Origin of the sequence: Roseospira goensis (assembly GCF_014197795.1) — a bacterium.
Taxonomy (GTDB): Bacteria; Pseudomonadota; Alphaproteobacteria; order Rhodospirillales; family Rhodospirillaceae; genus Rhodospira; species Rhodospira goensis.
The window spans coordinates 1-57671 of the sequence record NZ_JACIGI010000011.1 but is presented as its reverse complement, the minus strand read 5'-3'; the positions used below and the strand labels follow the sequence as shown (position 1 = coordinate 57671).

The window sequence follows — 57671 nt, the reverse complement described above, 5'->3', positions numbered from 1 at the left end:
GTTGGAGAAGCTCTCGTCCACCGCGATGACGGCGACGTCATCCAGGGGCGTGCGCCGCTCCGTCAGGCCCTGGGGGTTGGCCAGCGCGATCAGGAGCGCCACCCCGGGCACCAGCCGGACCCAGGCGCCGCGCGCGCGCCGCCACAGCGACACGGCCGCCAGGGCGGCCATGATCCCGGCCAGCACGGCCAGCAGCCACACCGGGACCAGCGGCGCCAGGGCGATGTCGGTCAGGACGGTCATGCGAGGCTCCCGGCCGGATCGTGGGAGGGCAGCGGCGCAGGGGCCGTGTGCGCCGGGCATACCCCCGATCCTGAAGATGGGAACCGCGCCCGCCGGCACCAGGGGTGCGGGGCGACGGCGATCGGCCCTGATGATCGGCCCTGATGATCGGCCATGGCGATCCGGGGGCATCCGGTTTACGGTGCAGCCGGCGGATTACGGCAGGAAAGGCGGCAGCGACCCATGACGACCCTGGTCACCGGTGCGGCCGGCTTCATCGGCTTCCATGTCGCGCGGGCCCTGCTGGCGCGCGGCGAGACGGTGATCGGGCTCGACAACTTCACGCCGTACTACGACGTGCGCCTGAAGGAGGCCCGCGCCGCCGACCTGCGCGCCCGGGCGGGCTACAGCGAGGTGCGCCTGGACCTGACCGACGCGGGGGGTGTGCTGGACCTGTTCGCGACCCACCGGCCGGGACTGGTCGTCCACCTGGCGGCTCAGGCCGGGGTCCGCTACAGCCTGGAGAATCCCCGCGCCTACCTGGACAGCAACCTGATCGGCTTCTTCAACGTGCTGGAGGGCTGCCGCGCCCATCCGCCGGGGCACCTGGTGTACGCCTCCACCAGTTCCGTCTACGGCGCCAACACGGCGCAGCCGTTCAGTCCGCACCACGGCGCCGATCACCCGATGACGCTGTATGCCGCCACTAAGCGCGCCAACGAGATGATGGCGCACGCCCAGGCACACCTGTACGGCCTGCCCTGTACCGGGCTGCGGTTCTTCACCGTCTACGGCCCCTGGGGCCGCCCCGACATGGCGCTGTTCCGGTTCACCCGTGCCATGCTGGCGGGGGAGCCGATCCAGGTGTTCAACGCCGGTCGCATGGCGCGCGACTTCACCTACATCGACGACATCGTGGCCGGGGTGCTGGCGATCGCCGACCGGCCGCCGGCCCCGGTCGCGGCCCCCGTCCCCGCTGTGGCCGACCGCGCCGCGCCCCTGGATCCGGCCACCAGTCCGGTGGCCCCGTTCGCCGTGCACAACATCGGCAGCGGCCGCCCGGTCGCACTGCTGGACTGCATCGCCCTGCTGGAACGGGCGCTGGGGGTCGAGGCCATCAAGGATCTGCGGCCGATGCAGCCGGGCGACGTGCCGGAGACCTGGGCCGACGTCACGGACCTGACGGCGACCACCGGCTGCGCGCCCCAGACGCCGCTGGAAACCGGGATCGCGCGGTTCGTGGCCTGGTACCTGGACTACCACGGGGATCCGCGCGGCCCGGAGCCGGGCGCCGCCGACCGGCCCTAGGCAGTCCGCACGGTATCCAGGAAGCGCCGGACCTCCTCGCGCAGGGTGTCCGCCTGCCCGGACAGGCCCGCCGACATGTCGCGGAAGCGGTCGACTGCCGACCCCGACTCCACGGCCGCGGACCGGACGTCGTCGATGTTGGCCGACACGTCCCGGGTGCCCTGGGCCGCCTGTTCCACGTTGCGGGCAATCTCGTTGGTGGCCGCGCCCTGTTCTTCGATCGCCGCGGCGATCGAGGATGCGATCTCGTCGACCGACCGAATGGTCTGCGTGATCGTCTCGATCGCTGTGACCGCCGCGCCGGTCGAGGACTGGACCCCGCCGATCTGAGACCCGATCTGCTCCGTCGCCCGAGCGGTCTGCTGGGCCAGGCTCTTGACTTCGTTGGCGACGACGGCGAACCCCTTGCCGGCATCGCCGGCCCGGGCGGCCTCAATGGTGGCATTGAGGGCCAGCAGGTTCGTCTGGTCGGCAATGTCGGTGATCAGGTCCAGGACCTCCCCGATCTTCTGGGCCTCGCGCGCAAGACCCTGCATCGTCCCGTTTACCCCCTCGGCCTGCTGGACCGCCTCCGACGCCACCTTGGACGCGCGCGCCACCTGCTGGCTGATCTCGCTGATCGACCCGGACAGTTCCTCCGCCGCGGACGATACCGTCGCCACATTGGCCGATGCCTCCTCGGCGGACGCGGCGACGTCCGTCGACCGCATGTTCGTGGTCCGCGCCAGACCGCTCAGGCTCTCGGCGGCATCGTTGAGGGTCGTGGCGGACTGGGACACCTGCTCGACGATCTGCCCGACCGACGCCTCGAAGCGATTGGCCATCTCGGCGACCTCAGCTTTTCGGTGCGCCTCGGCCTCGTGCTCGCGGCGGACCTGCTCCTCGCGCATGCGCTCCATCTCGACCGTCTTGTCGCGGAAGATGGCCATGGCCCGGGACAGGTCGCCGATCTCGTTTGTCTGGTCGGCATACGCGATGGTGATCGACTCCTTGCCGTCGGCCAAGTGCAGCATGTTCTCGCTGACGGAGCGGATCGGTCGGGTGATGCTCCGCGCCACGACCCACGCCAGCGCGACGAACACCGTCGCGATCGCCAGGACCACGACGCCAGTGAAAGCCGTCGCGCGCCAGAACGCCGCAGTGACATCGTCCACGTAGACGCCCGACGCGATCATCCAGTTCCAGGGTTCGAACCGCGTCGCGTAGGAGATCTTGGGCAGAGGCTCATCGGCGCCGGGCCGCGCGAAATGGTACCGGACGAACCCGCCCCCCGACCGCGCCGCCCGGGTCAGGGCATCTTGATAGGCGAACCCCTTGGCGTCCGTAGTTCCGCCAAGATCCTGACCGACCAGGTCGGGGTTGACGCCATGTGCCAGGATCAGGCCCTGCATGGTCTGAAGCCAGAAATACTCCCGACCGGCATAGCGCAGGCCGGTGATCGCAGCCTTGGCGGCCTCCTGGGCCGCCGCCTCGGTCATGCGGCCCGCGTCGGCCTCGGCCGCGAAATACGCCAGGACGCCTTGGGCGGTCTCCACGACATTTTTCACCTTTTCCTGGCGGTCCTCCAGCATCACATCCCTTAAGGCCATGAGCTGGGACGCGGAGGTGCCGACGATGGCCAGAACCGCCGCCAGGACAATCAGTGCCAGCCGTCCCCCGATCCTCATGCGCAGCGGATTCATGTCGTCCTTCTCCTTTCTGGTAAAGACGCCAAGGTGTTTGCAGGTCGCCGTCGCTGGCGGTCCCGCACGATGGAAAGGCGTGGCCGCCCCCCACCCTCTCAATTGGCGAAAAAATGCCGGAGCCCTGAACCGCAGGGTCTGCTTAGTCTAATGGTCACACGTTAACTAAACGATTACAGTCAATGGAGGGTCCAAGGAGACCCGCGCGCTCAAGATAAAACGCCGGAAGGGCCTCCGGCTCGTCATACTGGCCGGCTCTTGTCCTGACTCGTCAGGACAAGAGCCCTACGCCGCTTCGCGGCGTTGGCGCGGGCAGCCGGCGGGGTGCGAGGACCCGAGCTGCCTTGGAGTGGGGGGGCGACCGAGGGATGCCGAGGGACGCCGGGGGACGGCGTGGCGGGGCCGGAACCCGACGCCGTCGGCCGCGCAAGGTTGTCGGAGCACGCGAGTCGACAGTGACGCGACGGGTCAAGCGCGCCCACGCGCCCCAACACAGGGGGTGCGTGGGCACGTCCCTCCTTGCTCCCGGTTCTGAGCGGCTTCGGACGACCGGCTCGGGTCAGACGGCGGTCAACCCAGCACCACCGCCCAGGTCGTCCGCATCCAGCACGCCGACCAGAGCGGTTGAGCCGCCGCCGAGCACGGTCTCGGCCGCCTGATCGAACATCGACAGCCGGCGCCCGTCGTCCAGCAGGTACGAGACCACCGACATGAGCAGGTCGGGGACCGACATCCCGCCGTTCAGACAGCTCTCGAAGTAGTCGTTGGCGACGGCGTGGGCCTCGCTGCCGGCTCCCAGGCCCAGGTGTCCGACGGTGATGACGTCGATCTTGTCGTCGAGGGTCGCGGCGCCGTTGAACTGCTGATTGAAGCTCGTGTCGGTGATGACGGCCCGGGCAGCCGACGACAGGCCGCCCCCCGCGGACACCACGCTGTGGATGGCGTCGCCGATCGCGGGGCTGGTCCCGAGGGCGACGTGGCTCAGGGCGATGAACCCGCTGTAGGCCGACAGGAACCCGGTGTCGTGCGGGCCGATCCCGGGACCGTCGTAGGTGCGGGCGTTGGGCGATGCCGCCGACCAGATGCCGCCGTCATCGTACGGACTGTCGTCGTACGGGCTGTCGTCGTACCGGTCGTCGTCATACCGGTCGTCGTCATACCGGTCGTCGTCATACCGGTCGTCGTCGTACCGGTCGTCGTCGTACCGGTCGTCGTCGTACCGGTCGTCGTCATACCGGTCGTCGTCGTACCGGTCGTCGTCGTACCGGTCGTCTTCATCGTAGCCGGAGCCACTGTACTCGTACCAGTCGTCGTCATCGTCGTAGCCGGAGCCGCCGTACTCGTACCAATCGTCGTCGTAACCGCCGTATTCGTACCGGTCATCGCTCATGGCCTGTATCCTCCCCTGTCCTCCCGATTGAATGGGAGCACCCTAGGGCAGGCTTGCTGACAATACCCTGACACGGATCCGGAATAATGCCCCGGCGCGGAGCGCGCCGGCGGACAATGCGACGGTTCCCCGGTCCCGATGCGGAGAATGGGTGCCCGAACGATGGGGCAGGCGCGCACAGGGCCGCAAGGCTGGCGCCGCAGCCTCCGGCTCGGACGCGATCACGCGTCACCCGGGGCGCCTCACCTGGGCGCCTCACCTGGGCGCGTTACCCGGGGCCGGCGGTCATCGCGCGGCGATCCGCGCTAGGCGGTCGGCGGCACGGCCGGGGGCAGCGTGGCCGGAAGCTGGCTCATGCGGCCGAGCAGGTACTCCAGATCGCTCGACTCGAAATCCACGCCGAGGTCGCCGTACTGGGTCAGGATGCGCTCGATCATGCGCCGGCTGTAGCGTTCGCGGTCCCGCTCCAAGCCGTCGTAGTCGGTCTGGCGGAAGATATCGACCGCCGCGCGCAGGGCCGGATAGATGCTCTCCGGCAGGCCGGCCCGCTCGAAGATGCCGCGCAGACCCAGATGGCCCGAGTCGTGGATCAGAATGCGCGCATTCGCCACCGCGACACCGGCCAGTTCGGCCATCGCGCACTCCAGGAAGATGATGTCGCCCATGCAGGCGGCGCGCACGATGATCGAAGGCGTCAGGCGCCCATGCTGCCGCAGTTGGTGCACCAGCCGGATGACGCTCTCTTCCGACGAGCCCGTCGACAGGCCGATGGTGGCGCGCTCGCGCGACTGCAAGAGAAGCGACGCGGCGGCGTCGGGCGACAGCGGGTGGCGTTCCAGCAGGCGGGCGCGGAACGCCTCGGAGACCTGGTTGACCAGCTTTTCGGCAATGGTGATGGGCAGCACGTCGCGGCTGATGAGTCCGCCCTGCACCGACTCGCTGTCCCCGAAGCGGTCGACGATCCGCTGCATCGAGGTCTCGGTCAGGTCCGCCCCCAGGTTGCCGGCGAGCGCGCTGACCGCCTTCTCCGTCCCCTCCTGCGCCAGCGCGTCGGCGACGGCGGCCTGCACCGTCGGACGGCGGGCGATCGCGGTCTGCTTGGCCTCGTCTTGGCCGCGCACGATCTCGATCAGATCCTCGGGCGTCAGGACCTGCGACACCTCCAGAACCGGAATCGCCACCGTCTCGACGTCTCGGGCCAGCGTCACCGCGAGGTCGTGCGGCAGCAGCGCATTGTCCCTCAGGTTCTCGGACAGGGCCTGGCGCACGCGCACGGCGGCGTCCCGCGCCATCAGACGCAGGATATCCTCCGCCATGCGGCGCTCGGACGGGGACAGGGACCTGTCGTCAAACTGCCGGGCGAGCTTCTCCGCGGTCCGGGCCCGGGTCTGGTCGGAGGGATCCGCCAGCAGGCGTTGGACATCCTCGATCGACAGTCTCTGGTCGCTCATCGCGTAGCGTTCCACTTTTACTTAACCGGCGTCCTCGCCGGAAACGGAGCGGCGAACATCCGACGGCATCGGGCCGACGCTCGGGCCGGATCCCAGCATGCCGCCGCCTGTGCCGTCTGACAGTGACGACGGCCCGCCCCGCACGTTTTTTTGTGTTTCGGCGGGGCGCCCCATTCGAAGACCGTACTGCCCGGCGTCCGGTTTGTATAGCCAAACGCGTCGCCGAGGCCGCCGCCGGCTCCCGCCTCAGGCCGGACCGGGGGCCGGGGTCCTGGGGGCGCGGGCGGGACCGGTCGCCTCCAGCCGCCCGCCCAGCCGCACCGGCGTGACGCTGCGGGCCAGACCGCTGGCATCGTCGGTCTCGACCACGACGCCGCACACGGTGGCCGGGCCGTCGGCCGGGGTCAGGCGATCCGTCGGCATCTTGCGGACGAACCGCTGGGTCGCGGGCTGCTTGACCATGCCGATGACCGAATCATAGTCGCCGCACATGCCGGCGTCGGACTGGTAGGCGGTCCCGCCGGGCAGGATCTGGGCGTCCGCCGTCGGGACATGGGTATGGGTGCCGATCACGGCGGAGACCTGCCCGTCGAGATGGTGGGCGATGGCCATCTTCTCGCTGGTCGCCTCGGCGTGCATGTCGATCAGGATGGCATCGGCGCCGCGGCCCGGCGGGCCGCCCAGGGGCGCGGCCGCGATCTCGCGCAGCACCACCGCGAACGGATCGTCGAGCGGGTCCATGAACAGCCGCCCCATGACCTGCACCACCAGCAGCCGGCGCCCCCGGCCGTCGGTCAGCAGCGCCGCCCCCTGGCCCGGGGTGCCGGGCGGGAAGTTCGCCGGGCGCAGCAGGCGCGGCTGGGTGCCGATGTAGGGGATGATGTCGCGTTGGTCCCAGGCATGGTTGCCAAGCGTGATGAGATCCACCCCGGCACCCAGGATCTGGTCGCACAGCTTGGGCGACAGGCCGAAGCCGTGGGCCGCGTTCTCGCCGCAGGCGATCACGAAGTCGAGGTCCAGGTCGCGGCGCAGCGTCGGCACCGCCGCGCACACCGCGTCGCGGCCGGTGCGGCCGACGATGTCGCCCAGGAACAGGATGCGCATCAGTCCGGGCCTCCCGTGACGCCCGGGTCGGCCAGCGTCTGCTGCGGCCGGATCACCTCGGTTTCGGTGACGACGGCCGCCAGCGGGATGTCGTGCGGCTCGACCGGCAGCCCGCCGGCGGCGAGCGGGACCTCCTGGCAGGCAAAGGCGTAGCCGATCGCGACCACGCCGGCGCCGGACAGGTGGCGGTCGTAGTATCCGCCGCCGTAGCCCAGGCGGGTGCCGCGCCGGTCGAAGCCCAGCAGCGGGGCGACGATCCAGGTCGGGGTGGCGGCCGGGGCGGTCACCGGGGGCTGGCGGGTTTTGAACGGGCCGGCGGCGAGCCCGGCCGGATCGCCGTCCCAGAGCCGGAACTCCAGCACCGGGGCGGCCCCCGGCGGCGGCGTGACCGGCAGGGCGACGGGATGGCCGCGCGCCCGCAGCGCCGTCAGCACGGGGCGCGGGTCCAACTCGCCCCGCATCGGCCAGTAGCCGGCGACCACGGCGTCCGGGGCCGGCGGCAGGGCGGCCAACAGGTGGTCGCGGGCGGCCTCGGCGGCGACGGCCGCATCCGCCGGCGCAACCGCGCGGCGGGCCGCCAGCAGGCGGGTGCGCCACATCGCCTTGCGGGCGGCGGGGTCGTCCGCCGGCGCGGCAGCCGGGTCACGGGACGGGACGGGCAGCGGTTCGGTCACGCGGATCCCTTCGCTGGCGCGGCGCCGCGGCGCGGGCGCGCGGTTGAAGCCAGGACCGGGCTGCGGCGGGGACCGTTGCGGCCCGTGTCGGCGGCGTCCGTCGGCCGACGATGGAAGGTCGAGGGCGGATCGGTCGGGCATCCCGCAACCGATCGGGTCCGGAGCGGTGTTCGGGACGGCGGGCGACGGGCGGTGGGCGGTGGGCGGCCCGATCCCGGACCCCTGCGACCACCCCGCCTGAGACCACCCCAGACGCCGACCATCCCAGACGCCGACCACCCCAGACGCCGGCGCCGCCCAACGGCGGCGGTCCGTCGCGGCGGCGCGGAAGGCACGGAAGGACTGCGGAGCCACCCTGGCCGTTGGCGATGCGACCTCCACATGGGCCGCGGCAACAACGTGGGCGCCGTGTGCCGGGACCAGGATCCCGACAGGGACAGCTCCCTTCTACAGACGTATAGCCCCCGGGAGTGTGCGTGCCTGACGAACCGGGCAGCCCCGCACCCTCCAACCTAGGCCTGATCCAGATGCGCGGCAAGGGTCTCGATGCGTTGCGCCATGGTGGCGATGACGGCGGCCGCCTGCTCCTCCGCCTCCAGGCGCGCGCGGTCGCGGGCCTCGGCCTGCTCGGCCACCTCGCCCAGCGGCGCCAGGCGCGCGCGCAGCGCCTCGCCCTCGCGCCGGGCCTCGGCCAGTTCGTCGGCCAGGGTCAGGCCGACCATCACCAGCGACAGGCCCTCGCTCAGGTGCCCAAGGCGGCCGGACAGCTCGCGCGCCAGCGTGTCCAGGCGCGTGCTGAGGTGGCGGACATGGTCCTCCTCGCCGGCGCCGCAGGTGATGCGGTAGTCCCGGCCGTTCACGGTGACGGTCACATGGGGCATGGCCCGCTATCCCTCCAGCAGGGCGCGCAGCCGGCTGACGGTGCCGTCGAGGCGCCCGTTGACCTGCTCGACCACGTCGCGCAGTTGCGCGTATTCGCCGCGCAGGCTGTCATATTCCCGGCGCAGCGCATCCAGGTCGCGGTCCCGGCGCGCCTCGTCGGCCTCGCCCAGGGCGCGCCGTTGCTCCTGCGCCGTCAACGCGGATTCCAGGCGTTCGATGGCCTGCCCGAGGGCGTGAAGGGCTCCGTCGACCCGCTGCACGGCCGTGGTGTCCTCTGTGGATGAGGGGGGTGTGGCCTGCGGGGCTGTCGCCGTTCCGTTCGCCGGGCCGGGGGACGGGCTTGCGATCACTCCCGAGACTCCTGGTTTTTCTTTTCGAATTCAGAGCGCTACTCTGCCATCCTGGCAGTGCACCTGAGAATAGGCATGCCATGGACTCCCGTCAATGCCGACGCCCGCGCCGCACCCTCTCGAGTCTGTCGCTGTGAGGGGGCGGCTGGAGGCCGGCCCGGTGGTTCCGATCGCGGGGCCGGACGACCTGCTGGCGGCGGCGCTGGCGGCGCCGGCCGGCGCGCCGCTGGTGGTGGCCGGCCCGCCCGGTGCGGGGGAGAGCCTGGGGCCGGGCTGGCCGCGCGCGCTGGCGGACGCCCTCGCCGGGGCCTGGCCCCGGGCCGCGCCGGAGCGGTCGCCGCCGCCGGTTGTCCTGGTTCTGGATTGCGGACCGGCCGTCGGCCTGGCGCTGGCCGTGCTGGAGGACTGGACGGCGCCGCCCGGCTGGCGCCTGGTCCTGACCCTCGATCCGGACACGCACCCGGCGGCGCGGGCGGCGCTGACTGCGCGCGCTGAGCGAGTGGGCGTGATGGTTCTTGCCTCCTGCGCGATTCTTTCCTAGACCGCTCGGGCTCAGCACCCGCGGCATGCCGCCGGATCGCGGCCCCGATGCCGCGTCAGCGTCCCTCTGTTGCCCGTTCGGGACGCTTCGGGTCGCGCGGGAGGATCCCCTCATGTCGGGGCTTTCGACTCATCTGCCGGCGGTTTTCACGCTGGCCGTCGTCCTCGCCATCTTCGCCGCCTTCCTGTCCGAGCGCCTGCGCCCGGACGCCGTCGTGCTCGGTGGCGTGGCGGCGCTGCTGGCCGGGGGCGTGCTGTCCAAGGACGACTTCCTGGCCGTCTTCTCCAATGCCGGCCCGATCACCGTGGCGGCCATGTTCATCCTCTCGGGCGCCCTGGTGCGCACCGGGACCATCGCCGCGTTCGGCACGCAGGTCACCGCCCTGGCGCGGCGCGCCCCGCGCCTGGCGATGGCGGCGCTGGTGGGGGCGGTGGTGGTGCTGTCGGCGTTCATGAACAACACGCCGGTGGTCATCATCCTGATCCCGGTCGTCATCCAGCTTGCCGAGACCCTCGGCCTGGCCCCGTCGCGGTTCCTGATCCCGCTCTCCTATGCCGCCATCCTGGGCGGCACCTGCACGCTCATCGGCACCTCGACCAACCTCCTGGTGGACGGGGTGGCGCGGGCCCAGGGGCTGGCGCCGTTCGGCATGTTCGAGATCACCCTGGCGGGCCTGATCCTGGCGGCGGTGGGGCTGGTCTACCTCACGCTCGCGGGCCGGGTCCTGCTGCCGGACCGCCAGACCGCCGCCGGCACCCTGGACGGCCACACGCGGCGGCGGTTCCTGGCCGAGGTCGTGATCCCGGAGGGCTCGTCGCTGATCGGGCGCGCGCCGGGCGAGGTGTCCCTGTTCACCCGCCATGGTCGCCGCCTGCTGGACGTGCTGCGCGGCGACGAGTCGCTGCGGGCCGACATGGCCGCGGTCCGGCTTCAGGCCGGCGACCGGGTGGTGATCCGCACCCCGCTGGCCGAGGTCATGACGCTGCGCGAGGAATCCCGGGTGGCGCTGGGCCAGGCGCCCGCGGTGACGGCGGTCCGCGGCCGCGAGATGCTGGTGGTCGAGGGCCTGGTGGCGCCCGACAGTCCGCTGGTCGGGCGCACGCTGCGGCGGCTGCGGCTGCGCCGGCGCTACGGCGTGTATCCGCTGGCCCTGCACCGGCACGGCGCCGGGCTGCGCGGCGAGCTGGAGTCGGTGCCGGTGCGCAGCGGCGACACGCTGGTGCTGGAGGGCGCGCCGGACGACATCCGGCGACTGTCGGAGGAGACCGGTATCGTCAACCTCAGCGAGCCGCGCGACCGGGCGGTGCGGCGGCGCAAGTGGCCGATCGGGCTGGCGGCGGTGCTGGCGGTGATGGCGCTGGCGGCGCTCGATGTCATGCCCATCGTCAGCCTGGCGGTGATCGCCGTGGCGGTGGTGATCGTGACCGGCTGCATCGAGAGCGACGAGGCCTATCGCGCCGTGGACTGGCGCATCCTGGTGATGATCTTCGGTATGCTGGCGGTCAGCCGGGCCATGGAGACGACCGGGGCCATGCACCTGATCGTCGACGCGGTGCTGCTGGTGATCGCCGGCCTGCCGCCGCTGGTCATCCTGGCGGTGGTCTACGCGCTGACCTCGCTGATGACGGAGATGATCTCCAACAACGCGGTCGCGGTGCTGCTGACCCCGATCGTGATCGGCATCGCCGCCCAACTCGGCCTGGACCCGCGGCCGTTCGTGGTGGCGGTGATGTTCGGCGCCTCGGCCAGCTTCGCCACCCCGATCGGCTATCAGACCAACACCATGGTCTACAGCGCCGGCGGGTACCGGTTCGCCGATTTCCTGCGCATCGGCCTGCCGCTCAACGTGCTGATCGGCGTCGTGGCCGTCCTGATCATCCCGGTGTTCTGGCCCTTCTGACGCCGGGAAGAGGGCTGACGCCGGAACGAGGGCTGACGCCGGAACGAGGGGCGCCGCCCGGGTGCCCGGTCCCCGCTGCCCTACGCCTTGTGCGCGGCGACCATGTAGTTGACGTCGATATCGCGGCTCAGCGACCAGGCGTCGGCGAACGGGCTGTAGGTCATGCCGGCGAAGCCGTCGACGGTCAGCCCGCCGGCGCGCAGGCCGGCGGCGAACTCGGACGGCTTGACGAACTTCCGCCAGTCGTGGGTGCCGCGCGGCAGCCAGCCCAGCACGTACTCGGCCCCCACCTTGGCCAGCGCCAGCGCCTTCAGCGTGCGGTTCAGGGTCGCCCCCACCAGCAGGCCGCCGGGCTTGACCAGGGTGCCGCAGCTCATCAGGAAGGCGTCCACGTCGGCGACGTGCTCGACCACCTCCATGGTCAGGACCACGTCGAAGCGCAGGCCCTCGGCGACCAGGGTCTCCGGGGTGGCGTGACGATAGGTGATGTCCAGCCCGGACTGTTCGGCGTGCACCGCGGCGGTCTTCACGTTCTTCTCGGTGGCGTCGATACCGGTGACCTGAAAGCCCAGGCGGGCCATCGGCTCGCACAGCAGGCCGCCGCCGCAGCCGATGTCCAGCAGGGTGAGCCCGGCGAAGGGTGTGCGCTGGTCGATGTCGCGGTCGAAGCGGGCCGACGCCTGGTCGCGGATGTAGGCCAGCCGCTTGGGATTGAACTTGTGCAGGGGGCGGAACGGGCCGTCCGGGTCCCACCACTTCTCCGCCATGGCGGCGAACTTCGCCACCTCGTCGTCGAGCGCGGAACTGGCGCGGGGGGTATCGGCGGGTTTGGCGGCGGCGGTCATGGCGGACGGCGTCTCCGGGCTGACGGGGGGCAGGGGCACGGTCGGGACCAGGCGCGCGGACGGCCGCGCGTCTTGCCTCGCCGGGGGCGAGCGGGTATTTAGGACGCGCCCGCGCGCCCCGGCACCCACCCTCTACAGGGATACGTCGGCGGCGGCAACCGGATCGCCCGCATCGCGTCGCCACCCGTCGCCCGGCGCCGGCGGCGGGCATTCCACCGACCGCGGACCAGAAGGGACAGGCCAGCCATGGCGCGCATCGTGATGAAGTTCGGGGGCACCTCGGTCGGCGACGTCGAGCGCATCCGAACGGTGGCGCGGCGCATCGCCGAGGAGGTCGAGGCCGGGCACCAGGTCGCCGTCGTGGTCTCGGCCATGTCGGGCGAGACCAACCGGCTGGTCGGGCTGTGCCGGTCGGTGTCACCGATGCACGACGCCCGCGAGTACGACGTGGTGGTGGCAACCGGCGAGCAGGTGACCATCGGCCTGCTGGCGATGGCATTGCAGGACCTGGGTGTCGAGGCGCGCTCCTGGACCGGCTGGCAGATCCCGGTGCAGACCGACGCCGCGCACGGCCGCGCCCGCATCCTGGACATCCAGACCGAGGAACTGATCCGCCGCATGGAGCAGGGTCAGGTCGCGGTGGTGGCCGGCTTCCAGGGCCTGGGCGATACGGACCGTCGCATCACCACGCTCGGGCGCGGCGGCTCGGACACCTCGGCGGTGGCGCTGGCGGCCGCGCTGGAGGCGGACCGCTGCGACATCTACACCGATGTGGACGGGGTCTACACGACCGATCCCCGCATCGTGCCGAAGGCGCGCAAGCTCTCCCGCGTCACCTACGAGGAAATGCTCGAAATGGCCTCGCTGGGCGCCAAGGTGCTGCAAACGCGGTCGGTCGAGATGGCGATGAAGTACAATGTCCGGGTCCAGGTCCGCCATAGCTGGCCCGAGTACTGGAGCGTGCCCGGAACCCTGGTTTGCGGCGAGGACGAGATCGTGGAAAAGGAACTGGTCAGCGGCATCACGTACAGCCGGGACGAGGCCAAGGTGACCCTCACCAGGGTCTCTGACCTGCCCGGCATGGCCGCGCGCATCTTCGGCCCGTTGGCCGACGGCAACATCAACGTGGACATGATCGTCCAGAATATCTCCGAGGACGGCCAGGCCACTGACCTGACCTTCACGGTGCCGACCGGCGACCGCGACAAGGCCGTGGCCCTGCTGGAGGCGCGCCGCGAGGAGTTGGGCTATCAGTCGCTGATCGCCACCGATGGCGTGGTCAAGGTCTCGGTCATTGGCGTCGGCATGCGCAGCCACGCCGGCGTCGCCCAGACCATGTTCAAGGCGCTGGCCGATCGCGGCATCAACATCCAGGTCATCACGACCTCGGAGATCAAGGTCAGCGTGCTGATCGCGGAGGAGTACACCGAACTGGCGGTGCGCGCGCTGCACACCGCCTACGGTCTCGACGCCGGCTGAGCCGGCGCGTCCGCCCGTTACCCGGACCGCCGCGCCGGCCGCCACCGGCCGCGCGGCGGCGGTCCGCCATGCCGACCCCCAGCCGGACCGACCGCCATGACGCGCCCCCCCGAGACCCGCCGTGACGAGACCCCCCGTGACGAGACTCGCCGTGACGAGACTCCCCGCCAGCACCTGGACCGCCTGTGGGCGCGCGGCCGCGCCCTGCTCGGCACCGACACCGCCATCATGGGCGGCGCCATGTCGTGGGTGTCTGAACGCACCCTCGTCGCGGCCATCTCCAACGCCGGCGGCTTCGGCGTGCTGGCCTGCGGCTCCATGGGGCCGGACCTGCTGGCGGCCGAGATCGAAGCCACCCAGGCCCTGACCGACCGGCCGTTCGGGGTCAACCTGATCACCATGCACCCTGAGCTGGACGCGCTGGTGGACGTCTGTCTGGCGCGCTCGGTGGGACACGTGGTGCTGGCCGGCGGGCTGCCGGCGGGGGCCACCATCCGGCGCCTGAAGGACGGCGGCGCGCGCGTGCTGTGCTTTGCGCCGGCGACCGCCCTGGCGCGCAAGCTGATCCGCCTGGGGGTGGACGGCCTGATCATCGAAGGCGCCGAGGCCGGCGGCCATATCGGCCCGGTCTCCACCAGCGTGCTGGCGCAGGAGATCCTGCCGGCCGTCGGCGCCGAGATCCCGGTGTTCGTGGCCGGCGGCATCGGGCGCGGCGAGGCCATCGTCTCCTACCTGGAGATGGGGGCGTCCGGGGTGCAGCTTGGCACGCATTTCGTGTGCGCCACCGAGAGCATCGCCCACCCCGCCTTCAAGGCCGCCTTCATCAAGGCCAGTGCGCGGGACGCCGTGCCGTCGGTGCAGCTCGATCAACGCTTCCCCGTCATTCCGGTGCGCGCCCTGCGCAACAAGGCCACCGAACGGTTCATGGCGGCGCAGCAAGAGGCCATTGACCGCTTCCGCGCCGGCGCGATCGACCAGAAGGCGGCGCAACTGGAGATCGAGCACTTCTGGGCCGGCGCGCTGCGGCGCGCCGTGATCGACGGCGATGTGGAGAGCGGCTCGCTGATGGCGGGCCAGAGCGTCGGACTGGTGAAGGAGGAACAGCCCACCCAGGCCATCATTGATACCCTGATCGCCCAGGCCGAGGCCACCCTGGCCGCCCGTGCCGGCGTGGCGGGTGAGCCTGCGCGGCCCGATGCGGCGGCCCCCGAGGCACGCCCCGCGGCACGCCCCGAGGCACGCCCCGAGGCACGCCCTGGGGTGGCCGGCGCGGCTGCCCCCGCGGCGACGGCCGACCCGGTTCCCTGATGCCCTTGCCCGACGCCAGCGGCCGGCGCCTGCTGGGGCGCCTGCGCGAGTACATGGCGGGCGGCGGCACCGCCCAGGACCGCCTCGACCGCACCGTGCGGCTGATCGCCGAGGAACTGCGCTCCGACGTCTGCTCGTGCTACGTCCTGCGGGCCGGCGAGGTGCTGGAGCTGTTCGCCACCCAGGGCCTGTCCCAGGACGCCGTACACCAGACCCGCCTGCGGGTCGGCGAGGGTCTGGTCGGCGAGATCGCCGCCCGGGCGCGCCCGCTCAACACCCCCAACGCCTGGGACCATCCCAGCTTCGTCTACCGGCCGGAGACCGGCGAGGACGTGTACGCCTCCCTCATGGGTGTGCCGATGATCCGCGGCGGTCAGGTGATCGGCGTGCTGGTGGTGCAGAACCGCGACCGGCGCCAATACCAGGACATCGAGATCGAGACCCTGGAAACGGTGGCCATGGTGCTGTCGGAGCTGCTGGCCGGCACCGACCTGGTGTCGCGCGACGAGCTGGCGCCGGTGGCCGGCAATGCGGTGCTGCCGTTCCGCATGGAGGGCCTGTGCCTGAACGCCGGCGCGGTGCTGGGCACGGCGGTCTACCACCGCCCCAAGGTCCACATCGAGACCCTCATCAGCGACGACCCGGACGCCGAACTGGCCCGCCTGCGCGAGGCGTTGCAGGCCCTGCGCCGGTCGATCGACGACATGATCCGCACCCACGTGGACCTGTCCGGCGACTACCGCGAGATCCTCGAAGCCTACCGCATGTTCGCCGACGATGCCGGCTGGGTGTCGCGCATCTCCGACGCCATCCGCTCCGGCCTGACCGCCGAGGCGGCGGTGCGCAAGGTCGACGACGACATGAAGGTGCGGCTGGGGCAGGCCAGCGACCCCTACATCCGCGAGCGCCTGCACGACCTGGAGGATCTGGCCAACCGGCTGCTGCTGCATCTCACCGGGCAGGGTCTGACCTCCGCCCAGGGCCAGTTGCCCGACGATGCCGTGCTGATCTGCCGCTCGCTCGGCCCGGCCGAACTGCTGGACTACCCGCGCGGCACCGTGCGCGGCGTGCTGATGGAAGAGGGCGCGCCGACCATGCACGCGGTCATCGTGGCGCGTGCCCTGGACATCCCGGTCATCGGCCGCCTGCACGGGGTGTTCAATCGCATCGCCCCGTTCGACGCCCTGGCCCTGGATGCCGACAACGGGCAGGTGTTCGTTCGCCCCAGCGATGACGTTCGAGACACATTCAACCACAGTGTCGCGACCCGGCTGGCCCGCAAACGGGCGTACCTGGCCGAGCGCGATCTGCCGTTCGAGACCCGCGACGGGGTCGCCGTCTCGGTGATGATGAATGCCGGCCTGCTGATGGACATGAGCCATCTGGAGGACACCGGCGCCATGGGGGTCGGCCTGTACCGCACCGAGCTGCCGTTCATGACCCGGCCCAGCCTGCCCGACGTGGCCACCCAGACGCTGCTGTACCAGAAAATTCTGGAACAGGCGGGCGGCAAGCCGGTGGTGTTCCGCACCCTGGACGTGGGCGGCGATAAGCTGCTGCCGTATTGGAGCAACGACGGCGAGGACAACCCCGCGATGGGCTGGCGCTCCATCCGCATCACCTTGGACCGGCCGGCGGTGCTGCGCGCGCAGTTGCGGGCACTGCTGCGGGCCAGCGCCGGGCGCGAGCTGCGGGTGATGTTCCCGATGATCGCCGACGTGGCGGAGTTCGACCAGGCGCGCCGGCTGGTCGACGCCGAGGTGGCGCGCGAGCGGCAGCGCGGCGGCGTGCTGCCGCGCGAGATCTGCGTGGGCACCATGCTGGAGGTGCCGGCGCTGCTGTACCAGTTCCCGGCCCTGCTGCGGGTGGCGGACTTCATCTCCGTCGGCAGCAACGACCTGTTGCAGTTCCTGTTCGCCACCGACCGCGGCAATCCGCGCGTCTCGGCCCGGTACGATACCCTGTCGGTGCCGGTGCTGCGCATGCTGCGCGAGGTGCTGCATCAGTGCCAGGCCGCCGGCAAGCCGGTGGCGGTGTGCGGCGAGATGGCCGGCCGTCCGCTGGAGGCCATGGCGCTGGTGGGGTTGGGCTTCCGGGCGCTGTCGATGGCGGCGCAGGGGGTCGGGCCGGTCAAGCAGATGCTGCGCTCCATGGACTCGCGCGCGGTGGCGACCTATGTCGGGGCCCTGGTGGACAAGGGCGCTGCCAACCCGCGGCGGGGGCTGCGGGCCTTCGCGCGCGACCATGGCATCAAGGTGACCTGACGCGCCCGCCGGACGGCCGCCAGGGATCGAGTACATTAATGAATCTAAAAGGTTTTCATGCGCCCGGCGAGGCTCGACCTCGACTTTCGAAAGCCTTTTCGCGGTCTGATCTGGTAGGGTATATGTCGGATCGGAGCGCCGCGGGGGGGTGGGCGCGACCGGCCGGCCCGGGCCGTCCCCGCGGCGGCGCGGAGACCAGACGACGAGGGCATTGACCTTGGCCAATTCGGCGGAACGCCTGCCGCCCCAGGCGGACTACATCCCGGTTTCGCACGTCGGGTCCCTGCTGCAGGAGGCCCGCCTGCGGGTCGGGCAGGATCTGCGCATCGTCGCCGAGGACCTGCGCATCAAGTACCATCACCTGCTGGCGATCGAGGAGGGGCGCTTCGGCGACCTGCCGGGCCCGACCTATGTCACCGGCTTCATCCGGGCCTATGCCGAATATCTCGGCCTGGACGCCGAGGAGATCGTGCGCCGCTACAAGGACGAGCCGCGGATCCAGCCGCGCACCAACCAGCTCGACTTCCCGGCCCCGGCGAACGACAGCGGCATGCCGGCCGGCGCGCTGCTGCTGGTGGCGCTGCTGCTCGTCGGGGCCGCCTACGGCGTGTGGTACTGGATGTCGTCCAGCGAGACCTCGGTGGCCGAGTTGATCCCGGAGATCCCGGCCCGCCTCGTGGACCTGGTGGACGGCGACGACCCGGCCGCGCCCGGTCAGGGGTCGGGTGAGGCCGGCCCCGGGGATGCGGGGTCGGATCCGGCACGCGTGGCCTCGGGCGCGACGACGCCCGCGCCGCCGGTCGCGGCGGGCGCGGAGTCCGGCGCGGGCGCGCCGGCGCCGGACGCAACGCCCGAGGGCGGGGACCAGACGGGGACGGCGGCCGCCGATGCCGTGGCCGTCCTGGAGGGCGCAGCCCCGGGGGAAACGGCCCCCGACGGCCAGCCCGGCGATCGGCCGCAGGGGGGCCGGGACGGCGGCGACGCGCCGGCGCTTGCCGCCGACGGGGCCCCCGCCGGGACCTCCGCCGGGACCGCCGACGGGATCGCCGACGGGATCGCCGATGGGACCTCTGATGGGGCTGCCGCCGATACCGTCCAGGCGTCCGACACCGGCGGAACCGCTGAGCCGGCCGCCGATCGCGGCGACACCGGCGAGACCGGCGCGACCCAGGCGGCGACCGTCGCCCCGGCCCTGTTGACGGCCGAGGACGGCAGCCGCGTGCCGGCGCCGCCGACGCCCGCTCCGGAGGCGGCGGAAAGCGTCGAGTCCGGCGCGACAGCGGCGTCCGCCGACGGAGAGGACGGCGAAACCGTTCAGACCGCCGAGACGGTCGACGCGGCGGGTGCGGCTCCGGCGGCCGACGGACCGGACACGGGACCGGGGACCGACACGCCGGTGGCGGCCGACGCCTCGGTGCCGCCGCCCGTGCCGGGGACCGACGCAGCCACGGCGGCCGACGACGCCGAGACGGCGGCGGCGGAGCAAGAGGCGGCCGAGGACCCCGCGCCGTCGTACGTGGGCCGGGCGGCGCCAAGCGACGTGCGCGCGGTGTCCGAGGGCGCCCGCATCGTGCTGCGCGCCAACCGCGACTCCTGGATCCAGGTGCGCCAGGGCGGGGACCTGGTGGTGCGCCGGCTGCTGCGCCGGGGCGATACCTATGCGGTGCCCGGTGGGGGCGGCTACACCCTCAACACCAGCAACGCCGGCGGGCTGGAGGTCTATGTGGACGGCCGGCGGGTGCGCAACCTGGGGCCGGTCGGCGCCCCCCGCAACGGCGTGCGCCTGTCGCCCAGCGCCTTGAACTAGACCCGCCAATGGCCTTATACCGAGAGCCTGTCATCCCGGACGATGGGGGCGGTGCGCCGCAGGCCCGCGCCCGGGTCCAGACCCCGGTTTCACGGTTGCCACAAGGGGGTTTCATGTCCGCCCGACCCTACCGCGACGTGCCGCGCCGCGCCTGCCGTCAGATCCACGTGGGCCCGGTGCCGGTCGGCGGCGACGCACCCGTCTCGGTCCAGTCGATGACCAACACGATCACCGCCGACGTCGAGGCCACGGTGGCGCAGATCAAGCGCCTGGAAGAGGCCGGCGCCGACATCGTGCGCGTCTCCTGCCCGGACGAGGACGCCACCGCCGGCCTGGCGCAGATCGTGCCCCGCGTCGGGGTGCCCATCGTGGCGGACATCCACTTCCACTACAAGCGCGCCATCGAGGCCGCCAAGGCCGGCGCCGCCTGCCTGCGCATCAACCCGGGCAACATCGGCTCGGCCGAGCGGGTGCGCGAGGTGGTCCGCGCCGCCAAGGACCACGGTTGTTCCATGCGCATCGGCGTCAACGCCGGCTCGCTGGAGCGCCACCTGCTGGAAAAGTTCGGCGAGCCCTGCCCCGAGGCCATGGTCCAGAGCGCGCTGGAGCACGCGAAAATCCTGGAGGATAACGACTTCCGGGAGTTCAAGATCTCGGTCAAGGCTTCCGACGTCTACCTCGCCATCGCCGCCTACGAGGCGCTGGCCGACGCCTGCGACTACCCCCTGCACCTGGGCATCACCGAGGCCGGCGGAACCCGCGTCGGCACCGTCAAGTCGTCCATCGGCATCGGCTGGCTGCTCAAGAAGGGCATCGGCGACACCATCCGGGTGTCGCTGTCGGCCGATCCGGTCGAGGAGATCAAGGTCGGCTTCGACATCCTCAAGAGCCTGGACCTGCGCCACCGCGGTGTGCGTATCGTCTCCTGTCCGTCCTGTGCCCGCCAGGGCTTCGACGTCATCAAGACGGTGGAGATCCTGGAGGAGCGCCTGGCCCACATCGCCACGCCGATCTCGCTGTCGATCATCGGCTGCGTCGTCAACGGCCCCGGCGAGGCGCGCGAGACCGACATCGGCCTGACCGGCGGCGGCACCCTGGCCAACGAGGGCGCGGCCAACAAGGTCTATATCGCCGGCGTGCCGGACCACAACATCAACAACCCGGACATGATCGACCATATCGTCGACTTGGTCGAAAAGAAGGCCGCCGCCATCGAGGCCGAGAAGGCGGCCGCCAAGTCCGCCGCGGAGTAGCGCCGCACCGCTGTGCAAGGCTCGCCGCCCGGGGTGCGGGTGGCGGGCCTTTGCGTTTGTTTCCTGTGGTGGCGTTGGCCGCCCGTGCCGACGCGAGGCTGAGGGTCGACGGGCGCCGCGGTCAGGCGTGCGTTGGGGCCGCGCCCGCTGGTTCGCGCACCGCTGATCGCTTGTCTTCGACCTTTCCCTGAGGATTGTCACCCCATGGCCGCCCTGCAACCCGTGCGCGGGACCCACGACCTTCTGCCCGACACCGCCCGGGCCCATCGCGCCGTCGAGGCGCGCGCCCAGGAGGTCGCGCTGCGCTTCGGTTTCGACGAGATCGTCACCCCGATCTTCGAGTTCACCGAGGTGTTCAAGCGCACCCTGGGCGATACCTCCGACATCGTCACCAAGGAGATGTACACCTTCGAGGACCGCGGCGGCGAGAGCGTCACCCTGCGCCCCGAGGGCACGGCCGCCATCGTGCGCGCCTTCATCTCCAACGGGCTGGCCCAGCAGGTCCCGGTCAAGGCGTTCTATCGCGGCCCCATGTTCCGCTACGAGCGGCCGCAGAAGGGCCGCCTGCGCCAGTTCCACCAGGTGGGGGTGGAGATTCTGGGGGTCGAGGGACCGGCCGCCGATATCGAGGTCATCGCCTGCGGCTACCGCATCCTGGAGGCGCTCGGCCTGGGCGGCACCGTGACCGTGGAGCTGAACACCCTGGGCGACCTGGAGAGCCGGGCCGCCTACCGCGAAACCCTGGTGGCCTATCTGGAGGGCCGCCGGGGCGAACTGTCCGAGGACAGCCTCGCCCGCCTGCATCGCAACCCGCTGCGGATCCTGGACTCCAAGGACGAGGGCGACCGCGCCGTGGTGGCCGAGGCCCCGGTGCTGGCCGACAGCCTGAACGAGACCTCGCGCACCTTCTTCGCCCGTGTGCAGGAGGGCCTTGCGGCGCTCGATATCCCGGTGGCGATCAGCCCGCGGCTGGTGCGCGGCCTGGACTACTACACCCACACCGCCTTCGAGTTCACCACCACCGCGCTGGGCGCGCAGGGCACGGTTCTGGCCGGCGGGCGCTACGACGGGCTGGTCAAACAGATGGGCGGGCCGCCCACCCCGGGCGTGGGTTGGGCCGCCGGGGTCGAGCGCCTGGCGCTGCTGCTGGCCGATCCGCCGCCGGCGCCGCGCCCGCTCGCCGTGGTGCCGGCCGGGGCCGAGGCGGAGAGGCTGGCCCTGCCCCTGACCGACCGGCTGCGGCGCGCGGGCTTCGCCGTCGACCTCGGCTTCTCCGGCAACATGGGCAAGCGCATGAAGCGCGCCAACAGGATCAACGCCCGCGCCGCCGTCATCCTGGGCGAGGACGAGATCGCCGCCGGCGCCGCCACGGTGCGCGACCTGGACAGCGGCGAGCAGACCCAGGTTCCCCTCGACGGGCTGGAGGCGGGGCTGGACCGCTTCCGGTGACCGGGCCCGCGGGCGACAGCCCCGGCGGCCCCGGGGACGGCTTGGGCAGCCTGGTGGTGGTGGGCGTCAACCATCACTCCTCCTCCATGGCGCTGCGCGACCAGGTGACACTGGACGACGAGGCGCTGCCCGGCTTCCTGGGGCGGCTGCGCGCCTACGGGGTGACCCAGGCGGTGGTGCTGTCCACCTGCGACCGGGTCGAGATCCTGGCCCAGGCCGCCAACAACGACGTCGCCGAGGCCACCGCCGAAGCCGCCGTGGAGGCCCTGGCCGCGCAGGGTGGGGTCGAACCGGCGGCGTTGCTGGCGGAGGGCTATGTCCACCGCGGCGCCGATGCCGCCCGGCACTGCTTCGCGGTGGCCGCGTCGCTCGACAGCCAGGTGATCGGCGAACCGCACGTTTTGCGCCAGGTCAAGGCCGGCTATGCCATGGCCCGCGCGGCCGGGCTGGTGGGGGCCGAACTGGAGCGGCTGTTGCAGTCCGCCTTCGCCGCCGCCAAGCGGGTGCGCACGGAAACGCGCATCGCCGAGGGGCCGGTCTCGGTGGCCTCCGCCGCGGTCCAGGTGGCGCGCGACCTGCACGGCGACCTCGACGGCTGTCGCGCCCTGATGCTGGGCACTGGCGAGATGGGCGAACTGCTGGCCGAAGCGTTCCAGGCCCACGGCCTGGAGCGGCTGGTGGTGCGGGCGCGCCGGCGCGGCCGCGCGGAGGCGGTGGCGCGCCGCCTGACCGCGCACGTCAGTGCCGCCGAAGCCCTGATCGACGACCTGGTGGCCGCCGACATCGTCATCTGCTGCACCGGCGGGCGCGAGCATGTGCTGGGCGAGGACATCGCCCGCCAGTCGGCCAAGCGGCGGCGCCAGAAACCGGTGTTCATCGCCGACGTGGCGGTGCCGGGCGACGTCGAACCGGCGGTCAACAAGGTCGACAATGCCTTCCTGTACGATCTCGGCGACCTGGAGGGCATCGCCATGCAGGGCCGCGCCCACCGTGAGGCCGAGGCCGAGGCGGCGTGGCGCATCGTGCGTGACGAGGTGGGCCGGTTCCAGCGCGGCCGGGTGGAGCGGGCCGCCGTGCCCGCCATCGCCCTGCTGCGCGCCCGCTTCGAGGCCGAGCGCACCCAGGTGCTGGCCGAGGCCGGCGACGACGCCGAAAAGGCCACCCGGCTGCTCATCGGCCGGCTGCTGCACACCCCGTCGGAGGAGCTGCGCCGGCTCGCCTGCGGCCCGCCCGAGAACCTGCGCCACGCCGAGAACGTCACCCGCCGGCTGTTCCGCCTCACCGGGGCCGACACGCCGGGGGCAGCCGAGCCGGACCCGTCAACCGACCCGATCCCAGACCCCGAACCCGAAGACCGACCATGAGCCTGGACGAAAAACTGAGCCGCGTGGTGGCGCGGCACGAGGAACTGGGGGCGCTGCTGTCCGGTCAGGACCTGGACGCGCAGGACATCCCGCGCCTGTCCAAGGAGCTGTCCGACCTGACCCCCGTCGTGGAGGCGATCGCCGCGCTGCGCGAGGCCCGCGCCGAACTGGCCGACGCCGAGGCGATGCTGTCCGATCCCGACATGCGCGAGCTGGCCGAGGAGGAGGTGGGCCGGTTGCGCGCGGAGATCCCGGAACGGGAGCAGGCCGTGCGCGTGCTGCTGCTGCCCAAGGACGAGGCGGATGAGCGCAACGCCATCCTGGAGGTGCGCGCCGGCACCGGCGGGGACGAGGCCGCCCTGTTCGCGGCCGAACTGCTGCGCATGTACGAGCGCCACGCCGCCGCCCACGGCTGGCGCTTCGAGGTCATGGAGATGACCGACACGCCGATCGGCGGCATCAAGGAGGCGGTCGCCACCGTCTCGGGCCGCGACGTCTTCGCCCGCCTGAAGTTCGAGAGCGGGGTGCACCGGGTGCAGCGCGTGCCGGTGACCGAGGCCGGCGGGCGCATCCACACCTCGGCCGCGACCGTGGCCGTGCTGCCGGAGGCGCGCGAGGTCGACGTGCAGGTGGAGGACAAGGATCTGCGGGTGGACACCTTCCGCTCCCAGGGCGCGGGCGGCCAGCACGTCAACACCACCGATTCGGCGGTGCGCATCACCCACATCCCGACCGGGATCGTGGCCCAGTGCCAGGAGGAGAAGAGCCAGCACAAGAACCGCGACAAGGCGATGAAGATGCTGCTGGCCAAGATGTACGACGAGCAGCGCCGCGCGGCGGAGCAGGAGCGCGCCGACGCACGCAAGAGCCAGGTCGGCTCCGGCGACCGCTCGGAGCGCATCCGCACCTACAACTTCCCGCAGGGCCGGGTGACCGACCACCGCATCAACCTGACGCTCTACAACCTCGACAAGGTGATCGCCGGCGAGGCCCTGGACGAGGTCATCGACGCCCTGATCGCCGAGGACCAGGCCGCCAAGCTGGCCGAGGTGGGGTAGGGCCGCGTCGGTCAGCTTCGATGGGCATCATGGAAAAGACTCTGATCAACCGCTACGGCACGCTGGCCGCATGGGTGTACCAGCTCGACAAGCCGGTGGGGCGGTGCTTCGGCGATGTCGCGTTCTATCGCGCGCGGCTGGCCGGCGTGACCGGCCCGATCCTGGAGCCCGCCGCCGGCAACGGTCGTGTGCTGATCCCGCTGGTCGAGGCCGGGCTGGACGTCTGGGGCTGCGACGCCTCGCCGGAGATGCTGCGTCTGTGCGAGGCGGCCTGTCGGGCGCGGGGCCTGGCGCCGCCGCTGAGCCAACAGCGGTTCGAGGATTTCGCCTACGATGTCCGCTTCGACGCCGTCATCGTCCCCGCCGGGTCGTTCCAGTTGATCACCGACGCCGGGCTGGCCTGCGCCGTGCTGCGCCGGTTCCACGGCGCGTTGCGGCCGGGCGGACGCCTCATCCTCGATCTGGACCGCAGCGACAGCCTCGCCGGGTCGGCGCCGCGCCTGCGGCACTGGCGCGACGGTGCCGATGTGCTGACACTGCACGAGATCCCGGTGGGCACCGATGTCTTCGCCCAGACGGCCGAGACGGGTCTGCGCTACGAGCACTGGCGGGACGGCCGGCTGACGGCGGCCGCGATGGAACTGTTCCGGTTGCGCTGGTGGGGGCTGCTGGAGATCGACCTAGCGGTGCGGGCGGCGGGGTTTGCCGACGTGACCGTGGCGGCCGATTACCGGTCGGGAACTGCGCCGGGCCCCGACACCCAGATCCTGACGGTCGAGGCCCGCGCCGCATGACTCTGTCCCGGCGTGGCCCCGCCGCCACCCTCGCCCACGCCCTGGCTGCCGCGACGGAGCGCCTGACCGCCGCGGGCGTGCCGGACGCGCGCGGCGACGCCCGGGTGCTGGCGGCGCATGTGCTGGGCCTTCCCTCCCCGGCGGCCCTGGGGCTGCGGCTGGGCGATCCGATGCCGGCCGCGGCGGCAACCCGGTTCGAGGCCCTGGTCGCGCGCCGCGCCGCGCGCGAACCGGTCGGCCGCATCCTGGGCCGGCGCGGCTTCTGGACCCTGGATCTGGCGCTGGGGCCGGACACGCTGGAACCGCGCCCGGACACCGAGACCGTGGTCGCGGCGGTCCTGGAGCGCGTTCCCGACCGCGCCGCCCCGCTGGCGCTGCTCGACCTGGGCACCGGGACCGGGGCGATCCTGCTGGCGCTGCTGTCGGACCTGCCGAATGCCCGCGGCGTCGGCCTGGACATCGCGGCCGGGGCCGTCGCCGCCGCGCGCGCCAACGCCGCCGCGCACGGCCTGGACGGGCGCGCCACCGTCGCGGTCGCGGACTGGCGCGACGGCCTTCCGGACTGGCCGGGACCGTTCGACGTGATCGTTTCCAACCCGCCCTACATCCGCGCCGGCGAGCTGGCGGCCCTGGATCCCGAGGTGCGGGGGCACGATCCGGCGGTGGCCCTGGACGGCGGCGCCGACGGCCTGGATGCCTACCGGATCCTGGTGCCATTGGCGGCGGCGCGGCTGCGGTCGGGCGGCTGGCTGGCGGTCGAGGTCGGCCACGATCAGGCCGATGCCGTGGCGGACCTGATGCACGCGGCCGGCCTGGGGCCGCCCGCGCGGGCGCGGGACCTGGGCGGGCGGGCGCGCTGCGTCATCGCCCCCGCCTGCACTGCAAAAAAACGGATCGTGCCCTGAAAAAATGCTTGGAAACGGGCCGGAGGCGCCCTACGGTCTTGCCATCATACCTGTTCGACCGATGCGGCTCGCGTGGCGGTCCGCCCCGGGTGAAACGGTCCCGGAGGGGATCGCCGGTCCCAGGTACGGGAGCGATCAGGTGATGGCAGCCCGCGATGCCGTGGCCGGTCCGCCGCCGTGGGTCGGTGGTCATGGGCGGATCCCGGGGCCAGGTCCGAGGACCTTGGTGGGGTCCGACACGGAGCCCGCGCGGGCCCAGAAGCGGACCAACAGACTGCCGGGGGCGCGGCTCTCTCGCGAGAGAGAGGGAGGGTCGCGGGGTCCCGGTCGGGCCGCCGGGGGGGCAACCGGGGACCCACAGAGCACACCCGTCGTCGGGGCTCGTCGCCATACACCATGTCGCCCGGCACCATGTCGCTCGGACGGCGTGAGGCCGTGGCCGGGTGGCCCGCACGCGCGCGGGCTTGGCGGGAGCCGGCGACAGGGTTTGCACAGGGTTTGCCACGACGCGTGCCGGCGACCGCAGGGGTCGTCGCGAGGCGTGGTGGCCCGAGGCGGCCGGCGCGCCGGCCCGACCCAGTGCGGGGGCGTGCGCCCCGCACGCGCTCACGCTCCGTCCCGAAGCCCGAACCCAAAGGAGGTCTGGGACCGTGACGTGCACCGTTTCTCAAGTTGATCAGACGGACTCATGAAGCAAGGCTCGAACACCAGGGGACGCCCGCGCGGCCGTGTCGGCGGCGGGAGCGGCAGCAGCGGCGGCAGCGGCGGCAAGCGGACACCGAACCGCAATCAGACCTTCGACAGCAACGGGCCGAGTGTGCGCCTGCGCGGCAACGCGATGCAGCTTGTCGAAAAGTATACGACCCTGGCGCGTGATGCCGGGTCACAGGGCGACCGGGTGTTGTCCGAGAACTATCTTCAGCACGCCGACCATTACTACCGCGTCTACATGGCGCTGACCGGTCAAACCGATGCCAACCGACCCGGCGCCCCGACGCCGGTGCGGACCGCGACCCAGCCGGTTGCCGGCGACGAGGCGGCGGCCGGAGAGGCCGGGGGCCCGCGCCGCGAGTCCGAGGAGGGGGACGCCGCTGCGGCGGCGCCCGTCGGTGCCGGCCGCGGCAACGGACGCGATCACGGGCGGTCCGGAAACGGGGCCGATCGCGGACCCGACAGCGATGGCGTGACCGCCCCGGAAGCGGCGGCCGGCGCCGAAGGCCCGGCGGCCACCGACGTCGGCGCCGACAGCGAGGCCCCCGCCGAGGAGGCGCCGCCGCGGCGCCGCGCCCCCCGCCGCACCGGCCGCACCGGCAGCCGATCGACCCGCGCGGCAGCCGGCGAGGCCGAGGGCGCGAACGCCCCCGCCGCCGAGGGCGCCGCGGCCGGGGCCGCCGCCGGATCCGAGGAGACCTCCGGCGACGACGCCCCCCGCCCGGTGCGCCGGACGCGGCGGTCGCCGCGCCGGACCACGCCCTCCGGCGACGGCGGCAACGGCGAGAGCGAATCCCAGATGGCCTGATCCGGCGCGGCTCTCCGGCCTCATTGGGCCGCGGGATCATTGGGTTTCGGGATCATTGGGTTTCGGGCGGCGTGTCGCCCCGAACCGGGGCCGCGCCGCGATCCCGGTCCGGGGCGATCTGCCTCAGGCGGCCACCGCCAGCGTGACGACACGGGCGCCGATGCCCTCCTTGACCAGGTAGTCGGCGCGCCGGGTGTCGACGACCGTTGCCCGTCCCGCGGCGGCCAGTGCGGCCAGGGCCGCGTCGTAGCCCTCGGCGTCATAGACCCCGTCGTTCACCGTGACCGTGACCAGGCCGCCCGGGCGCACGATGCGCAATACTTCCCCCAGGCCGGCCGGCCCGACGTGGCCGTGGGTGAAGGTGCCGACGCTCACCGCGCCGGCGTAGGCGTCGTCGTCCACGGGCAGGCGCGCGGTCAGGTCGCCCTCGATCAGGGCGTCGTAAACCGGTCCCTCGGCATGGGTCTTGGTCCGGGCTTCCGCCAGCATGTCCGGCGACAGGTCGAGGCCGTCGACGTGGCGGAAGCCGCGCGTGCGCAACGCGACCCCCGCGAGCCCAGTGCCGCAGCCGACGTCGATGATCGGGGCCTCGCGGCCCGCCAGGTGGTCGGCGAAGACGTCGACGGCGATGCGCGGGGCGACGTAGCCCAGCCGGCCGACGGTGTCGTGGTCGTAGTCCGCCGCCCAGTCGCGGTAAAGGTCGCGCACGGCATCGGGGCCGCCCACGGCATAGGCCCGTTCGAGGACCGGATCCTTCTTCTCCGTCATGGGGCTCCTTTCCTGGCACGGGGCGGCCGGGCCACGGTCGGAGCGGCGCGGCTCACCCGGTGGTGTCGAGCAGATAGAGGATGTCGCCGCCGAAGGAGTCGCGCAACGCCTTCACCAGCAACCCGTCGTCCGTATACCACAAGTCGATGACGTCGTCGGTCTCGAACCGGTAACGCGTGGCGTCGGCGCTGCCGCCGCGGTAGGCGACGCGCTCGCGGCCCAGGGTCTGGACCCGGACCGCCTCCAGGGCGCCGCGCTTGGTGGTGATGACGCGCGGCGCGGTCAGAATGCCCGGGTTCCAGAAGCTCTTGGGCGGGGTGTCGGGCGGCACGACGTGCTCGCCCGCCGCGCCGCTGACGCGGAAACCGTCGGACTCGCGCCGCCCGGTGACGCGGTAGGGCTCGCCGTCGTCGTTGGTGCGGGTCTCCAGCGCGGTCAGCAGCCCGTTCTCCCAGGTCTCGGTGGCCACATGCTGGCTGGCGTAGGAGTACAGCAGCACCTGGACGTCGATGGTGGTGCGGGTCACCACGGTGCGGTCGCGGCCCCGGGTGTGCACCTCGAAGGCGGTCTGCCCGATGGGGTCGTCGCCGCGGTAGATGCGGTAGGTGAGGGTGTGGCTGTACTGGAAGCCGGCCGGGATGGCCTGCGCCGGCGCCGGTGCGGCGGCGGGCAGCCACAGGGCGAGCGCCAGCAGGAGCGTCGCGAGCGGCCGCCACCGCCGCAGCGTACGGCCACGCTGCCGCGGGCCAGCCGCACCGCTTGGCGTCTGCCCCCGTGTGATCTGCCCCCGTGTCGTCTGCCCCCGTGTCGTCTGCCCCCGTGTCGTCTGCCCCCGTGTCGTCGGGGTCCCTCTCCTTGGCGCGTGTCGCGGTTCCGCGGCGCGTGCCACGCGCCACCACGCTGCGCCGGGCGGGCGCCCCACGCCCGCCGCCCCCGTCGCCCTGCCCGTCATCACCCGCCTCCCTGCCGTCCGCCGACCTGCCGTCCGCCGATGTCCCGGGTCCCGCTCCGACCGCCCCTTCCCCGGCTCTGTCCGGCTCTCACCGGCAGCGGGCGTCCGGCGTGCCCTTGGGCCGCAGCGCGAAGACCCGGATGGTGTGGATGAAGGTTTCCTCGTCGCCGGTGATGCCGTCCTCCTCGCGCGAATAGAACTGGAGCGAGCGGCCGTTGCGCCCCACCGCATAGGACAGCGTGCTGCCGGCCGCCTTGACGTCGCGCCGGCCGATGAAGCCGTTGTCGAGGTACATGTGCAGCACGGCGTTGGTGAAGAACCCGACGTCGTCGTGGGCCTCCACCTGCACGCGCTCCACCCGCATCGACTCGGGCAGGGTGACGTTGTAGGGGTTGGGCAGGTCGGCGCCGCTGCCGCCCAGCACCGCGCCGACGCTCTCGCAATGCACCAGCACCGGGACCATGGGGGCCGGGGCCTCGTCGCGCCGGCGCGGCTGCGCCTGCGGCACCCGCACTTGCGGTTGCAGCGCGCGCAGGCGGGTCAGGCTGGCGGTGGTCAGATAGCCGGTGGCCGGCAGGCCGTGGGCGCCCTGGAAGGCCTGGAGGGCGCCGCGCGTGCGCGGGCCGGGCCGGCCGTCCACGCCCCCGGCCCCGAAGCCGAGGGCGTTCAGCCGGGCCTGGACCTCGCGCCAGTCCTGGCGGCTCGGCCCCAGCAGGGTCTCGCCGACGGTGGGCACGCGGGCGGCCACGTCTTCCAGCAGCGCCGTGCCCGCCGCGGTGCGGGCCAGGCCCTCCCAGGCGGCCCCCGCCGGCCCCTCCGCGGTGGGATCGGCACCGGCGTCCAGCAGCAGGCGCGCGCTCTCGACATGGCCTTCCCAGGCCGCCAGCGTCAGCGCCGTGTTGCCGTCCGGGGCGCGCAGTTCCAGGCTGGCGCCGACGTCCAGCAGCTTGCGGAGGCGGGCCGTGTCGTTGTCGCGGGCCGCGATCATGAGCGCGGTCCGGCCCAGGCCGTCGCGGGCGTCCGGATCATTGCTGCCGTCGGCGCCGAGCGCGGTCGGCGCCTGCGGCACCGGCGACGGCGGCAGGCCGGCGCTCTGGGGGCGCGGGGGGGCGCCACCCCGGCTGCCCGTTCCGGCGGTGCCGGCGGTGCCGGCGGCATCGGCCACGCTCGTGCCCGGCGCCGGGCGGCCGGTCGGCCACAACGGCGCGGCGCCAACGGTTGCCGCGTCGGGGGCGGCGGGGGTGTCGGGGGCGGCGGGCGCCGCCGCCGCGTCAGCCTCCCCGTCCCCGGCCTGCGCGCTCGCGCTCTCCAGCCGGTCCAGCCGCAGGCGTGCGATCGGCGCATAGGTGCCGTCGGGCCAGCGCGACAGGTACTCGCGGTACAGGTCCGCCTGGTTGGCGTCCATGATGGATTCCCAGAACAGGACCTCGCCCTCGCTGCCGGCCGGTGGCGACTGCGGGATCGGCGGGGCGGCCAGCTCGATCGACCGGGTCGCCTGCTGGGCCGGCGCCGCCGGCTCCGGCGCCGGCGGCCGGAAATAGAACTGGCCGGTGATCGAGTTGCTCACCCACGGCACCTGGCGGTCGTCGGTCCGCGCCATGACGTCGCGCCGCACCGACAGAAAGATGTCGTCCAGGTCCTGGCCCGGCTCCTCCAGCGCCGTCAGCAGGGCGCCGGTGAACGGACTGTTGCGGGTGTCCTCGCCGTCCAGGGCGACCTGATCCGGGGCGGTCGCATAGGCCAGGTAGGTGCCGGTCGGCGCGCTGGTACGCGCCAGCCCGCGCCCGCCGCCGGAGCGCATCACGGACTTGAACGGGTTGTCGCGGCAGGCGTCCAGGATGACGATGTTGAGCCGATTGCGGGCGCCGCCCATGCGGGCCAGGATATCGCGGACGTTGACGCCCTCGACCTCGACGTGGGCCTGGTCCTCGATCACCGCGTCGACCGGGATGAGGTAGTTCTCGCCGTGCACCTGGACGCCGTGGCCGGCGTAGTAGAACAGCCCGACCCCGCCGTCGGACAGCCGGCGGCCGAACTCGATGTAGGCGCGGCGCATGTCCTGGCGGGTGGCGTCCACCAGGGTGGTGACGTCGAAGCCGACGTCGCGCAGCGCCCGCGACAGGGCGATGGCATCGTTGGTCGGGTTGGACAGGCTGCCGCTGTCATAGCCGCCGTTGCCGATGACCAGGGCGACCCGGGTCTCCTGGTCCGGCGCGGCGCCGGCCGCCTCGGCCGCGGCCGGCGCGGCGGCGACCAGGATCAGGAGGCCGGCGACGAGCGCGGCCCCCAGCCAGTTCAGGACCGACCGGGGCGCTCGGCCGCCCGCCGGCGCGTTCCCGGACACCGCAGTTCCGGACACCGCAGATATCGTCCCAGACATCGCCGGGCCTCCCCCGAGTCTCCCTCAGCGCGACACGTCGGACGTCACGGCTTCAGAATAAGTCAATTGGGCGCGCGCGGCCAGAGCCATCGCCACGCCCGGCCCTGGCGGCCTTACCGGCAGGCGGCCGGCGCGGTGCCCTCGGGCCGCAGGGCGTAAACCCGGATCGCCGTGATGTAGGTGTCGTCGCCGTCGGCCAGCGCGCCGCCGCCGACCGAGAACAGGTCGAGGCGTGAGCCCGTCGCCTGAAGCCCATAGGTGAGCGTGCTGCCCTCCGACTTGACGTCGTGGCTGCCGACGAACACGTTGTCGATATAAAGTTGCAGCTCGGCCTCCGACAGGAACCCGATGTTGTCGTGGGCCTCCACCTGTACGCGCACGACCGCCATCGGCGACGGCAAGGTGACACGGAACGGGTTGCGGTGGTCGGCCGCATCGCCGTCGCCCACCACCGCGCCCACGCGCCGGCACAGCACCAGGGTCGGCACCCCGCCCTCGGCCGCCACCCGGGCCGGGCGCGGCAGGGTGGGCTGCACGGCTTCGAGCCGGGCCAGGGTGGCCGCGTCCAGGTAGCCCGTGACCGCGAGATCCTGTGCCCGCTGGAACGCTTCCAGCGCCTTGCGGGTGCGCGGGCCGGGCTGGCCGTCGACCGGGCCGGCACCGTGGCCCTGGGCGTTGAGGCGGGCCTGGGCCTCGCGCCATGTGCCGCGGTCGGGCTCCAGCAGGGTCTCGCCCAGTTCGGGCACCCAGGCCGCCATGTCGGCCAGCAGGGGGGCGCCGTCCGGGGTCCGCGCCAGGCCCTCCCAGGCGGGCCCCGCCGGCCCCTCGGCCAGTGGATCGGCGCCGCCCTCGAACAGCAGGCGGGCGCTTGCGACATGGCCTTCCCAGGCCGCCAGGGTCAGCGCCGTGTTGCCGTCGGGACCACGGAGGTTGACCGCGGCTCCGGCAGCGAGCAGCCGGCGGAGGCGGTCGCGGTCGTCGTCGCGGGCCGCGATCATCAGGGCCGTGCGCCCGAAGGCGTCGCGCGCGTCCGGGTCGTCGCTGCCGTCGGCGCCCAGCGGGCGGGCGTCGGCGGGCACCGAGACGGGCGCGGCCGGCGCGACGCCGCTCGCCGGCCGGCCCGCCACCGGCGTTGGGTCCGTCGGCGGGGTCTCTTCGGCCGGCGAGTCGGCCGGCGGGGGGCTTTCGGCCGGGAGCGGCCGGAAGGCGGAGTCGGGGTCCGGCCGCGCCAGCCGCACCGGGCCGGCCTGGAGCACCTCGATCTTGGCGCGGGCGATGGGCGCGTAGGTGCCGTCCGGCCAGCGCCGCAGGTACTCCGTGTACAGGTCGGCCCGGTCGAGATCGAGGATCGACTGCCAGAACGCCAACTCGGCCTCGCCGCCCGGGGCCAGGGTCGGCGGCGTGGTTGGCGGGGGCACGGGCGCCGGCTGGAGCAGCTCGATGGACCGCGTCCCCGCCGGGGCCGGGGGCGGGGCGGGCGGGCGGAAGTAGAACTGCCCGGTGATCGAATTGCTGACCCAGGGGACCTGGCGGCCGTCGGTCTCGGCCATGACGTCGCGCCGCACACTCAGGAACACGTCGTCCAGATCGGCCCCGGGCCGGTCCAGCGCCGCCAGCAGGGCGCCGGTGAAGGGGCTGTTACGGGTGTCCTCGCCGTCCAGCGCGATCTGGTCCGGCGCCGTGGCGTAGGCGAGATAGGTGCCGGTGGGCGCGCTGGTGCGCGCCAGCCCGCGCCCGCCGCCGGAGCGCATCACCGATTTGAACGGGTTGTCGCGGCAGGCGTCGAGGATGACGATGTTGAGGCGGTTGTGCGCCCCGCCCATGCGGGCCAGCACGTCGCGGATGGCGATGCCCTCGACCTCGACGTGGGCCTGGTCCTCGATCACCGCGTCGACCGGGATCAGGTAGTTCTCCCCCGCCACCTGCACGCCGTGGCCGGCGTAGTAGAACAGCCCGACCCCGCCGTCGGACAGCCGGCGGCCGAACGCGATCGCCGCCCGGCGCATGTCGCGGCGCGTGGCATCGGTCAGGGTGGTGACGGTGAAGCCCACGGCCTCCAGCGCCCGCGCGACGGCGCGGGCGTCGCGGGCCGGGTTGCGCAGGGCACCGGTGGGGTAGCCGCCGTTGCCGATCACCAGCGCCACCCGGTTCTCGCCGGGCGGCGGCGCGGCGCCGGCCGGACCGGCGGCCCCCCAGAGGGCCGCGCCGGTCAGAACAGACGCCAGCACGGCCACCAGAACCACCCGCACCATCACCCCCGGCGCCGCGGCCCCCCGCGCCGCCCGACCCGATCGCCCGCACCCCCACTGAACCATCATCGGCCGTGCCTCCCCTTGCCCCGGCACACCGCATCGGCGTCCCTATCAGCTTAAGGGAGATGGCGGCGCCCCGCCACCGCGGCGCGCCGGCCCTCAAGGCTCCCCCCCGATTCCCGCTGAGCGCCGGCGGCGGCGTTTGACAGGCCGGCCCGGCTGGCCCTACGTTGTGCGGTGCGAAAAATGGGCGCGCGGCGCGGAGTCGCGCACCCCTTCGCCCCGATCCGGGCGGCGGCCGCGCGGCGGCCGAGGCTCGTTGGCGGTTTTGCGCCCGTTGGCTGTCTCCGGGATGTCACACTTGACGTGCCCGGCGCGGCGGGCGAGACATCCGTACGCGCCCCGGCGGCTGGGTCCCTCCTCCGGTCCGGTCGTTTCGGCGTGCCCTTGGTTCAGGTCCGCGAGGGACCGCCCCGGCGCGAGCCGTCGCGGCCGCGCCCGCCCCGGTCCCCGCGAAGAAGAAAGCACAGGGAGTGCCATGAAGGTCCTGGTCGCGGTCAAGCGCGTCGTCGACTACAACGTGAAGATCCGCGTAAAGGCGGACAAGACGGGAGTCGAGACGGCCAACGTCAAGATGTCCATGAACCCCTTCGACGAAATCGCCGTCGAGGAGGCCGTGCGCCTGAAGGAAGCCGGCACCGCCACCGAGGTGGTCGCCGTCTCCATGGGCCCGCAGCAGGCGCAGGAGACCATCCGCACCGCGCTCGCCATGGGCGCCGACCGCGGCATCCTGGTCAAGAGCGACGACGACCTGCAGCCGCTGGCCGTCGCCAAGCTGTTCAAGGCGCTGGTGGACAAGGAATCCCCCGATCTGGTGCTGATGGGCAAGCAGGCCATCGACGACGACAGCAACCAGACCGGCCAGATGCTGGCCGGGCTGCTGGGCTGGCCGCAGGCGACCTTCCTGTCGAAGGTGGCGATCGGCGACGGGTCGGCCACCATGACCCGCGAGATCGACGGCGGCCTGGAGACCGTCGAGGTCAAGATGCCCTGCGTCGGCACCGTCGACCTGCGCCTGAACACGCCGCGCTACGCCTCGCTGCCCAACATCATGAAGGCGAAGAAGAAGCCGATCGAGACCCTGGAGGTCGGCGACCTCGGCGTCGATGTCGCGCCGCGCCTGACCACGGTGGCGGTCGAGGAACCGCCGGCGCGCCAGGCCGGCGTGATGGTGCCCGACGTCGCAACCCTGGTGGACAAGCTGCGCAACGAAGCGAAGGTGATCTGACCATGGCCATTCTCGTCATCGCCGACCACGACAACACCGCCATCCGTCAGGGCACCCTGGCCGCCATGACCGCCGCCCAGCAGATCGGCGGCGACGTCACCGTGCTGGTGGCCGGCGAGGGCTGCCGCGCGGCCGCCGACGACGCCGCCAAGATCGCCGGCGTGAGCAAGGTGCTGTGCTGCGACTCGCCGCTGTACGCGCACCACCTGGCCGAGCCGTTCGCGGCCCTGATCCTGACCATCGCCCGGGACTACAGCCATATCCTCGCGCCGGCCGTGACCATGGGCAAGAACACCCTGCCCCGCGTCGCCGCGCTGCTGGACGTGGCCCAGATTTCCGACATCTCCGGGGTCGTGGACGCCGACACCTTCGTGCGCCCGATCTACGCCGGCAACGCCATGGCCACGGTCAAGAGCGCCGATGCCATCAAGGTCATCACCGTGCGCGGCGCGTCCTTCGACAAGGCCGCCCACGGCGACGGCAGCGCCGCGGTCGAGGATCTGGCCGCGGCCGAGGATCCCGGCCTGTCGTCGTTCGTGGGCCAGGAGTTGAGCAGTTCCGAACGCCCCGAGCTGACCAGCGCCCGCGTCGTCGTGTCCGGCGGGCGCGGCATGGGCTCGGCCGAAAACTTCCACCACATCGAGACGCTGGCCGACCAGCTCGGCGCCGCCGTCGGCGCCAGCCGCGCCGCCGTCGATGCCGGCTATGCGCCCAACGATTTCCAGGTCGGCCAGACCGGCAAGATCGTCGCCCCCGAACTCTACATCGCGGTCGGCATCTCCGGCGCCATCCAGCACCTGGCCGGCATGAAGGACTCCAAGGTCATCGTCGCCATCAACAAGGACGAAGAGGCCCCGATCTTCCAGGTGGCGGACTACGGCCTGGTGGCCGACCTGTTCGAGGCGGTCCCGGCCCTGGAGGCCGCGCTGGCGTCGTAGGCGCGTCCGGCCCCGCCTCGACCTCTCCGATCCCCGCCCTCCCTGCACCGGGACGGCCGTCGCACCGCTCCCGGCGGGGCGATCCGGCCCGGGCGGGGACGGCCCCCCGCACGGCCGGCGGGTCCCGCGCGCCGGCCCCAGGCACAAGGACCGCGCAATGATCAAAAAGATCGGCGTCATCGGCGCCGGCCAGATGGGCACCGGCATCAGTCACGTGTGCGCCCTGGCCGGGTTCGACGTGCGGCTGACCGACGTCAGCCAGGAGGCCCTCGACCGCGGCCTGGGCGTCATCGCCCACAACATGAGCCGTCAGGTGGGCCGGGGCTGGATCGCGGAGGCGGACAAGGAGGCCGGCCTGGCCCACATCGTCGCCGGGCTCGGCATGGAGCAGTTCGGGGACTGCGACCTGGTGGTCGAGGCCGCCACCGAGGACGAGCAGGTCAAGCGCCGCATTCTCGGCGACCTGTGCCCGCACCTGTCGCCGGAGTGCGTGCTGGCGTCGAACACCTCGTCGATTTCGATCACCCGCCTGGGCGCCTCCACCGACCGCCCGGGCAAGTTCATCGGCATGCACTTCATGAACCCGGTGCCGATGATGAAGCTGGTCGAGTTGATCCGCGGCATCGCGACCAACGAGGAGACCTATCAGCTCGTCCGCGTCGTGGTCGAGCGCCTGAACAAGACGTCGGTGCCGGCCGAGGACTTCCCGGCGTTCATCGTCAACCGCATCCTGATGCCCATGATCAACGAGGCGGTCTACACCCTCTACGAGGGAGTGGGCGGTGTCGAGGCCATCGACACCGCCATGCGCCTGGGCGCCAACCATCCCATGGGGCCGCTGGAACTGGCCGACTTCGTCGGGCTGGATACGGTTCTGGCGATCATGCAGGTGCTGCACGAGGGTCTCGCCGATTCCAAGTACCGGCCGTGCCCGCTGTTGGTGAAATACGTCGAGGCCGGGTGGCTGGGCCGCAAGACCGGCCGTGGCTTCTACGACTACACCGGCGAGACCCCGATCCCCACCCGCTGACGGGCGTCACCCCTCGCCGGAGTCGTCCGGGGCCTGCGGGACGCGTCCGCGGAACACCAGGCGCTGGACGATGTGGCCCAGGCCCTCCAGAAGGCTGCCGATCGCCACCCCGACCAGGACGGCGACGAACCATGGTCCGTTGATCGTGATGATCGCCAGCCCGGCCGCGATCATCTGGACCGCCGGAATGCGGGACTTGGCGCCGGTGGCAACGCCGACCGCCAGATCCAGCAGCAGCAGGGTGCTTCCGGTCCAGAACAGCCAGAACGGCCCGACCTGCCAGCCGGTCAGGGTCAGGATGCCGGCCACGGGACCGACCAGGAGAAGCAGGAACGGAGGCTGGACGGCGGCGGGCATGGGGCAGGGATCCTCTTGCGGTCGTCGAGTGACAGGCCGGGGGTGACAGGCCGGGCGCCTGGGGTCGCGGCTGACGTCGATATCACCATACACAGAGTCGGGTCTTCTGGAAAACCGCCCCCCGCGTGACGGCCCAGCCGTGACGGCCCAGTCGTGACGGCCCGGTCAGAGCCCAAGACTCCGCGCCCAAGAAAAGGCCCGGCTCCGCTGGGGCGGACCCGGGCCAGGTGATGGAGAGAGAGAGAGAAGCAGAAGCCCGCCGATCGGCAGCCGAGTGACCGGCGGGTCCTCTTCGGAACGACGGCCGACGGGCGACCGTCTGTTCCAGGTCAACAGATAGAGCCGCGCGATGGTTCCACCGTGTCGGAACCATGGTGATATCATGGCGCGGTCGCGAACCCGGGCGCCGTAGCGCGGATCGCGATCACGCGGAACCACGTCGTCGTTCCGAGTGATCGCGTGAATCCGCGCTAAGTATATGAATCGCAGCCGATTATCGCGAGAAACCGGACCGGCCGGACCGGCGCACGCGGCGGCACGCACACAGGACGGAGGGCATCGGCATGGCGGAGGCGAGCGGCCTGCGGGTTCTGGTCACCGGCGGTACGACGGGCATCGGCGGCGCGCTCAGCCGCCGGCTGGCGGCGGCGGGTGCGCGCGTCGCGGCGACATACCACGGCGGCGCCGACGCGGCGGCCGCCCTGGAGCGCGAGACCGGCGGGGCCGTCGTCACCCGGCCCGCCGACCTGACCGCGCCGGGCGAGCCGGCCGCGACCGTGGCCTGGGCGGCGGAGGCCCTGGGCGGGCTCGATGCGGTGGTGAACAACGCCGGCGGCATGGTGGACCGGGTGCCGTTCGCGGCGATCGACGACGCCTTCCTCGACAGCGTCTTCGATCTCAACGTGCGCCAGGCGATCAAGGTCACGCAGGCCGCCCTGCCGCACCTGGAGGCCAGCCCCCAGGCGTCGATCCTGTTCGTCAGTTCGATCAGCGCGCGCACCGGCGGCAGTCCGGGGTCTTCGGTCTACAGCGCCGCCAAGGCGTTCCTGTCGACGCTGACGCGCTCGCTTGCCAAGGAACTCGGCCCCCGGGGCATCCGGGTCAACGCCATCTCTCCCGGCACCATCGACACCGCGTTCCACCAGCGGCACTCGACGCCCGAGAAGCTGGAGGCCACCCGCGCGGGTATCCCGCTCGGCCGGTTGGGCACGCCGGACGATTGCGCGGGTCCGGCGCTGGCGCTGCTGGCGCCGGCGCTGGGCGGCTACGTGACCGGACAGGTGGTGGAGGTCAACGGCGGTCAACTGTTGGCCTGAGCCGCCCGCCGCGTCGAACACGCGACACCGGATCGCCGACGACCCGCCCTACTCGTTGACGACTCGCCCTACTCGTTGACGACTCGCAAGGTGCGCCGTTCGTCCTCGTTCAGCACCAGGTGGTCCACCATGCGGTGGTAGTCCTCCCAGGTGTCGCAATACTCGCTCACGGCCTGCACCAGGCAGTCCTCGGGCGGACGGCCCGAGCGCGCGGCCAGCGCCATCAGGCGGGCCAGCAGGCCGGGCGGCAACAACGTGGAGAGCGTGTCGTCCTTGGTCACGGCGGGTCCTCTCCCTCCGGTTCGCACAACGCCCGGGCTCGCGGCGCCGTCACGCGTGGCGCCCGCGTCCGGTCGCGGGTCCCCCTTCTGGCCGTCGTCCCTTGGCAGCCCCCCGGTTGGTCCGGGTTGGAACGACATCCCCGCCCCCTCTTCCGCATATGACTCCTTTGAGCCCGGAACGCAAAGGCGGAGTGCGGATCGGGGCGCAGATCCCGTATATTGACACGAAAGCGCCGCGGTCCGGCGCGCTGGCCGCAAGATATTGACAACGGATGGACACCCGGCCCATCACGCGGTCGGGCGCCCGTCCGCGGCGGCGCCACCGATGCGAGCGAATCGCAGGTCGTCGGGACGTCGGGGCCGCGGACGCGCGGGGCCGCTCCTAACCGTTTGGATACCACCCGATGGCACGCACGACGAAAGGCGGTTCGTCCGGGGGACCGCGCCGCGGCGAGCAACGCCGGCGCCGGACCGCATCGCCGCGCAAGGCGCCCGCCCGCGCGGCCACCGGGCGCGCCGCCGCGAAAAAGACCCCGGCGCGGAAACCCGCCAGCCCCCCGAAGACCCGGCCCAAGACACCGCCCGCGCGATCGCGGACGCCGCCGGCCAAGCCGGCGGCGCGGACCGCCCGGGGCCGCCGCGCACCGGCCCGCCGGCGCGGCTGGCCGTCACGACTGTGGCGCCTGACCTCATGGACGCTGGTCGGCACGATCTGGACGGCGGTCGCGCTGGCGCTGCTGGTGGGCTGGTACGCCTACGACCTGCCCGACGTGCGCGAGGCCGCGACGCGGGTCCGGCCGGCGGGCATCACCGTGCTGGCGGACGACGGCACGCCGCTGGCGGTGGCCGGCGAGGTGCACGGCGAGACGGTGACGGTGGCGACGCTGCCGCCGGCACTGATCCAGGCCGTTCTGGCCACCGAGGACCGCCGCTTCTACCATCACTGGGGCGTCGACCCGTTCGGCATCGCCCGCGCCATCGTGGTCAACCTGCGCGCCGGCGCGGTGGTCCAGGGCGGCAGCACCATCACCCAGCAGGTCGCCAAGACCCTGTTCCTGAGCCACGACCGGACCCTGCGGCGCAAGGTGCAGGAACTGCTGCTGGCGCTGTGGCTGGAGGCGACCTTCAGCAAGGACCAGATCCTCGGGCTCTATCTCAACCGGGTCTACCTGGGGGCCGGCACCTACGGCATGGACGCCGCCGCGCGGCGCTTCTTCCGCCGACCGGCGACCGCCGTCGGCCCTTACCAGGCGGCGGTGCTGGCGGGCCTCATGAAGGCACCGTCGCGGCTCAACCCGGCCGCCAATCCGGACCTGGCCCATGCCCGCGCCCGCGAGGTCCTGGGCAACATGGTCGAGGCCGGCTATCTGGAGGCCGCCACCGCCGACCGGCTCGCCCGCGAGGGGCGCCCGACCCTGGCGCTGGCGCGCGGCGCCGGGGCCGGCGGGCGCTACTTCGGGGCGTGGGTCCTCGGCCGGGTCGACGGCTACGTCGGCGCCGTGGACCGCGACCTGGTGGTCGAGACCACCCTGCGGCCGGCGGCCCAGGCAGCGGCCGAGGCCGCGTTGGCGGCGGTGCTGGACGATCCGGACGTGCGCGCCCGCGGCGCCACCCAGGGCGCGGTGGTGGTGCTGGACCGCCGCGGCGCGGTGCTCGCCATGGTGGGCGGCCGGGACTGGGCCGCCAGCCCCTTCAATCGCGCCGCCCAGGCCCGGCGCCAGCCCGGCTCGGCGTTCAAGCCGGTGGTGTGGCTGGCCGGGCTGGAGGCCGGCCTGACGCCCGACAGCGTGATCGAGGACGCGCCGGTGACCGTGCGCGGCTGGTCGCCGCGCAACCATGACAACCGCTACCGGGGGCCGGTCACCCTGACCACGGCGCTGGCGCAGTCCGTCAACACGGTCGCCGTGCGCATCGCCGAACACGCGGGGCGCGACCGGGTCGCCCGGGTGGCGCGCCGACTCGGCCTGACCACCGTGGACACCACCGACCCGTCGATGGCGCTCGGCACCATCGAGGTCTCGCCGCTGGACATGACCGCGGCCTATGCCCCGTTCGCCAATGGCGGCCGGGCGGTGCTGCCGCACGGGGTGGTGCGGATCCGCGACCGCAGCGGCGCCGTGGTGCACCAACGCCGCGCCCTGGGCGAGGCCCCGCGGGTGGTGTCGGCGGCGCACGAGGCAGCGATACGGCGCATGTTGCGTGCGGTGGTCACCCGGGGCACCGGCCGGGCGGCGCAGCCAGCGCCGGGCGCCGGCCTCAGCGTCTTCGGCAAGACCGGCACCACCCAGGCCTTCCGCGACGCCTGGTTCGTCGGCTTCGTGGAGACCGCCGCGGGGGGCGTCGCGCTGGCCGGGGTGTGGATCGGCGACGACCAGGGCCGGCCCATGGACGGGCTCGGCGGCGGCGGCCCGGCGGCCGCCGTGTTCCGTGACCTGTTCGCGCGCTGGCGTCCCTGAGCGATGCACGGCGCGGAAGCGGATCACGCCATCCGTTGCCCCGGACCGCCAAACGTCCGATCATCCGGGGCAAGTCCGACCGCCAAGGTCGGAGACCCACGACCAGGGAGGATCGGGACCATGAAGACACGTGCCGCCGTCGCGCTGGAGGCCGGCCAGCCGCTGGTGATCGAGGAGGTGGACCTGGAGGGACCGAAGGCCGGCGAGGTGCTGGTGGAGATCAAGGCCACCGGGGTGTGCCACACCGACGCCTTCACGCTGTCGGGCGCCGACCCGGAGGGCCTGTTCCCCACCATCCTGGGCCACGAGGGCGCCGGGGTGGTGCTGGAGGTGGGCGCCGGCGTCACCTCGGTGGTCCCGGGTGACCACGTCATCCCGCTCTACACGCCGGAATGCCGGCAGTGCGCATACTGCCTCAGCGGCAAGACCAACCTGTGCCAGGCCATCCGCGCCACCCAGGGCCAGGGCCTGATGCCCGACGGCACCAGCCGGTTCTCGCTCAACGGCCGCATGCTGCACCACTACATGGGCTGCTCGACCTTCGCCAATCATACGGTCCTGCCCGAGATCGCGGTCGCCAAGATCGACCCCGACGCGCCCTTCGACAGGGTGTGCTACGTCGGCTGCGGGGTGACGACCGGGGTCGGCGCAGTCATCAACACCGCCCATGTGGAGCCCGGCGCCACCGTCGTGGTCTTCGGCCTGGGCGGCATCGGCCTGAACGTGATCCAGGGCGCGCGCCTGGTGGGCGCCGACATGATCGTGGGCGTCGACATCAACCCGGCCCGGCGCGCGATGGCCGAACGCTTCGGCATGACCCACTTCGTGAACCCGAACGAGATCGACGGCGACCTGGTGGCGCATCTGGTCGACCTGACCGGGGGCGGCGCCGACTACAGCTTCGAGTGCATCGGCAATGTGCAGGTGATGCGCGCCGCCCTGGAATGCTGCCACAAGGGCTGGGGGGTCTCGACCATCATCGGCGTGGCCGGCGCCGGCGAGGAGATCGCCACCCGGCCGTTCCAGCTCGTCACCGGGCGGGTGTGGAAGGGCAGCGCCTTCGGCGGCGCGCGCGGCCGCACCGACGTGCCGAAGATCGTCGAGTGGTACATGAAGGGCAGGATCGAGATTGACCCGCTCATCACCCACGTGCTGCCGCTGGAGCGTATCAACGAGGCCTTCGACCTGATGCACGAGGGGCAGTCGATCCGGACGGTCATCACGTTCTGAGCCGGGGCGGTTTCTAGACCCCGCGCCCCCGCGGGAGCGGGGGCGCAAGAAGAGATCCCATGTCTGGGTCCCACGCTCCCGCGTGGGGCCCGGCGCCCCCGCAGGAGCGGGGGCGCAAGATCCCATGTCTGGGTCCCACGCTCCCGCGTGGGGCCCGGCGCCCCCGCAGGAGCGGGGGCGCGAGATCCCATGTCTGGGTCCCACGCTCCCGCGTGGGACCCCGCGCCCCCGCGGGAGCGGGGGCGCAAGAGAATATCCTTCTCAGTCCCACGCTCCCGCGTGGGACCCCGCGCCCCCGCAGGAGCGGAGGCGCAAGAAAATATCCTTCTCGGTCCCACGCTCCCGCGTGGGACCCCGCGCCCCCGCAGGAGCGGAGGCGCGAGATCCCATGTCTGGGTCCCACGCTCCCGCGTGGGACCCGGCGCCCCCGCGGGAGCGGGGGCGCGAGATCCCATGTCTGGGTCCCACGCTCCCGCGTGGGACCCGGCGCCCCCGCAGGAGCGGGGGCGCGAGAAAATGTCCTTCTCGGTCCCACGCTCCCGCGTGGGACCCGGCGCGCTGCCCCCCAGGCGCCCACGCAGGAGCGTGGGCGCAAGTAGACAAAGGACGCCCACGCAGGAGCATGGGCGCAAGAAGAGAGGGCGCAAGACGAGTTCCCTCTTCCACCGCCGACCCAAGCGAGGATCCCGTGACTCTCGAAACCCTTTCCGAAAACAAGTGCTTCGGCGGCATCCAGGGGATCTACCAGCACCCCTCGCGCGAAACCGGCACCCCCATGCGCTTTGCCCTCTACCGGCCGCCCCAGGCGCTGGAGCCGGGGGCACGCGTGCCGGTGCTGTGGTGGCTGTCGGGGCTGACCTGCACCGAGGAGAACTTCACGATCAAGGCCGGCGCCCAGCGGTATGCAGCCGAGCACGGCCTGATGCTGGTGGCCCCCGATACCAGCCCGCGCGGCCTCGATCTGCCGGAGGAGCACGCAGCCTACGACTTCGGCAGTGGCGCCGGCTTCTACGTCGATGCCACGGTGCAGCCCTGGGCGCGGCATTACCGCATGTACAGCTACGTGACCGGGGAGTTGCCCGCGCTGGTGGCCGCGCACTTCCCAATGGACCCGGCGCGCCAGGGCGTGAGCGGCCATTCCATGGGCGGGCACGGCGCCCTGGTGATCGCGTTGCGCAACCCGGACCGCTACCGCTCGGTCTCGGCCTTCGCGCCGATCGTCACCCCGTCGCGGGTGCCGTGGGGCCAGAAGGCCTTCACCGGCTACCTGGGCGAAGAGCGCGCGCTGTGGGCCGCCTACGACGCCACCGCGCTGGTCGGCGGCAGCGAGTGGCGCGGGCCGATCCTGATCGACCAGGGCGACGCGGACACCTTTCTGGGCACCCAGCTCACCCCGGAGGTGTTCGCGGACGCGGCGCGGACGGCCGGCGTGCCGATCACGCTGCGGATGCAGCCCGGCTACGACCACAGCTATTTTTTCGTCGCCACGTTCATCGGCGAGCACATCGCGCATCACGCCGCGGCGCTGGCCGGCTGAGGGCGGGCGCCTCGTGAACCGGCGAAGCGCTCCGGCCTTTGCGACAAGTGATCTGGGCGCATACAACGAAACCAGACAGCCCTCGGCAAGAAATCATCTTTTATTGCGCGAGCCGGTGCGGGTGCAGTCCAAGAGGCGTATGTCCGATGCCTTAAAGACACCCTTTTGCCCATCCCCTATGATGATCTGATTACAATTCTCCCGCCGGGGCCGGTCCCGCGGCACGGGATGTCTTCCTCCCGAGGCGGGCCGGCTCGCGACCGATGGCGCCATGAGACCGGCCGGCGCAAGACGTGACCTTTCGGCCGGCTGGCCGGCCGGTGGGCCCCTGGCATCGCTGCGCGGCGCCGCTGTGTTGGTCGGCGCGCTAAGGGCGTCGGGGGCTGCGTACGGCCGTGCTCCTGATCCGTCAGGATTAAGGCCGGCCCGTATGAGACGCGGACGCGCACAGGAGGACACGGACGATCCCTGACGAATCTCTGGGCGCAGACACACAGCGGCTCGACGGCCGCCCCGCCCTCCAGTCCGGCCCGCCAGGCGACGCCGAGTCCTGGCTGGTGCAGGCCGTGAACACCGCGCCGGTCGCGACCTGGATCAAGGACGAGACGCTGACGGTGCGCTTCGCCAACCCCGCCCTGGCCCGCCTGGTGGGGTGGGCGCCCGCGGACGTGGTCGGGGCGACCGACCATGACCTGTTCCCGGGGGCGGTCGCCGACGCCCTCCACGCCGACGATCGCGCGGTGCTGCGCACCGGCCGGCCGGTGACGCGCACCCATCGGCTGCCGGGGCCCGAGGGCGCCTGCGTCACCGTCTGCTCCGATCCGGTCACCGCCGACGGCCGTTGCGTGGGCGTCCATACCACGCTGCGCGAGGTGGCCGACCCCGCCGCGTCCTGTGCCGAGTCGCCGGAGATGGCGGGCCTGCTCGACCGGGTGTTCGAACAATCACTGGTGGGCCTGGCGTTCCTGGACCGCCAGGGCCGGTTCCTGCGCGTCAACGACGTCTACGCCGGCAAGCTCGGCCTGCCCCGCTGGGCCTTCGAGGGGCAGGCCTACGCCGATGTCAACACCGACCACGCGCTGAGCGCCACCCTGCGCGATGTCCTGGAGACCGGCGTGCCGGTGCGCTCGCGGGGGCGGCCGCGCCAGCCCCACGGTGACGACGACCAGGAGGTGACCTACTGGGACGTGCTGATGCAGCCGATCCGGGACGATCGCGGGATGGTGAACGGGGTTCTGGTCGCCACCGTTGACGCCACGGACCGGGAGCTGGCGACCCAGGCCCTGCGCGACAGCGAGCAGCGCTACCGGCTCCTGGCGGCCAACGCCAGCGATCTGATCACCACCCACGACCTGGACGGCGTGTGCACCTTCGCCTCGCCGGCGGCGCACCCCGTGCTCGGACACGACCCGGCCGACATCGTGGGCCGCACGCCGGGCGACCTGTCGCACCCGGACGATGCGGCGTGCCTGAACCACGCCCGCACCCTGATCCTGACCGACGGCGCGCCGGGCACCTTCCGCTATCGGGCCCGGCACGGCGACGGGCGCTACGTCTGGGTGGAGACCACCAGCCGGGCGATGAAGGACCCGGCCACCGGCGCGCCCAGCGGGTTCATCGGGGTGACGCGCGACGTCACCGCCCAGGTGCGCGAGGGCGAGGCGCTGCGGCGCAGCCGCCGGCTGTACAAGGGCCTGTTCGACGGCTCCAGCGCCATCATGCTGCTGATCGACCCGACGTCCGGCGCCATCGTCCAGGCCAATCCGGCGGCAAGCCGCTTCTACGGCTATCCGAACGACCGCCTGCGCGCCATGCGCATTCACGCGCTGAACACGCTGCCGCCGGGCGAGGTCGATCGCCACTGCCAGCGCGCCGCCCTGCGGCAGTGCAACGCCTTCAGCTTCCGCCACCGGCTCGCCTCGGGCGAGATCCGGGACGTCAGCGTGAATTCGACGCCGCTGGAGCTGGAGGGCCGCACCCTGCTGTTCTCCATCATCCACGACGTCACCGACCGCATGGCGGCGGAACGGGCGCTGCGCGCCAGCGAGCGGGAGAAGGCCCGCATCCTGTCGAGCATCTCCGATCTGGTCACCTTCTTCGCCGCCGACGACCTGCGCATCTCGTGGACCAACGCGGCCGCGGCGGACGCCGCCGACCAGACCACGCGGGCGATGATCGGCCGGCACTGCTACGAGATCTGGGAGGAGCAGACCGCGCCCTGCCCGGACTGCCCAGTGCTGAAGAGCTTCCGCACCCGCCAGCCCTGCGAGTCGGAGATCTCCACCCCGGGTGGCCGCACCTTCGCGTTGCGGGCCTTCCCGGCGTTCGACGAGACCGGCGCCCTGGAAGGGGTCGTCGAGGTCGCGCGCGACGTCACCGACCTGGTGCAGGCGCGTCAGTCCCTGGCCGCCACCGTGGCCGACCTGGAACGCGCGCAGCGCATCGCGCGGGTCGGCAACTGGAGCTTCGATCCGGCCGTCGGGGTGCCGGTGTGGTCCGCGGAGGTGTTCCGCATTCACGGCCGCGATCCCGACCAGGGTCCCCCGGACCGCGGCGACCTAGAGCGCCTGTATGACCCGACGGACCTGACCCTGCTGCGGGGCGTCATCGACGCCGCCGTCCGGGACGGCACGCCCTACGATCTGCTGCTGCGCCTGCACCGTCCGGACCAGCCGGACGCCTGGGTCCGCATGCAGGGTGAACCGGAGCCCGTGCCCGGACCGGCCGGACACGTCGTTCATGGCACCATGCAGGACATCACGGCGATCAAGCGGGCCGAGGATGCCCTCGCCCGCAACGAGGAGAAGCTGCGTCTCGCCCTGGAGGCCGCCGACGACGGCATCTGGGACTGGGACATGGTGACCGGCGAGCTGGACTGGAGCCCGCGCTGCTTCACGCTGCTTGGCTACCCCTCCGACACCTTCTCGCCCTCGCTGGCGTTCTGGGAGGACATGGTGCACCCGGACGACCGGGCGCGCGTGCTGCCGATCGTCCACGAGGGGTTGCGCGCGGGCCGGCCGATGGACGTCGAATACCGCCTGCTCCGCGGCGACGGCGCCTGGATGTGGGTGCAGGCCTGCGGCAAGCCGGTGGCCTGGGACGGCGCCGGCCGCGCCACCCGCGCCATCGGCACCGTCACCGACATCGACATGCGCAAGCGCGCCGAGCAGTCCCTGGTCGAAGCCCGCATCTCCGCCGAGCAGACCAACCAGGCCAAGTCCCAGTTCATCGCCGCCATGAGCCACGAGTTGCGGACACCGCTGAACGCCATCCTCGGCTTCTCCGAGATGATGAAGGACGAGATGCTGGGACCGGTCGGCTCACCGACCTATCGGGAATACGCCGCCGACATCCACGCCAGCGGCACGCATCTGATTGACCTGATCGACGGTCTCATGGACCTGGCCAAGATCGAGGCCGGACGCCGCGACCTGACGCTGGCGACCCTGGACCTCGCGGAGTTGATCTCGGGCACGCTGCACCTGGTCGAGCACCGCGCCGCCACCCAGGGCCTGACCCTTTACCGCGACCTCGCCCCCGGGCTGCCGCCGCTGGTCGCTGACGACCTGGCGGTCCGCCAGATCGTCTTCAACCTTCTGACCAACGCGATCAAGTTCACCCCGCGCGGGGGTCAGATCACGGTCTCGGCCGGGCCGGGCGCCGACGGCGGCATCGACCTGGCGGTCGCGGACACCGGCATCGGCATCGCGCCGGCCGATCAGACCCGCCTGTTCGAGCCGTTCGCCCGCGCCGCCGACGCCGAGATGCGGCGCATCGAGGGAACCGGCCTCGGGCTCGCCCTGGTGCGCTCGCTGGCGGAGATGCACGGCGGTACGGTGCGCCTCGCCAGCACGCCGGGCGTCGGCAGCGTGTTCACGGTCTCGTTCCCCATGAGGGAGCCGCCCGCCCCCTGACCGGGCGGGCCGATGGCGGCGCGTCGGCGTGCCAGACACCGCCGACCGCGAGGGCGGGGGACCCTGGCGGCGCGGCGAGACCCTGTCGGTCGTCGCGCGGATCGCGATCCGCGCAGGGTAAGAAAACCGTAAACAGAGCGTCAAAAAACATTCAACTCTAAGGCATAGAGGGTTTTCGGGCGGTCGCCTATCCTCCGGCTCCAGGGTCTCGCCTGGGAGCGAACCGCGCCGCGCCGCGACCACGCCCCGGGGCGGATCACCTGTACCGGAGGAAGACACCCCATGAGCCACACCCCCGAAAGCACCCGCTCCGCCTGGAGCACCCGGGTGGACGGCGACGACGACGTCGCCCTGAATCGCTCGACCGCACCGTCGTTCGACGCCCTGCTGGCCGCGCGCCTGGCCCAGGTCGGCACCCCGGCCGGCCTGGCCGCCACCACCGCCCTGGGCGGTGCCGGTGCCGCCGTCGTGGCCGCCAGCCTGTTCAGCGGCAAGACCCTGAGCCGGCGCGGCCTGATGAAGGGCGCCGCCGCCTCCGCCGCGCTGGCCGCCGGCGCCGGTGCCGTCGGCACCGCCCTGGCCCCGGCCTCCGCCCGCGCCGCCGAGAGCGCAAGCACGCTGACCTTCCCGCCGCTGCCGCACGGCTACGACGAGACCAGCCACGTTGCCGACGGCTACGAGATCCAGACCCTGATCCGCTGGGGCGACCCGGTGGTGGCCGGCGCGCCGGACTTCGACCCGCTCAAGCAGAGCGCCGCGGCCCAGGCCCAGCAGTTCGGCTACAACAACGACTTCGTGGCCTTCATGCCGCTGCCGGTCGGCTCCGACAATTCGGACCACGGGCTGCTGTGCGTCAACCACGAGTACACCAACCCGCACCTGATGTTCCCGGGCATCGGCGACGGCGAGATCGACAAGCTGACCAAGGATCAGGTCGACATCGAGATGGCCGCCCACGGCCACGCCGTGATCGAGATCCGGCGCGACGGCACCACCTGGCGCGTGGTCCCGGACAGCCCGCTGAACCGCCGCTTCACCGCGCTGAGCACGGACTTCGCGATCACCGGCCCGGCCGCCGGCTCCGACCGCCTGAAGACCAGTGCCGACGCCACCGGCACCAAGGTGATCGGCACGGTGAACAACTGCGCCGGCGGCAAGACGCCGTGGGGCACCATCCTGTTCGCCGAGGAGAACTTCCACGGCTACTTCATGGGCGACGTGGAGCAGACCGCCGAGGCCGAGAACTACAAGCGCCTGGGCGTCGGCGGCGGCCGCTACGCCTGGGGCAAGTTCCACGACCGCTTCGACGTCGAGAAGGAGCCCAACGAGGCCAACCGCTTCGGCTGGATGGTCGAGTACGACCCCTACGACCCCAACAGCGTGCCGAAGAAGCGCACCACCCTGGGCCGCTTCAAGCACGAAGGCGCCACCACCGTGGTCAACAAGGACGGCCATGTCGTCGTCTACGCCGGCGACGATCAGCGCTTCGAGTACGTCTACCGCTTTGTCACCGCCGGGACCTTCAACCCCGACGACCGCGCCGCCAACATGGACCTGCTCGACGAGGGCACGCTGTCGGTGGCGCGCTTCAACGACGACGGCACCCTGGACTGGCTGCCGCTGGTGTTCGGTCAGGGGCCGCTGACCCCGGACAACGGCTTCAACGACCAGGGCGACGTCATGATCGACGTGCGCAAGGCCGCCGACCTGCTGGGCGCCACCCCGATGGACCGGCCCGAGGACGTCGAGCCGAACCCGGTCAACGGCGTCATCTATGCGCTGATGACCAACAACACCAAGCGCAAGGACGACCAGCTCAACGCGGTCAACACCCGCGCCGCCAACCGGCACGGCCACGTGGTGGAGATCATCCCGCCGGGCACCGCCGCCGACGGCGACGGCGCCAACGCCGATCATGCCGCCGACACCTTCACCTGGGATATCTTCCTGATGGCCGGCGATCCGTCCAAGCCCGAGGACGGCGCCCGCTACGGCGGCGATGTCGGCCCCGACGGCTGGCTGTCCTGCCCGGACAACGTGGCCTTCGACAGCAAGGGCCGCATCTGGATCGCCACCGACGGCGGCCCCAAGAGCGGCATCGCCGACGGCGTGTGGGCGGCGGACGTGTCCGGCCCGGGCCGCGCCCTGACCCGGCGCTTCTACGCCTGCCCGCGCGGCGCCGAGCTGTGCGGACCGGAGTTCACGCCGGACGACTCGGCCTACTTCGCCGCCGTCCAGCATCCGGCCGACGAGAAGGACAGCACGTTCGACAATCCCTCGACCCGCTGGCCGGACTTCGATGACAGCCTGCCGCCGCGTCCGGCGGTGCAGGTGATCGTCAAGACCGGCGGCGGCGCCATCGGCTGACAGCGATCACGGGCCGGGATACGACCCCGGCCCGTGATCCTGACCGATGCGCACGGAGGGACATCATGACCACCCTGCCCGCCCCCTCGACCAGCCGCCGCGGCCTGCTGCGGGCCGGGCCGGCCGCCCTGCTCGGCCTCGTGGGCGCGACCCTGCCCGGACCCCGCCCGGCGCGCGCCCGCACGGCCACCAAGGCCGCCGAGGCCGCCGAGGCCGCGTACGATCCGCGCACGCAGATCTGGCGGTGCACCTACAACGAATGTGACCCGTACTACTACGACCCGGCCAAGGGCGATCCCGACAACATCATGGGCGACCACCCGATCCCGCCGGGAACCGCCTTCGAGGACCTGCCCGACACCTGGCGCTGCCCGATCTGCGGCGCCACCAAACGCTGGTTCGTCAAGGAAAGCTAGCGCCGATCGCTCGACATCGGAACCACCGGGGTGGGGCCGATTTCGAGCGTGAATCGGCGCAATCTGCTGGTTTCAGAGCCGATCGCCGCCGCGCCCTACCCCCGGTCGCGGCGGAGGGCTTCGGCCTGACGCGCGACCGCGCAGGTCTTGCCGGAGGCGCAACTGGAACAGGGTGACCGCTTGCGGCCGAACCAGGTGCGCCACAGGTACAGCAGCGCGACCGCCACCAGCCCCCCCACCAGCAGCAGCTCCAGCCCGCCGGCGACGGCCTCCTCGCTCAGGTCGACCGCCGGCGGCGCCGGATCGGCGGCGGTCGTGGGGACGGGTGTGGTCACGGTTGTGGGGGCGGTGTCCGTCACGGTGGGGTCCTGGCTCATTCTGCGGCTCCCTTCGGCTCCGGCCGGTAGCCCGGCACCGGCAGCGTCCGCCCGAACGGCGGCTTGAACAACCCCACCAGAAGCAGCAGGGCCAGCGCGGTGACGTAGACCGCCGTCATCATCTCCAGGCCGCTCAGGTTCAGGAGCGTGCCCGTGGTGTAGGTCAGGCTCGCCACCGCCAGTGCCAGCGTGGTCGGGAAGACGATGGCGAAGGCCATCCAGGCATAGGACTGAGTCTGCACCCGGATCACGATGGTGGTCGCCAGGCACGGTGGATACAGCGCGAAGAACAGCATCAGCGCCACCGCCGTCAGCGCGGTGTAGCCGGCCGCCTTCTGCTCGGCGCCCATGCGCTCCTCCAGGGTGGCGTTCTCGCCCTCCGGCTGATCGAACAGCACGCCCAGGGTGGCGACACTGCTTTCGCGAGCGGCGAAGGAGCTGAACAGCGCCACGTTGATCTTCCAGTCGAAGTTGGCGTACTGCGTCACCGGCTCCAGCAGCTTGCCGAACTGGCCGAGCGCGCTGTTGACGATGCGTTCGTCCTTCATCTCGCGGCGCAGTTCCTTGCGCGTCGTCGCCAGATCGCGCAGGGCGCGCTGGGCGGCGCGGGCGTCGGGATCGCGCGAGCGCACCACGAACGGCGCCAGCTCGGGATGGGCCTCGGTGACGCGGGCATCGAGAGCCTCGGCCGCCTCGCGGCTGGTCACCCGCATGCGGTCGCTGCGGTAATCGGTGTACAGGTTCACCAGCCGGGTCAGGTCCTCCTGGTCCGCCACCGCGGCGGCCAGCGGGTTGCCGGCCAGGGCGACGCGGAAGTCCGTGATCGCCGCTTCGGCGCGGGCGTGGTAATGCGCCTGCCGGTCCGGCGCCAGCCCGGGGAACTGCAGCAGCACGAACACCACGGTGGCGACCGCCACCACCACCGTGCCCACCTTCTTGATGTACAGCCAGGTGCGGTCGACGGAGCGGCGCAGCACGCCGACCACGGTCGGCCGATGATAGTGCGGCAGTTCCATGACAAACGGTGCCGTCTCCATGTGGCGCAGCACCGACACCGACAGCAGCTTGGCCACCAGCAGGGCAAAGATCACCGTGATGGTGGACAGGTAGAACAGAATGAGGCCCTTAGTGTCCGGAAAATAGATGGAAATCAGCAGGGTGTAGAGCGGCACCTTGGCCAGGCAGTTCATGAACGGCACGGTCAGGATGGTGGCCATCCGGGCGCGCTGGTCCGGAATGCCCTTGGTCGCCATCACCCCCGGCACGGCGCAGCCGCCGGCGAACACCCCACCCAGGATGTAGGGCAGCGTCGACTGTCCGTGCAGCCCGAAGCGGTGCAGGATGCGGTCCAGGATGAAGGCAATGCGGGCCATGTAGCCGCTGTCTTCCAGGATCGCGATCAACGCGAACAGGATCAGGAAGATCGGCACGTAGTTCAGCAGGGCGTTGGCCGAATCCACCATCCACAGCCCCATCGACCGCAGCATGGGGTCGTGCAGGAAGCCGGCCGCCGGCAAGGCGTCCGACGCCAGGTCGCGGAATCCGGCCAGCAGAGGCCACGTCACCTTGGTCAGTTCGTAGCCCTGGACGATCGAAAGCTGGTAGATCACCCAGACCGTCAGCACCAGGAACGCCGGCGCCAGCCAGCGGTTGAGCAACACGCGGTCGATCCGCTCGGTCAGCGGCACCCGGCCGGTGTCCGCCTGGCGGGTGGTGGTCGCCACGATGTCGCCGGCCAGATGGTCGCGGCAGCCGGCGACGTGGTCCGACACGCTCAGGCCGGCACGGGCCTCGAAGGCCGCGGCGGCACGTTCGGCGCGGTCGAGCAAACCGTGCACATTGGTGGCGTACTGGCGCAGCACCCCGGGCGCCTCCGCGTCGCCCTCCAGCAGCTTGACCGCCAGCCAACGGGGCGAGACGGCCTGCGTGACCCCCGGCAGCGCGGCGAGGCGGGCATGCAGGTCCGCGACCGGCTCTTCCAGATCGCCGTAGTTCAGGGTCGCGGGGACGGCCTCCGCGCGGCGCCGCGCGGTGTCGCGGATGGCGGCGCGCAGATCCTCCCGGCCGCGCCCCGTGTTGCCGACCACCGGCACCACCGGCGCGTTGAGGCGCTGCGACAACAGCGCGGTGTCGATGGTCAGGCCGCGCCGGTCGGCCACGTCGGTCATGGTCAGGGCCACGACGACCGGGAAGCCCAGTTCGAGGAGCTGGAAGGTCAGGTAGAGGCCGCGCCGCAGCGTGGTGGCATCGACCACGTTGACCAGAACGTCCGGCTGCGCCTCGCGCAGGAACCGGCGCGCCACCCGTTCCTCCAGCGAGAACGCGGTCAGGCTGTAGGTCCCGGGCAGGTCGACGACCTCGACCGTCAGCCCGTCGTCGCGGTAGACCCCGCTCTTCTTGTCGACCGTCACCCCGGGGTAGTTGGCGATGTGCTGTTGCACCCCGGTCAGGGCGTTGAACAGCGTGGACTTGCCGCAGTTGGGCTGCCCGGCCAGCGCCACGCGGATGCGCGTCGGCGGCGGGCCGACGGCCGGTGACGGGGACGACGGGGACGGATCGGGCATCACGGACCTCTCAGGAAACGACGCGCGATGGGGGGATGGTGTCGCGACCACACCCCGCCCCCCATCATCATCATGCCCTCGGGCGGCGGCGGACCGGGATCCGCCGCCGGCGCCGGGGCTACTTCAGGTCGTAGGCCCGCACCCACAGGACGGCGTCCTGGGACAGCTCCTTGCCGTCATGCTCCGTCGCGGGACCCGAGCCGAGCGCGGCGAAGCCCCAGAAGCCGGCCTTCGGGATGCCGAAGGTGAACACGCCGTTGGCGTCGGTGATCGCCACCAGCGCCCCGCCCGGCATCCCGCCAACGGTCGGCTCGGTCGGGCGATTGGTGTCCATGTCGATCGGCGCGGTCATGTACTCGATCTCGATTTCGGCGCCGGCGACCGGCTCGCCGTCCGACAGCACGACACCCGAGAAGGTGGACCCGGCGATCACGTTGGTCGGCTTGTTGAGCGGCACGATCTCGGTCGGCAGCCCGACCGGCTCGTTCCAGCCCGTGGGAATGCCGCCCTTGTTGAGAACGCTCTTGGTGATCTGCTGAATGTAAATGTCCTCGCTCTCTTCGTAGTACGGCGCCGGCGTGAAGGCCACGATGTAGTCGCCGTTGCGCTTGACCGGAATCGCCGCCTCGAAACCCTGGGCCTCGTTTTCGGCGGCCTGGAACGTGACGGGCGCGAGGGCGTCGGTCAGGTCGATCTTCTCGCCCTTGAAGTAGACCGACAGGTCCTCCGGCGTCCCCATGTCCATGGCATGGCCATTGTCCATCGGGTGCCAGAAGAAGAACTTCATCGGCACCTCGCCGGGTCGGTCGAGGTTCACGTCGGGCGTGTAGGCGAGCTGGAAATGCGCCAGGGCGGGGGCGGCCGACAGCATTACGGCGGCGGCCGCCGCCAGCACGGTGCGGGACATGCGGGGGTCTCCTCTCTCTCGGTCGAACGGGTCTCGGACCCAGAATTGGACTCAGGATGGGATTCAGAAGATCTCGGCGGCCGGGACGGTGATCTGATGACCCTCGCCGGCATCGAACAACACGCTGTAGTCGCCCTCCGGCATCTCGAAGGTGAATTCGCTGTTGGCGTCCATCTGGCTGTCGGTGAGGACGCCGCCATCGGCGTCGAGCACCCGCACCGCCACGCCGGAGGCGGACGAACCGTCGGAGAAGCCGGCCTCGCACAGCACGGTGCCGTCGCCATTGTCGTAGCAGGAAAACAGCGGAGTATGGGCCATCGCGGCCCCGGCGGGCGCCAGCAGCAAGGCCGTGCCGAGGGCGAAAGCGGAAGCGGATCGAAGCATGGGATTGTCCTTTTCTCACGGCAGTCGGTGGTGGAAGGGGCGGGACGCACAGCCCGGAGCCGGTGCCGGCGCCGATCCCCGCTCGCGGCGCAGCGCGGCCAGCACCGGATCGTCGGGGGCCGCGTCCAGGCGGCGCACCATGGACCAGGCGGTCTTGTAGCTGACGCCGCACAGCTTCTGGACGCGGACGGGCAAGCCGCGCCCGCTGTCGTCCAGGTACAGCGCCATCACCCGCAACCAGGTGGCGGTGTCGACGTTGGAGCGTTCCATCACGGTGCCGCGCCGGGCCGAGAACGGCTTGCGGCAGCGCGCGCACTTGAACCGGACGCCGCCTGACCGGACGCAGACCATGCGGTAGGCATGGCGCGACCCGCAGTGCGGGCAGACCGGACCGCGCCGCGGCCAGCGCAGGGCCTCCAGCCGGTCCTCGGCGTCGCGGCGCGCGGGGCGCGTCCGGGGCCGGGGCGGCGCGGCGGGAGAGTCCGGAAGGCGGGCGGCGGCGGCAGACATGCGGCGAATCTCGCGGACGGTGGAACACGGGGCGGCCCGGTCAGTCCGGAGGCCCTATGTTTTGTACGGTATTCGAATTGCGAACTACTCGCAACATCAACAGCATCCCGGTCCGCGGCCCCGCCCGGCGCCGGTTTTCACTCCTGTTCCAAACACTTAGCGGCTGAGTCCCGGCCCTGCCCGCGAAACCCGAGTGGAAAAATGGGTCACCAGGCGGGATAGAGCGTCGGCGCGGCCATCCGGCTCGCGAGCACGGGGAGCTCGGGTTTGACGCCATCCCCTCCGGGGGGATAGGTTCATGGGACATGACCCCGTCCCGATCGGAGCCGCCATGCCCCGCGAAGACAGCGCCCCGGCCGTGCACGCCACGCACGCCGACATCGTCAAGCGCCTGCGCCGCGCCGAGGGCCACCTGCGCAAGATCAGCGCCATGATCGAGGAGGAGCGGCCCTGCGTCGACGTGGCGCAGCAGCTCGCCGCGGTCGAGGCGGCGGTGCGCCAGGCCAAGCAGGTGTTCATCCGCGACCACATCGACCACTGCCTGGACGGCGTGCTGCGCGACGGCCCCGAGGCCAAGGCGGTCCTGGCGGAGTTCAAGGACATCTCGCGCTATCTGTAGCCGCACGGGAGGGCAGCCATGGATTTGACGACGGCGATTGCCGAGGGCAGCGGACAACCGGTGCTGCTGGCCGCGACGGCGCTGGCGCTGGGCGCGCTGCACGGGCTGGAGCCGGGGCACTCCAAGACGATGATGGCGGCCTTCATCATCGCCGTGCGCGGCACCGTGGGCCAGGCGGTCCTGCTCGGCCTGTCCGCCGCGGTGTCGCACACCCTGATCGTCTGGATCCTGGCGCTGCTGGCGCTGCGCTTCGGCGAGGAGATGATCGGCGAGGCGCTGGAGCCGTGGTTCCTGATGGCCTCCGGCGTGATCGTGCTGGTCATCGCCGCCTGGATGGTGTGGCAGGCACGGCGCGCGATACACCGCCGGACGTCCGCCGCCGCGGCCGCACCCGCGCCCGGTCCGGCGGTCGCGGGCGTGCCGGCGCCGGCGCAGGGCCACCCCGCCCTGCATGGGCACACGCATGACCATCCACACGACCACACGCAGGCGCCTTTGGATGGCCCGGGGCATCCCCTCCCCCGGGAGGGGTCATATGAGGATGCGCACGCCGCCGCCCACGCCCGCGAGATCGAGGCGCGAATCGGCACCGCCGGCCCCGGGCGCACCACCCACACCCAGACCGTGCTGTTCGGCCTGACCGGCGGCCTGATCCCCTGTTCCGCCGCCATCACGGTGCTGATCCTGTGCCTGCACCTGGACCGCTTCTGGCTCGGCGTCGGCCTGGTCGGGGCGTTCAGCGGTGGCCTCGCCGTCACCCTCGTGCTTGCCGGCGTGGTGGCGGCGCTGGGGGTCCGCACCGTGTCGCGCCGGACGCGACGGCTCGATCGGCTGCTGGCCCGGGCCCCCTATGTGTCGGCCGGCCTGATCGCCGTCGTCGGGGTCGCGATGATCGGGGTCGGCTGGACGCACCTTCCCACCGCCCCCGCGGGTTGAGCGGCGCACCGCGGCGCGCCGGCCGCAGACGAAAACGGCCCCGTGGAGGGGCCGTAAGTGTCTGATTCGGTATGGAGAAGTATGGAGAAGTCTGGAGCGGGTGATGGGAATCGAACCCACGACATACAGCTTGGGAAGCTGTCGTTCTACCACTGAACTACACCCGCAGCGCACCGGGCGGGTCTGACCCCGGGCCGGACCCCCGTTTATACGCAGGCGCGCGGCCCACGGCAAGCGCGGCGTTTGCGGTGTATGGGTTCAGGCTGCCTGAGACTCTGGAGAAGGCTCCTTGAGAGCGTTTTGAAGGTACGCGAGCGGGGTCAGGCCGTTCAAGGCGCGATGG

46 protein-coding genes, 1 tRNA gene and 1 other RNA gene (1 of these 48 running past the window's edge) are annotated in these 57671 nt (G+C 72.1%); 26 read left to right on the top strand and 22 right to left on the bottom strand.

Annotated elements, in window-relative coordinates:
* A protein-coding gene (locus GGD88_RS08365) for a hypothetical protein (protein ID WP_184434074.1) crosses the window boundary here: on the bottom strand, positions 1–243 show its 5' end (the start). It extends 1833 nt beyond the left edge of the window; only the first 243 of its 2076 coding nucleotides appear in the window; the start codon lies at positions 241–243; its stop codon lies beyond the left edge, outside the window.
* Between the two features lie 222 nt (positions 244–465).
* On the opposite strand from GGD88_RS08365, the gene GGD88_RS08360 reads away from it, so the two are divergent.
* Positions 466–1530, top strand: a complete 1065-nt coding sequence (locus GGD88_RS08360) for an NAD-dependent epimerase/dehydratase family protein (RefSeq protein ID WP_184434071.1) — start codon at positions 466–468, stop codon at positions 1528–1530.
* On the opposite strand, the gene GGD88_RS08355 is transcribed toward GGD88_RS08360, so the two are convergent.
* From GGD88_RS08355 to GGD88_RS08320, 8 genes are all read right to left on the bottom strand, one after another.
* A complete protein-coding gene (locus GGD88_RS08355) occupies positions 1527–3212 on the bottom strand; it encodes a methyl-accepting chemotaxis protein (RefSeq protein WP_184434067.1) in 1686 nt (561 codons plus the stop codon). The genes GGD88_RS08360 and GGD88_RS08355 overlap by 4 nt on opposite strands.
* A gap of 559 nt (positions 3213–3771) precedes the next feature.
* Entirely contained in the window at positions 3772–4602 is an 831-nt protein-coding gene (locus tag GGD88_RS08350) for a hypothetical protein (protein WP_184434216.1), read from the bottom strand.
* A gap of 305 nt (positions 4603–4907) precedes the next feature.
* Positions 4908–6053, bottom strand: coding sequence for a SpbR family protein (spbR, locus tag GGD88_RS08345; protein ID WP_184434064.1), 1146 nt, complete (start codon positions 6051–6053; stop codon positions 4908–4910).
* A 246-nt stretch (positions 6054–6299) separates the two neighbouring features.
* The gene (locus tag GGD88_RS08340) at positions 6300–7157 is read right to left on the bottom strand and encodes a TIGR00282 family metallophosphoesterase (RefSeq protein ID WP_184434061.1); all 858 of its coding nucleotides are present in this window, start codon (positions 7155–7157) and stop codon (positions 6300–6302) included.
* Positions 7157–7831, bottom strand: a complete 675-nt coding sequence (locus GGD88_RS08335) for a 5-formyltetrahydrofolate cyclo-ligase (protein ID WP_343056314.1) — start codon at positions 7829–7831, stop codon at positions 7157–7159. Before GGD88_RS08335 ends, GGD88_RS08340 begins: the two co-directional genes overlap by 1 nt.
* Positions 7832–8174: 343 nt before the next feature.
* A non-coding RNA gene (gene ssrS, locus GGD88_RS08330) (6S RNA) lies at positions 8175–8333 on the bottom strand.
* 10 nt (positions 8334–8343) lie between these two features.
* Positions 8344–8712 carry a cell division protein ZapA gene (locus GGD88_RS08325; RefSeq protein ID WP_184434058.1) on the bottom strand — a complete coding sequence of 123 codons (369 nt, stop codon included), beginning with the start codon at positions 8710–8712 and terminating at the stop codon, positions 8344–8346.
* A gap of 6 nt (positions 8713–8718) precedes the next feature.
* The gene (locus tag GGD88_RS08320; protein ID WP_184434055.1) at positions 8719–8973 is read right to left on the bottom strand and encodes a hypothetical protein; all 255 of its coding nucleotides are present in this window, start codon (positions 8971–8973) and stop codon (positions 8719–8721) included.
* 250 nt (positions 8974–9223) lie between these two features.
* On the opposite strand from GGD88_RS08320, the gene GGD88_RS08315 reads away from it, so the two are divergent.
* On the top strand, positions 9224–9604 hold the full coding sequence (locus tag GGD88_RS08315) for a hypothetical protein (RefSeq protein ID WP_184434052.1): 381 nt from the start codon (positions 9224–9226) through the stop codon (positions 9602–9604).
* A gap of 112 nt (positions 9605–9716) precedes the next feature.
* Complete coding sequence (locus tag GGD88_RS08310) at positions 9717–11504, top strand: SLC13 family permease (RefSeq protein WP_184434049.1); 1788 nt, start codon at positions 9717–9719, stop codon at positions 11502–11504.
* An 80-nt stretch (positions 11505–11584) separates the two neighbouring features.
* Here the strand turns inward: GGD88_RS08310 and ubiG are convergent, their stop codons facing one another.
* Positions 11585–12349: a bifunctional 2-polyprenyl-6-hydroxyphenol methylase/3-demethylubiquinol 3-O-methyltransferase UbiG gene (ubiG, locus tag GGD88_RS08305; protein ID WP_184434046.1), complete on the bottom strand. Its 765-nt coding sequence runs from the start codon at positions 12347–12349 to the stop codon at positions 11585–11587.
* Between the two features lie 246 nt (positions 12350–12595).
* Between ubiG and GGD88_RS08300 the strand changes: the two genes are divergently transcribed.
* The 11 genes from GGD88_RS08300 (at position 12596) to GGD88_RS19285 (ending at position 27549) form a co-directional block, all read left to right on the top strand.
* Positions 12596–13828: an aspartate kinase gene (locus tag GGD88_RS08300; protein WP_184434044.1), complete on the top strand. Its 1233-nt coding sequence runs from the start codon at positions 12596–12598 to the stop codon at positions 13826–13828.
* Positions 13829–13924: 96 nt separating this feature from the next.
* Entirely contained in the window at positions 13925–15136 is a 1212-nt protein-coding gene (locus GGD88_RS08295; protein ID WP_221237064.1) for an NAD(P)H-dependent flavin oxidoreductase, read from the top strand.
* Entirely contained in the window at positions 15136–17400 is a 2265-nt protein-coding gene (ptsP, locus tag GGD88_RS08290) for a phosphoenolpyruvate--protein phosphotransferase (protein ID WP_184434041.1), read from the top strand. Before GGD88_RS08295 ends, ptsP begins: the two co-directional genes overlap by 1 nt.
* A gap of 217 nt (positions 17401–17617) precedes the next feature.
* On the top strand, positions 17618–19207 hold the full coding sequence (locus GGD88_RS08285; protein ID WP_184434038.1) for a helix-turn-helix domain-containing protein: 1590 nt from the start codon (positions 17618–17620) through the stop codon (positions 19205–19207).
* A 113-nt stretch (positions 19208–19320) separates the two neighbouring features.
* Positions 19321–20460: a flavodoxin-dependent (E)-4-hydroxy-3-methylbut-2-enyl-diphosphate synthase gene (gene ispG, locus GGD88_RS08280; RefSeq protein WP_184434035.1), complete on the top strand. Its 1140-nt coding sequence runs from the start codon at positions 19321–19323 to the stop codon at positions 20458–20460.
* Between the two features lie 204 nt (positions 20461–20664).
* Positions 20665–21909 (top strand): histidine--tRNA ligase, encoded by a 1245-nt coding sequence (gene hisS / locus GGD88_RS08275; protein ID WP_184434032.1) that lies wholly within the window; start codon positions 20665–20667, stop codon positions 21907–21909.
* Positions 21906–23273: a glutamyl-tRNA reductase gene (gene hemA, locus GGD88_RS08270; protein WP_343056313.1), complete on the top strand. Its 1368-nt coding sequence runs from the start codon at positions 21906–21908 to the stop codon at positions 23271–23273. The genes hisS and hemA overlap by 4 nt, the downstream gene beginning before the upstream one ends.
* Entirely contained in the window at positions 23270–24331 is a 1062-nt protein-coding gene (gene prfA / locus GGD88_RS08265; RefSeq protein ID WP_184434029.1) for a peptide chain release factor 1, read from the top strand. Before hemA ends, prfA begins: the two co-directional genes overlap by 4 nt.
* Positions 24332–24360: 29 nt before the next feature.
* Entirely contained in the window at positions 24361–25125 is a 765-nt protein-coding gene (locus GGD88_RS08260) for a class I SAM-dependent methyltransferase (protein WP_246423651.1), read from the top strand.
* Entirely contained in the window at positions 25122–26030 is a 909-nt protein-coding gene (gene prmC / locus GGD88_RS08255) for a peptide chain release factor N(5)-glutamine methyltransferase (RefSeq protein ID WP_184434026.1), read from the top strand. Before GGD88_RS08260 ends, prmC begins: the two co-directional genes overlap by 4 nt.
* 688 nt (positions 26031–26718) lie before the next feature.
* Positions 26719–27549 (top strand): DUF4167 domain-containing protein, encoded by an 831-nt coding sequence (locus GGD88_RS19285; RefSeq protein WP_184434024.1) that lies wholly within the window; start codon positions 26719–26721, stop codon positions 27547–27549.
* Between the two features lie 123 nt (positions 27550–27672).
* On the opposite strand, the gene GGD88_RS08245 is transcribed toward GGD88_RS19285, so the two are convergent.
* The 4 genes from GGD88_RS08245 to GGD88_RS08230 form a co-directional block, all read right to left on the bottom strand.
* Positions 27673–28317, bottom strand: coding sequence for a class I SAM-dependent DNA methyltransferase (locus GGD88_RS08245; RefSeq protein WP_184434022.1), 645 nt, complete (start codon positions 28315–28317; stop codon positions 27673–27675).
* Between the two features lie 52 nt (positions 28318–28369).
* On the bottom strand, positions 28370–29269 hold the full coding sequence (locus tag GGD88_RS08240) for a DUF6134 family protein (RefSeq protein WP_184434020.1): 900 nt from the start codon (positions 29267–29269) through the stop codon (positions 28370–28372).
* 88 nt (positions 29270–29357) lie between these two features.
* Complete coding sequence (locus tag GGD88_RS08235; protein WP_221237063.1) at positions 29358–31613, bottom strand: caspase family protein; 2256 nt, start codon at positions 31611–31613, stop codon at positions 29358–29360.
* 149 nt (positions 31614–31762) lie between these two features.
* Positions 31763–33967 (bottom strand): caspase family protein, encoded by a 2205-nt coding sequence (locus tag GGD88_RS08230; protein WP_184434016.1) that lies wholly within the window; start codon positions 33965–33967, stop codon positions 31763–31765.
* A gap of 472 nt (positions 33968–34439) precedes the next feature.
* Between GGD88_RS08230 and GGD88_RS08225 the strand changes: the two genes are divergently transcribed.
* From GGD88_RS08225 to GGD88_RS08215, 3 genes are all read left to right on the top strand, one after another.
* The gene (locus tag GGD88_RS08225) at positions 34440–35189 is read left to right on the top strand and encodes an electron transfer flavoprotein subunit beta/FixA family protein (protein ID WP_184434014.1); all 750 of its coding nucleotides are present in this window, start codon (positions 34440–34442) and stop codon (positions 35187–35189) included.
* 2 nt (positions 35190–35191) lie between these two features.
* Positions 35192–36127: an electron transfer flavoprotein subunit alpha/FixB family protein gene (locus GGD88_RS08220; RefSeq protein ID WP_184434013.1), complete on the top strand. Its 936-nt coding sequence runs from the start codon at positions 35192–35194 to the stop codon at positions 36125–36127.
* 157 nt (positions 36128–36284) lie between these two features.
* Positions 36285–37157 carry a 3-hydroxybutyryl-CoA dehydrogenase gene (locus tag GGD88_RS08215; RefSeq protein WP_184434011.1) on the top strand — a complete coding sequence of 291 codons (873 nt, stop codon included), beginning with the start codon at positions 36285–36287 and terminating at the stop codon, positions 37155–37157.
* 6 nt (positions 37158–37163) lie between these two features.
* Here GGD88_RS08215 and GGD88_RS08210 read toward each other — a convergent pair whose 3' ends face one another.
* Entirely contained in the window at positions 37164–37514 is a 351-nt protein-coding gene (locus GGD88_RS08210; protein ID WP_184434009.1) for a hypothetical protein, read from the bottom strand.
* Positions 37515–38077: 563 nt separating this feature from the next.
* On the opposite strand from GGD88_RS08210, the gene GGD88_RS08205 reads away from it, so the two are divergent.
* On the top strand, positions 38078–38830 hold the full coding sequence (locus tag GGD88_RS08205; RefSeq protein ID WP_184434007.1) for an SDR family NAD(P)-dependent oxidoreductase: 753 nt from the start codon (positions 38078–38080) through the stop codon (positions 38828–38830).
* A 68-nt stretch (positions 38831–38898) separates the two neighbouring features.
* Here the strand turns inward: GGD88_RS08205 and GGD88_RS08200 are convergent, their stop codons facing one another.
* The gene (locus GGD88_RS08200) at positions 38899–39111 is read right to left on the bottom strand and encodes a ribbon-helix-helix protein, CopG family (RefSeq protein WP_343056312.1); all 213 of its coding nucleotides are present in this window, start codon (positions 39109–39111) and stop codon (positions 38899–38901) included.
* Between the two features lie 404 nt (positions 39112–39515).
* Between GGD88_RS08200 and GGD88_RS08195 the strand changes: the two genes are divergently transcribed.
* From GGD88_RS08195 to GGD88_RS08170, 6 genes are all read left to right on the top strand, one after another.
* Entirely contained in the window at positions 39516–41567 is a 2052-nt protein-coding gene (locus tag GGD88_RS08195) for a transglycosylase domain-containing protein (RefSeq protein ID WP_184434004.1), read from the top strand.
* A 120-nt stretch (positions 41568–41687) separates the two neighbouring features.
* The gene (locus GGD88_RS08190; RefSeq protein WP_184434001.1) at positions 41688–42797 is read left to right on the top strand and encodes an S-(hydroxymethyl)glutathione dehydrogenase/class III alcohol dehydrogenase; all 1110 of its coding nucleotides are present in this window, start codon (positions 41688–41690) and stop codon (positions 42795–42797) included.
* 688 nt (positions 42798–43485) lie between these two features.
* The gene (fghA, locus tag GGD88_RS08185) at positions 43486–44334 is read left to right on the top strand and encodes an S-formylglutathione hydrolase (RefSeq protein WP_343056311.1); all 849 of its coding nucleotides are present in this window, start codon (positions 43486–43488) and stop codon (positions 44332–44334) included.
* 557 nt (positions 44335–44891) lie between these two features.
* Positions 44892–48248, top strand: coding sequence for a PAS domain-containing protein (locus tag GGD88_RS08180; protein WP_184433996.1), 3357 nt, complete (start codon positions 44892–44894; stop codon positions 48246–48248).
* Positions 48249–48530: 282 nt separating this feature from the next.
* Positions 48531–50615, top strand: a complete 2085-nt coding sequence (locus tag GGD88_RS08175) for a PhoX family protein (RefSeq protein WP_184433994.1) — start codon at positions 48531–48533, stop codon at positions 50613–50615.
* A 65-nt stretch (positions 50616–50680) separates the two neighbouring features.
* Positions 50681–51031: a rubredoxin gene (locus GGD88_RS08170; protein WP_184433992.1), complete on the top strand. Its 351-nt coding sequence runs from the start codon at positions 50681–50683 to the stop codon at positions 51029–51031.
* 95 nt (positions 51032–51126) lie between these two features.
* Here GGD88_RS08170 and GGD88_RS08165 read toward each other — a convergent pair whose 3' ends face one another.
* From GGD88_RS08165 to GGD88_RS08145, 5 genes are all read right to left on the bottom strand, one after another.
* The gene (locus GGD88_RS08165) at positions 51127–51408 is read right to left on the bottom strand and encodes a hypothetical protein (protein WP_184433990.1); all 282 of its coding nucleotides are present in this window, start codon (positions 51406–51408) and stop codon (positions 51127–51129) included.
* Positions 51405–53972, bottom strand: a complete 2568-nt coding sequence (gene feoB / locus GGD88_RS08160; protein ID WP_184433988.1) for a ferrous iron transport protein B — start codon at positions 53970–53972, stop codon at positions 51405–51407. The genes GGD88_RS08165 and feoB overlap by 4 nt, the downstream gene beginning before the upstream one ends.
* Positions 53973–54090: 118 nt before the next feature.
* Positions 54091–54879: a DUF4198 domain-containing protein gene (locus tag GGD88_RS08155; protein WP_184433986.1), complete on the bottom strand. Its 789-nt coding sequence runs from the start codon at positions 54877–54879 to the stop codon at positions 54091–54093.
* Positions 54880–54942: 63 nt separating this feature from the next.
* Positions 54943–55263: a hypothetical protein gene (locus GGD88_RS08150; RefSeq protein ID WP_184433984.1), complete on the bottom strand. Its 321-nt coding sequence runs from the start codon at positions 55261–55263 to the stop codon at positions 54943–54945.
* 15 nt (positions 55264–55278) lie between these two features.
* Positions 55279–55773, bottom strand: a complete 495-nt coding sequence (locus GGD88_RS08145; RefSeq protein ID WP_184433982.1) for a transposase — start codon at positions 55771–55773, stop codon at positions 55279–55281.
* A gap of 331 nt (positions 55774–56104) precedes the next feature.
* Between GGD88_RS08145 and GGD88_RS08140 the strand changes: the two genes are divergently transcribed.
* Together GGD88_RS08140 and GGD88_RS08135 are read left to right on the top strand one after the other, a co-directional pair.
* Entirely contained in the window at positions 56105–56392 is a 288-nt protein-coding gene (locus GGD88_RS08140) for a metal-sensing transcriptional repressor (RefSeq protein ID WP_184433978.1), read from the top strand.
* Between the two features lie 18 nt (positions 56393–56410).
* Positions 56411–57328, top strand: coding sequence for a nickel/cobalt efflux transporter (locus GGD88_RS08135; protein WP_184433976.1), 918 nt, complete (start codon positions 56411–56413; stop codon positions 57326–57328).
* 92 nt (positions 57329–57420) lie between these two features.
* Here GGD88_RS08135 and GGD88_RS08130 read toward each other — a convergent pair.
* A tRNA-Gly gene (locus GGD88_RS08130) sits at positions 57421–57495 on the bottom strand.
* Between the last annotated feature and the right edge of the window lie 176 nt (positions 57496–57671).

Coding starts and splice junctions, on each gene's coding strand:
- GGD88_RS08360 (WP_184434071.1), top strand. CDS start 466: ATGACGACCCTGGTCACCGGTGCGGCCGGCTTCATCGGCTTCCATGTC.
- GGD88_RS08355 (WP_184434067.1), bottom strand. CDS start 3,212: ATGAATCCGCTGCGCATGAGGATCGGGGGACGGCTGGCACTGATTGTC.
- GGD88_RS08350 (WP_184434216.1), bottom strand. CDS start 4,602: ATGAGCGATGACCGGTACGAATACGGCGGTTACGACGACGATTGGTAC.
- spbR (WP_184434064.1), bottom strand. CDS start 6,053: ATGAGCGACCAGAGACTGTCGATCGAGGATGTCCAACGCCTGCTGGCG.
- GGD88_RS08340 (WP_184434061.1), bottom strand. CDS start 7,157: ATGCGCATCCTGTTCCTGGGCGACATCGTCGGCCGCACCGGCCGCGAC.
- GGD88_RS08325 (WP_184434058.1), bottom strand. CDS start 8,712: ATGCCCCATGTGACCGTCACCGTGAACGGCCGGGACTACCGCATCACC.
- GGD88_RS08310 (WP_184434049.1), top strand. CDS start 9,717: ATGTCGGGGCTTTCGACTCATCTGCCGGCGGTTTTCACGCTGGCCGTC.
- ubiG (WP_184434046.1), bottom strand. CDS start 12,349: ATGACCGCCGCCGCCAAACCCGCCGATACCCCCCGCGCCAGTTCCGCG.
- GGD88_RS08300 (WP_184434044.1), top strand. CDS start 12,596: ATGGCGCGCATCGTGATGAAGTTCGGGGGCACCTCGGTCGGCGACGTC.
- GGD88_RS08295 (WP_221237064.1), top strand. CDS start 13,925: ATGACGCGCCCCCCCGAGACCCGCCGTGACGAGACCCCCCGTGACGAG.
- ptsP (WP_184434041.1), top strand. CDS start 15,136: ATGCCCTTGCCCGACGCCAGCGGCCGGCGCCTGCTGGGGCGCCTGCGC.
- ispG (WP_184434035.1), top strand. CDS start 19,321: ATGTCCGCCCGACCCTACCGCGACGTGCCGCGCCGCGCCTGCCGTCAG.
- hisS (WP_184434032.1), top strand. CDS start 20,665: ATGGCCGCCCTGCAACCCGTGCGCGGGACCCACGACCTTCTGCCCGAC.
- prfA (WP_184434029.1), top strand. CDS start 23,270: ATGAGCCTGGACGAAAAACTGAGCCGCGTGGTGGCGCGGCACGAGGAA.
- GGD88_RS08260 (WP_246423651.1), top strand. CDS start 24,361: ATGGAAAAGACTCTGATCAACCGCTACGGCACGCTGGCCGCATGGGTG.
- prmC (WP_184434026.1), top strand. CDS start 25,122: ATGACTCTGTCCCGGCGTGGCCCCGCCGCCACCCTCGCCCACGCCCTG.
- GGD88_RS19285 (WP_184434024.1), top strand. CDS start 26,719: ATGAAGCAAGGCTCGAACACCAGGGGACGCCCGCGCGGCCGTGTCGGC.
- GGD88_RS08245 (WP_184434022.1), bottom strand. CDS start 28,317: ATGACGGAGAAGAAGGATCCGGTCCTCGAACGGGCCTATGCCGTGGGC.
- GGD88_RS08240 (WP_184434020.1), bottom strand. CDS start 29,269: ATGACGGGCAGGGCGACGGGGGCGGCGGGCGTGGGGCGCCCGCCCGGC.
- GGD88_RS08230 (WP_184434016.1), bottom strand. CDS start 33,967: ATGATGGTTCAGTGGGGGTGCGGGCGATCGGGTCGGGCGGCGCGGGGG.
- GGD88_RS08225 (WP_184434014.1), top strand. CDS start 34,440: ATGAAGGTCCTGGTCGCGGTCAAGCGCGTCGTCGACTACAACGTGAAG.
- GGD88_RS08220 (WP_184434013.1), top strand. CDS start 35,192: ATGGCCATTCTCGTCATCGCCGACCACGACAACACCGCCATCCGTCAG.
- GGD88_RS08215 (WP_184434011.1), top strand. CDS start 36,285: ATGATCAAAAAGATCGGCGTCATCGGCGCCGGCCAGATGGGCACCGGC.
- GGD88_RS08210 (WP_184434009.1), bottom strand. CDS start 37,514: ATGCCCGCCGCCGTCCAGCCTCCGTTCCTGCTTCTCCTGGTCGGTCCC.
- GGD88_RS08205 (WP_184434007.1), top strand. CDS start 38,078: ATGGCGGAGGCGAGCGGCCTGCGGGTTCTGGTCACCGGCGGTACGACG.
- GGD88_RS08195 (WP_184434004.1), top strand. CDS start 39,516: ATGGCACGCACGACGAAAGGCGGTTCGTCCGGGGGACCGCGCCGCGGC.
- GGD88_RS08190 (WP_184434001.1), top strand. CDS start 41,688: ATGAAGACACGTGCCGCCGTCGCGCTGGAGGCCGGCCAGCCGCTGGTG.
- GGD88_RS08175 (WP_184433994.1), top strand. CDS start 48,531: ATGAGCCACACCCCCGAAAGCACCCGCTCCGCCTGGAGCACCCGGGTG.
- GGD88_RS08170 (WP_184433992.1), top strand. CDS start 50,681: ATGACCACCCTGCCCGCCCCCTCGACCAGCCGCCGCGGCCTGCTGCGG.
- GGD88_RS08165 (WP_184433990.1), bottom strand. CDS start 51,408: ATGAGCCAGGACCCCACCGTGACGGACACCGCCCCCACAACCGTGACC.
- feoB (WP_184433988.1), bottom strand. CDS start 53,972: ATGCCCGATCCGTCCCCGTCGTCCCCGTCACCGGCCGTCGGCCCGCCG.
- GGD88_RS08155 (WP_184433986.1), bottom strand. CDS start 54,879: ATGTCCCGCACCGTGCTGGCGGCGGCCGCCGCCGTAATGCTGTCGGCC.
- GGD88_RS08150 (WP_184433984.1), bottom strand. CDS start 55,263: ATGCTTCGATCCGCTTCCGCTTTCGCCCTCGGCACGGCCTTGCTGCTG.
- GGD88_RS08145 (WP_184433982.1), bottom strand. CDS start 55,773: ATGTCTGCCGCCGCCGCCCGCCTTCCGGACTCTCCCGCCGCGCCGCCC.
- GGD88_RS08140 (WP_184433978.1), top strand. CDS start 56,105: ATGCCCCGCGAAGACAGCGCCCCGGCCGTGCACGCCACGCACGCCGAC.
- GGD88_RS08135 (WP_184433976.1), top strand. CDS start 56,411: ATGGATTTGACGACGGCGATTGCCGAGGGCAGCGGACAACCGGTGCTG.